Below are 56953 nucleotides of genomic sequence, written 5' to 3'. Positions count from 1 at the left end.
GCACCCCTGGGGGGCGGTGTTTCTTTGTGCCAACCACCGCGCCGCCGTTTCTCATTTCACAGCAAGGCGCACGGCCTCACTCTCGACGCCATGCGCCTGCTGCCGTTTCTCTTGCTGCTGCCCCTGCCCGCTGTCTCCCCCACCGACTCCCCCGCGCCACCGGCTCCGCCGCCGCAGACGGCCGCCGCCGTCCACCACGTCACCCTCATCACGGGTGACGTGGTGCGTTATGCGGAGGAAGGGGACGGGAAGCGCTCGGTCCAAGTGGAACCGGCACCCCGTGCCGATCAACCACCACCGGTGTTCCAGACCTTCACCGACGACGACGGCCTGCACGTCGTGCCGTCGGACGCCGTTCCGCTCGTCGCGTCCGGCAAGGTGTCCCGCGCGCTGTTCAACGTGACCGCGCTGGTGCGCCAGGGACTCGCGGACGAGGAGACGTCCACCCTTCCGGTGCTCGTCACGTCGGACGGCCCGATGGCGTTGTCCGCCGCGGACCAGCACACGAGGGTCGCGAGCATCGGCGCCTCCGGCGTCCGCGTGCACAAGGCCGACGCCGAACGGTTCTGGGAGTCGCTCGGTGCGGCCAAGAAGGTGCTGCTCGACAAGCCCGTGAAGGTGTCGCTCGACCGCAGCGTCAAGCAGATCGGCGCGCCCGCCGCGTGGCAGGCCGGGCTCGACGGCGCCGGCACCACGGTGGCCGTCGTCGACACCGGCATCGACGCCGACCACCCGGCGGTCGCGGGGAAGGTCGTGGCGGCCGAGAACTTCACCGACGAACCAGACGTCGCCGACCTGCACGGCCACGGCACGCACGTCGCGTCGATCGTCACCGGTGTCGCGCCGGGCGCGAAGCTGGTGGTGGCCAAGGTGTTCGACGCGTCCGGCGAGGGCGAGACGTCGCGGATCATGGCCGGCATCGAGTGGGCGTCGACGCACGGGGCGAAGATCGTCAACCTCAGCATGGGCGGCGAGCCGACGGACGGTTCCGACGAGCTGAGCGCGCTGGTCGACGACCTGTCCGCCCGCACCGGCGTGCTGTTCGTCGTCGCGGCGGGCAACAACGGACCCGGTCCGCGCACCGTCACCACGCCCGGTGCGGCGACGAAGGCGCTGACCGTCGGTGCGGTCGACCGGGAGAACCGGATCACCGACTTCAGCAGCCGCGGGCCGAGGCTCGGTGACGCGGCGGTGAAGCCGGAGATCGTCGCGCCCGGCGCGGGCATCGTCGCGGCCCGCGCGGCGGGCACCTCGATGGGCGCGCCGGTCGACGACCTGCGCACCGCCGCGTCCGGCACGTCCATGGCGACGCCGCACGTCAGCGGTGCCGCCGCACTGCTGGCCCAGCAGCACCCGAGCTGGACCGGTGAGGCGCTGAAGAGCGCGCTGGTGAGCAGCGCGAAGGACGCGGGACTCCGCTGGCACGAACAGGGTTCCGGCGTGCTGGACGTCGCGCGGGCGGTCAGCCGGCCGGCGTACGCGACGCTGAACGGCCAGGAACTGGTGTACCACAACGACTCCGACGCACCGCTCTCGCTCGACCTGCACACGTCGTTCCAGGGCTGGGACGGTCGGGCGGCAGCTCTGCAGACGAGCTCCTCGCACCTCGTCGTGCCCGCGCACGGCAAGACGAGCACCACGCTGTCCGCCGACCTCACCGCGGCCGGCGCGTACGGCGGCGTCGTGACGGCGAGCGGCGATTTCCGCACGCCGGTCAGCATGTACCTGGCGCCGGAACGGTTCTCCGTGCACGTGCACGTGAAGGACTCGTCCGGCAAGCCGGTGCCCGCGACGCTCGGCCAGCTCATCGACGACAGCGGTGGGCGGGACAACACCAACGACCCGTTCGACCTGGACGTGAACTTCGCGTTCGACGTCGTGGACGGCGAGGGCTCGGTGGACGTACCGGGCGGCACGTACTCGGCGATGACGTGGTCGAAGGAACCGCGTCTCGACGGTCGCCGCTGGACCGGGTTGTCCGCGCCGGAGCTGAAGGTCGACGGCGAACGCGACCTCACGCTCGACGCGCGGCAGGCCGTGCCCGTGGGCGTGACCGCACCGGTCCCGGTCGACCAGCGCGACCGGACGATCATGCTGCGCCGGGTCGTTCCAGGGCACATCGACGAGGCCGGTCTGGTGCTCGGCGCCACCACGTGGCAGCCGTACGTCACGCCGGTGCCCGCGGCGAAGCAGGGCGCGATCTCCTTGCAGGACACCGCGACCCTGCACCGCAAGGCCGTCGACATGGGACCGTTGCACCCGGAGTACGACGCGGGCACGCTCGCCGCGAAACTGCCCGGCAAGCGCACGCTGCCGGTCGTGACCGGTGGTGACATCACCGGCAAGGCGGTGCTCGTGCGCATCCCGGCGCCGACCGGTCCCGGTGACCCGACCACCGCCGTGTTCAAGGCGGCGACCCAGGCCGCCGCCGCGAACGCCAAGGCGGCACTGGTGATCGCGTACGTCGACTCCCCCGGCGCGGTGCCCATCAGCGGCCTGTCCAGCGCCACTGTGCCGACCGTGTCGATCAGCCGAGCGGAGGCGGACAAGGTGGGCGCGGAGGTCACCATCGACGTGCGGCCGCAGCCGGACGAGGTGTTCAACCTCAGCTTCCTCGACCCCAACGGGATCCCGGCCGACCACGTCCGCACGATCAACCGCGACGACCTGGTGCGCGTGAACACCTCGTACCACGCGGAGAAGCCCGGCCTGTCCGTGCAGAAGACCTGGTACCCGTTCCCGACCGGACTGTGGCAGACGCAGTTCCTCAGCGGCGTCACGTTCCCGGTGCCCGCCAGGTGGACCGAGTACGTCGGGCCTGCCGACGCGCGGATGGTGTGGAAGCGCGTGGTGACGCTCAACGGAACGGACGAGAAGGGCGGCCGCGCGGCGATGTCGATGTACCAGCAGAACGTCTACAAGCCGGGCGAGCGCACCCGTCCGGACGAGACGTGGTTCGCGGCACCGATCCACAACGGCGCGGTGTCGCTGCAACCCGACCACCCGGCGCGTTACCCGGACGGCGAGGTGTGGCGGCAGCTGTGCAACCCGTGCCGCGTCGGCGACGTGCTCGTGCCGCCGCTCAACTGGGGTGACGGCACACCCGGTCACTTCACGAACCCCTACGAGAACGGCAAGCACAAGGTCGCCACGACCACGAAGCTCTTCAAGGGCGACCAGGAGATCCCGCCGGACAGCGCCAACCCCTTCGCGCCGTTCCCCACGTTCCCGCTGGAACCGGCCCCGGCGACCTACCGCCTGACCACCACCGACACGCACTCCCCCACGGCCCAGTACGGAGCGCCGAGCGCCGCGCTGTTCCGCCTGGCCGGCAAGGTGGACACGAGCTGGACGTTCACCTCGTCTCCGTCAACGACGAAGCCGCCCAAAGGTTTCACCTGCTACCAGCAGGCCCAGTCGTGCGCTCAGCAACCGCTGATCCAGCTGCACCACCGGTTCCCGCTGTCGCTGACGAACACCGCCCCACCCGGCGCCGACTACACGTTCACCATCGACGCGACGTCGACCCGCCCGATCACCCGCCTGACCCTCAGCTACTCGACCGACGGCAAGACCTGGCTCCCCGCAACGACGTCTCCGGCGAACAACACCTGGAAGGTGACGCTGAAGAACCCGGCAACAGGCATGGTGTCCCTGCGCACGGAGGCCAGGGACGCGAGCGGCAACACGGTGACCCAGACGATGCAGAACGCCTACGCGGTCAGCTGAGGGACACCCAGCCTCTCGCCGCGGCGCGGAGGCCCGCCTGGAAGCGGGTCTCCGCGCCCAGCAACGTCATCAGCCCGTGCAGACGGCGCTGGTAGGTGCGGTACGACAGGCCGAGCTGCTTCGCGATGCTGCGATCCGGCAGGCCCGTGGTCAGCAGCGCCAGCAGCCGGGCGTCCTCCTCCGACAGCCCGGCCGGCTCGTCCGAGGTCGTCACCGCCAGCGGCACGGCCCGGCTCCACAGCGTCGTGAACAACGCGCCCAGCGCGTCGAGCAGCGCCGACGGGTGCACGACCACCGCGCTCTCCAGTGCGGCAGGCGTGGTGCGCAGCGGCATGATCCCCAGGTGCGAGTCGGCGAGCACCATCTTGGTCGGCACGTCGACCAGCACCCGCGCCTCCTCGCCCAGCGTCACCCCGGCCTCCACGTCGGCGCGCAGGTCGTGCAGGTCGAGCGCCGAGCGCTCGTAGATGCCGCGGAACCGCACACCCCGCTCGAGCAGGTCGCGTTCGGCCGGGTGCAGCGTGCTCGGCTGCCGCGCGTACGGCGGCTTGTCGACGAACCGCACCTCGTCGTGCGCGCTGCGGATGACCAGGTCGACGCGCCGTGAGATGGCCTCGGTGCCGTGCACGACCTCGACCAGGTCCCCCGCGTTGCCGCCGACGACCGCCCGGTACCGCTCCTGGAGCACCGCGGCGTGCCCGCGGGCCTGCCGCAGCTCCTCCTCGCGGTGCAGGAACAGCACGCTCAGCGCGACGTCCGGCGCGACGGCGCCGTAGCGAGGCCCTGACCTGGTCACCAACCCCTTGGCGCGCAACGACCGGAGCACCGGGCGCAGCTGCTGGACGGACAGCCCCAGCGTGCGCTGGAGCTCCACCAGCGTCCTCGGCCGGCTCTCGACCAGGACCTCGTAGACCCTCTGCTCTGCGGGACGCAGGCCGATGACGCCGAGCATCAGGTCAGTATGCCGACCGCTCCCAGCGGTTGACTCGGGGCCAAAACCAGGTGTAGACCTTCACGGTGAAAAGGTTTTCAACCTTTTTACGCCGCCGCCGCCGCACGTGTAACACCCGCACGCCGTTTGTGGCGAAAGGACGGCTCATGGCGACTGACCACTCGCGTCGCGACTTCATCAAGGTCACCGGTGTCGCGGCAGGAGCGACACTGCTCTCCAGCTCCCTCCTCGAAGCCCCGGCGCTCGCGGCACCAGCAGCACCCGCACCTGCTGAAACCCCTGTTCAGGCTGCTGCGTCCCCGTGGGACGCGGTGCCGGAGATCCTCGCGAAGATCAAGCCTCCGACATTCCCGGACGCCAAGTTCGACATCACCGCTTACGGCGCCAAGGGCGACGGCAAGACGAAGAACACCGATGCGTTCCGCAAAGCCATCGAGGCCTGCAACAAGGCGGGCGGCGGCCAGGTCGTCGTCCCAGCCGGCAGCTTCCTGACCGGTGCGATCACGTTGCTCAGCAATGTGAACCTGGTCGTCTCGCAAGGCGCGACGATCAAGTTCAGCACCGACGCCAAGGACTTCCCGATGGTGTTCACGCGCTGGCAGGGCATCGAGTGCATGAACTTCTCGTCGTTCATCTACGCCCGCAAGGCCGACAACATCGCGATCACCGGCTCCGGCACGATCGACGGCCAGGCCTCGTCCGGACCCTGGTTCGGCTACGACGGCAAGCGCCAGCCCGACTGGGAGCAGCTGCAGAAGTGGGCGGTGGAGAACAAGCCGATCGCCGACCGCAAGTTCGGCATGGGCCACTTCCTCAAGCCCAACATGGTGACGCTCTACGAGTGCAAGAACATCCTCGTCGAGGGCGTCAACCTCAAGAACTCCGCGATGTGGAACATCCACCCGGTGCTGTCCACGAACGTGACCGTGCGCAACGTCTTCGTCTACAGCCGCGGCGCCATGGTCGACGGCTGCGACCCCGAGGCCAGCCAGTACGTGCACATCACCGGCTGCCGCTTCGACTGCGGCGACGACGGCATCGCGATCAAGGCAGGCCGTGACATCGACGGCCGCCGGGTCGGCGTGGCCAGCGAGAACATCGTCATCGACAACTGCTCGTTCGAGGGCCGCTGGGGCGCGCTCACGGTCGGCAGCGAGATGTCCGGCGGCGTGCGCAACGTCTTCTTCCAGGACTGCACGGTCAAGAAGGGCTCCAGCTACAAGCCGTTCCACGTCCTGTACATCAAGACGAACAAGCGGCGCGGCGGCACCGTCGAGAACATCCACGCTCGGCGCATCAAGGCGACCGACGTGGACCGCGAGGCGATCATGGTGACGCTGAACTACAGCCTCACCGGCCCCGGCTACGGCCCGATCGTGAACCCCAAGGTGCAGAACATCACCGCCGAGAACTTCACCGTCAACGGCGTCAAGAAGACCGCCGTGACGCTCGACGGGCTGTCCGAGTCGCACATCAAGAACGTGGCGATCTCCAACAGCACGTTCACCAGCGTGACCACCGCCAAGCCATCGGTGAAGAACGCCGACGGCACGACCTTCACGAACGTCACAATCAACGGCAAGCCCGCCTGAGGAGCCCCCGGTGCCCTTGTCCCGTCGTGATTTCGCGAGCCTGACCGGTCTCACCACCGCCGGAGTCCTGCTCACTCCCGGCATCAGCGAGGCCGCCCCGCTGGACCCGTGGTGCGAGGTGCCGCTGATCAAGGCGCGCATCCGCCCCCCGACGTTCCGCAGGAAGGACTTCCTCGTCACCGACTACGGCGCCAAGGGCGACGGGGTCACCAAGAACACCACCGCGTTCCACCACGCCATCTCGGCGTGTCACCGGGCCGGTGGGGGACGTGTTGTGATTCCCGCGGGCACGTTCCTCACCGGCGGCATCCGCATGCTGTCCAATGTGGAGCTCCACGTCGCGAAGGACGCGACGCTGAAGTTCAGCACCGACCCGAACGACTACCTGCCGCTCGTGCTGACCCGCTGGGAAGGCACGCTCTGCTACAACTACCAGGCGTTCATCTACGCCTTCGAGCAGCACGACATCGCGATCACCGGTCCCGGCACGATCGACGGTGACGCGCCGAGCGGCAAGTGGTCTTCGTGGGGCGCGGGAGCGACACCGGAGCTGCGCAAGATGGGCGAGGACGGCGTCCCGGTCGAGCAGCGGATCATGGGCACGGGCAAGAACCTGCGCCCCAACATGATCCAGTTCTTCCGGTGCCGCAACATCCTCATCTCCGACGTCTTCATCAAGAACCCGGCCATGTGGTCGGTGCACATGGTGTTCTCGCGGAACATCACCATTCGCAACATCGAGGTGTACAGCACGAACTCGCAGGGCGACGGCGTCGACCTCGACTCGTGCAGCTACGCGTACGTGGCTGACTCTCGCTTCAACACGAACGACGACTGCGTTGTGGCGAAGTCCGGTCGGGATGCGGACGGACGGCGGGTCGGCATCCCGACCACCCACGTTGTCGTGGAGCGGTGCAAGTTCTCCGGCCGCTGGGGTGGCATCACCATCGGCAGTGAGATGTCCGGTGGTGTCTCGAAGATCTTCGCGCGGGACTGCGTCATCAACTCGCCGGACTTCCCCGGCCGCTACCCGATCAAGCACGCGCTCTACATCAAGACCAACCAGGACCGCGGCGGCGTCGTCGACAACATCCACCTGAAGAACTTCAAGGGCTGGGGTGTCGAACGCGAGATCCTGTTCGTGTCGATGTTCTACCAGAACGGTGGCACCAAGGGGCACTTCCCGCAGATCAACAACGTCACCGTGGACGGCATGGTGATCGACGGCGGGCGGATCGCGGCCTTCTTCAAGGGCTTCGAGCAGAGCCACATCCGCAACGTGACGATCTCCAACAGCACCTTCGCGAACATCACCGAGCTGAACCTCGTCGAGCAGACCGACAACCTGGTGTTCCGGAACACGACGATCAACGGGAAGCCCGCATGAGGCGGTTGCTCGCGCTGGCACTGATCGCCGCTGGACTCGTCGTCGCTCCGCCGACCGCGCTGGCCGGTGACGGACTCGGCTGGGACGTGCGGAAGGCGCCGTTCCAGCTCGATTTCAAAGACCGGAAGGTGCTGAACGGGCAACGCGAGTCCGGCTACCGGCTGACCGACGGCACGGAACACCAGCTGACGAACCTCGTTTCGCGGCAACGGGTTCCCCACGGCGTCAAGTACGTCGTGGCCACCACGGAACCCGGACGCAGCGCGGACGTCGTGGTGACCCGCACCGAGCGCGGGCTGCGGGTCAGCACGGCGTTGCGCCCGGACACGGGTGTCTCACAGGTGTTCTCGAACCTGACCGGATCGCTCGACGAGCACTTCCTCGGCGGCGGCGCGCACACCATGTTCATCGACCTGCGCGGCAAGGTGCTGCTGAACAAGGCGGTGTTCGTCGGCGCGTCGAACTTCGGCAGGTGCAACAAGAACGGCGCGCCGAGCACCTTCTTCACCTCCAGCAAGGGCTACGGCGTCTACGCCGACACCAAGGCGATCGGGCGGACCGCGTTCCCCGGTGCCGCGGCGGACACGCACTGCGACGACAAGCCCGCGCCGTGCCCGGTGAAATACGGTGTGCCGGACCGGATCCAGCTGTGCTTCAAGACGAACCGGCTGGACTACGAGGTCTACTCGGGCTCGCCGGCGAAGGTGAACGCCGCCTACTTCAAGAAGGTCGGCACGCCGACGCTGCCGCCCGCGCGCCAGTTCGCGCTGACGAAGTGGCGGGACAAGTACAACCACTCCGACGAGGTCGTCGAGGACGTCACGCAGTTCCAGCAGCGGGGCGTGCCGCTGGACACGCTGTGGGTCGACAACCCGTGGGAGCAGGGCCCGGAAGGCGCCCGGCCGACGTACGCGTGCATCGGCGCGTTGAAGTTCGACAAGACGATGTACCCGGACGCGCAGGCGACGATCAACTGGATGAAGTCGCGCGGCGTGAACCTGGGCGTGTGGGTGGCACCGTTCCTGTCGAAGGCCTCGGACGGCAAGGAGTGCCCGCACGACTACCCGGCAGGCTCGTTCGCGCAGTCCGACCGCACCAACGTGTGGGACATCGACCTCACGAACCCGGTGGCGCGGGCGCACTACGAGGCACGGCTCGAGTCCGTGTTCCGGATGGGCGTCAACATGGTCAAGGGCGACCGGGGCGAGGAGCACAACTTCGAGGAGACGACGTTCGCCGGCGGGCCTGGCACGTTGATCCACAACCAGTACCCGCAGCTGTACGCCGAGTCCGTGGTGAAGATGCTGCGCAAGGTGCACGGCGACAACTACACGACGTTGTTCCGCGCGGGCGGTGACGGCATGCCGACCGTGTTGCGCGGCTTCTGGCAGGCCGACGCGGACATGAGCTTCGACGGCCTGCGGCTGAGCACCCGGCGCGGCATCAACTCGTACATCAGTGGCCACCCGGTGCAGGGCTCGGACACCGGCGGCTACCGCAACCTCGGCGGCGGTCCGTCGGAGTCGCTGTTCGTGCGGTGGTCGCAGATGTCCGCGGTGTCGCCGGTGTTCCAGGTCGGCAGCTCGGGCCGCAACTCGACGCCGTGGGTGTACGACGCGGCGACCTTCGAGCGGTTCCGGCGCGCGGCCGTGCTGCACTACGAGCTGTTCCCGTACCTGTACCAGCAGGCGCGGACGGCACACCGCGACGGCACGCCGATCACGCAGCCGATGGCGTTCCAGTACCCCGCTTCCGAGGAGGCGTGGGCGGCCGACCAGCAGTTCATGGTCGGCCCGGACCTGCTGGCAGCACCGGTGACGGCGGACCGCGCGGAGGCCGACGGCGCCGCGGGCCAGCCGACGCCGGTGGACGTGTGGCTGCCGCCGGGCAAGTGGGTGGACCTGTTCGCCGGGACCACGGTCACCGGTGGCCGCAAGATCACGCGGATGTCCACTTTGGACGAGTTCCCGTTGTACCTGCGCGCTTCCGCGGCAACCCCGCTGAACTTCCGCACGCCGGACGTGTGGGCGAAGCCGTGGGGCGTCAACGACCTGGACCGCCGCGACCGCGCGGGCTGGCTCGTGTCGCCGGACAGCAACGGCTCGTACACCAGTCCGCACGGCGGCACGCTGAGGTCGGCGCGCTACGGCAAGCACCTGGTGCTGACGCTGCGCGGGGCTCCCGACGAGTCCCAGCTGCTGGTGCCGGGTGGTGTGAAGCAGGTGCTCGTCGACGGGACGCCCCTCGCGTCGTCGTCGCTCGAGCAGCTGCGAGGTCAGGAAACGGGCTGGACGGCGCATGCGGGCGCGGGCTCGTTCGGCGGCACCGTGCTGAAGCTCAAACCCCGAAACGGGCACAGCACGGTGGTCCTCACCCTGGCCTGATCGAAGGTCGTGAGTGGTCGCTGTGACGGCCACTCACGACCCGTTCCACGTACAGCTCCTCCACAGGCGGCTCACAGCATTCCGGCGCACATTGGGTCCCATGACCGAACTCCACGACATGGGCCTCCAGTTCGACCTCGCCACGCTGAACCGCAGGCGCGCGCTGACGCTGATCGGCGGGGCCGGGCTGACGACGCTCGTCGCGTGCGCCTCCCCCAGCACGTCGGGCTCGTCGGCCACCACCACGACCACCACGTCCGCTGATGGCACCACCACGTGCGCGTCACCGATCCCGGAGGAGACCGCGGGCCCGTACCCCGGTGACGGCTCGAACGGGCCGAACATCCTCACCGAGAGCGGCATCGTGCGCGGCGACATCCGCACCAGCTTCGGCTCCGGCTCGCGCACGGCGGAGGGCGTGCCGCTGAAGATCGAGCTGACCGTCCAGGACTCCGGCAACGGCTGCAAGCCCTACGCGGGCGCGGCGGTGTACCTGTGGCACTGCGACATCGACGGCAAGTACTCGATGTACTCGCAGGGCGTCACGTCCGAGAACTACCTGCGCGGCGTGCAGGAGGCGGACGCGTCCGGCAAGGTCACCTTCACCAGCATCTTCCCCGCCGCCTACTCGGGGCGCTGGCCGCACGTCCACTTCGAGGTGTACCCGAGCCTCGCCGAGGCGACCAAGGCGGGCAACAAGATCACCACGTCGCAGCTCGCGCTGCCCGAGAAGACCAGCAAGGAGGTCTACGGCACCACCGGGTACACGCAGAGCGTCAGCAACATGTCCCGCACCAGCCTGGACAGCGACATGGTGTTCCGCGACGGTCACGACCAGCAGCTCGCCGCGATCTCGGGCGACGTCGGCTCCGGTTACACCGCAACGCTTTCCGTGCCCGTCTAGACGTTCAGCGCCAGCCAGAGCTCGGCCCGCGCGCCCGGCGAGTCGAGCGAACGGCCCAGCAGCTCCTCGGCGCGCCGGATCCGGTTCCGCAGCGTGTGCCGGTGCACGCCGAGTCGTGCCGCGGCCGGGTCCCACTGGCCGTGCTGGCCCAGCCACACCCGCAGCGACTCGCGCGTCTGCTCGTCCAGCGGCCGCAACAACGCTTGGGCGAACGCGGCGGGATCCCGCACGCGCGACATGAGTCCGGCGCCGGCCAGGTCCTCGAACGTCCGCACGCGGGCATCCCTGGCGCGCAAGGCTTCCCGGTAGCCGGCGGCCACCTCGGTCGTCATCGACGAAGCGGCGATGTAGTCGTCGAGCGACGAGGCGAGTACGACCACGTCCCCGCCGACCTCCGCCCAGAAGACGTCGCCGTCCGGTGGCGCGTCGGTGAGGAACACGCGGAACGGTCCGGGCGGGCCGGGGTGCCCGGCCAGCATCAGCCGGAACTCGGCGGTGCGCAAAGACCGTTGCGCGGCATCGACCGCGTCGCTCTGCGCGAGTGCCAGCGCCAGCAGCGAGGCGGCGGTGTTCACGATGCTGCGGTCGGCCGGGTCGAGCGGACTCCGCGTGCCCACCGCGAGGAAGCCGCGCGCCTTGGAACCGAGCAGCTGCAGGAACACGTGCTGCCCGTCGATCTCGAACGCGGCGCTCGCGAGCCCGCCCGCCGCGCGCAGCCGGGCGATCTCCGGGCCCATCGGCGGCGGCACCCGCGCTCCGTGGGTCTGGACGCCCGCCGCGTCGAGCAGCACCACCCAGCCGTCGACCCACTGCCCCAGCCTGCGCACGGTCGCCGCGACGCCGTCCGACCGCACCGCGGCCCTGGTCAACGCGCGCTGCGCCTCGCTGGTCCTGGTCAGCGCGGCGTAGTCGTCCTTCGCGAGTGCCCGCGACACGGCCTTGCTGATCGCGATGAACGGCACCTTGCGGGGCACCTCCAGCAGCGCGAGCCCCGCCTCCTCCGCTGCCGACATCAGCGACTCGGGCACGGTCGCGTGGCTCAGCCCCGTCCCGAACCCGAGCCCCACCACGCCCGCCGCCACGAGGCGTTCGACGTAACCGTCGAAGTCATCCAGCGCGAGTCCGGTGGTGAGCAGCAGCTCGCCGCCCTCGAGGAACGGCGTCGGGTCGGCCAGCTCGGTGCCGTGCACCCAGCCGATCCGGCGCGCCAGGTCGCCCGCGTGGACCGGCAACCGCAGGTCACGAGCCAGTTCAGCGACCGTCAGAGGCATGCCACTTTGTACATCTTCTCGCCGAGAATGCGCCAGTTCTGACACTGCGCGCAGCTGTGACCAGGAGCATTCTGAGTCCATGACCCGCCTGCGAACCGCGATCCCCGGCCCCAGGTCCCTCGAGCTGTCCGCCCGCCGCAAGGGCGCGGTGGCCGCTGGTGTGGGCTCCACGCTCCCCGTGTTCATCGAGTCGGCCGACGACGGCGTGCTGTTCGACGTCGACGGCAACCAGCTCATCGACCTGGGCTCCGGCATCGCCGTGACGAACGTCGGCAACCCGGCTCCGGCCGTGGCCGAGGCCGTGCACGCGCAGATCGACCGGTTCAGCCACACCTGCTTCATGATCACGCCGTACGAGGGCTACCTCGAGGTGTGCGAGCACCTCAACGAGCTGACGCCGGGCGACCACGAGAAGCGCTCGGTGCTGTTCAACTCGGGCGCGGAGGCCGTCGAGAACGCGGTCAAGATCGCCAGGCACACCACGGGCAGGCAGGCCGTCGTCGTGTTCGACCACGGCTACCACGGCCGCACGAACCTCACGATGGCGCTGACCGCCAAGAACATGCCGTACAAGCACCGCTTCGGGCCGTTCGCGCCCGAGGTGTACCGGGTGCCGATGTCGTACCCGTTCCACGACGGTCTCGACGGCGTCGAGGCCGCCGCGCGCGCCATCGCCGCGATCGAGAAGCAGGTCGGCGCGGACAACGTGGCCGCCGTGGTGATCGAGCCGATCCAGGGCGAGGGCGGTTTCATCGTCCCCGCGAAGGGCTTCCTGCCGTCGGTGGCTTCGTGGTGCCGCGCGAACGGCGCGCTGTTCATCGCAGACGAGATCCAGACCGGTTTCTGCCGCACCGGCGACTGGTTCGCCAGCGACCACGAGGGCGTCGTCCCCGACCTCATCACCACCGCGAAGGGCATCGCGGGCGGCCTGCCGCTGGCCGCCGTCACCGGCCGCGCCGAGATCCTGGACGCCGTGCACACCGGCGGCCTCGGTGGCACCTACGGCGGCAACCCGGTGGCCTGCGCCGCCGCGCTCGGCGCCATCCGCACCATGCGCGACCGCGACCTCAACACCGCGGCCCGGCGCATCGAGGAGATCGTGGTCCCGCGCCTGCGCAAGGTGGCTGAGCGGACCGACGTCATCGGTGACATCCGCGGCCGCGGCGCGATGCTGGCCATCGAGTTCACCGAGCGGACCCCCGATGTTGCCGCGAAGGTAGCCAAAGCCTGTCACGAACAAGGTGTGGTGGTGCTGACGTGCGGAACCTACGGAAACGTGATCCGTTTGCTTCCGCCGCTCGTAATCCCGGATGAGGTCCTGGCCGAGGGCCTGGACATCTTGGAAGGAGCGATCCCATGACCGCCGCCCCCGCTTCGAACCGCGACGAGCGCAGCCCCCACCCATCCCGGGGGGCGACCCCGGAGCCAGTCTACAGCTCCCTGACCAGCCAAAACGATCGTTCGGCGATCTGTGGACAACTCGCCCACCGCCATCTGGCGGAGCAGGCGGAGGGCATCGACTTCTTCCAAGGAGCACGTGAGTGACCACCCCGTTCAACACCCCTGAGGACGTCGAACGCGCGGTCGCCGCCGCACACGCGGTGGCACCGGCGTTCGCCGGCTCCCCCGCCCACGTCCGCGCCACGGCGCTCGACCTCATCTCCCGCCGCATCGGCGAGCGCGCCGAGGAGTTCGCCCAGCTCATCAACGAGGAGTCGGGCAAGCCGCTCAAGTGGGCGCGGCTCGAGGTGGCCCGCGCGGTCTCGACGTTCCGCTGGGCGGCCGAGGAGGCGCGCCGGTTCTCCGGCGAGCTGCAGCGCCTCGACACCGACCCGGCAGCCGAGGGCCGCGTCGCGCTCGTCCGCAGCACCGCGCGGGGCCCGGTCCTGGGCATCGCGCCGTTCAACTTCCCGCTGAACCTGGTGGCGCACAAGGTCGCCCCGGCGATCGCGGTCGGCGCGCCGATCATCCTCAAGCCCGCGCCCGCGACGCCGCGCACGGCGTTCCTGCTCGGCGAGATCCTGGCCGAGACGGATCTGCCCGACGGCGCCTGGGCCGTGCTGCACATCTCGAACGAGGACACCGCGCGCCTGGTCGAGGACCCGCGGCTGCCGGTCGTGTCGTTCACCGGTTCCGGTCCGGTCGGCTGGGGCATCCGGGACCGCGTGCCGCGCAAGCACGTCACGCTCGAGCTGGGTGGCAACGCCGCGGTCGTCGTCTGTCCGGATTGGACCGACGTGGACTGGGCGGCGCAGCGGATCGCGACGTTCGCCATGTACCAGGGCGGCCAGTCGTGCATCTCGGTGCAGCGCGTGTACGTGCACAGCGACCGGTTCGACGAGGTCGCCGACGCGGTCGTCGCACAGGTGCGCAAGCTCGACCCTGCGGAGGAGGTCGGGCCGCTGATCAACCTGGCCGCCGCCGAGCGCGTCGAGCAGTGGGTGGACGAGGCCGTTGCGGCGGGTGCCACCGTGCTGACCGGCGGCACCCGTGACGGTGCGAGCTACGCCCCCACCGTGCTGACCAACGTGCCCGAGGACGCGAAGGTCAACGCGGAGGAGGTGTTCGGCCCGGTCGTGGTGCTGTCCTCCGTGGACAGCACCGACGAGGCGTTCGACCGGGTCAACGCGTCGCGCTACGGCCTGCAGGCCGGGGTGTTCACCACCGACGTCCGGGTCGCCTTCCGGGCCGCGAAGCACCTCGCGGTGGGTGGTGTGATCGTGGGCGACGTGCCGTCGTACCGGGCGGACCAGATGCCGTACGGCGGCGTGAAGGAGTCCGGTATCGGTCGCGAAGGGCTCCGCTCGGCGATGGACGACCTGACGGAGCCCCGCGTGCTGGTGCTGACGGGCATCGAGCTCTAGACCCCCGACACCTGACGGATCCAGGAGCGGTTGGCCGCGACGCTGGCGTACTGCACGTTCACGTAGTCGCCGGTCGAGCAGACGCCGACCTGGACGTTGCCGCTCATCTGAGGTCCTCCGGAGTCGCCGTAACCGGCGGTTCCGCCGGTGGCTCCGGAGGCCCACTTGCTGTCGATCGCGCGGCCGTTGTAGGCGTCCCTGCCCGGACCTGTGACCGTGACCGCGGCGCGTTTGAGCCGCGGTGACACCGGTTTGCCCTCACCGACCTCATACGTCCCCCATCCGTAGATGTAGTTCGTCGCTCCCGCCCTCGGGTCCTGGGAGGCCAGTTGCGCGAACGTCGTGTTCGCGTTGGAGGCCAGGTGCAGCAGCGCCACGTCACCGACGGGAGAGACCTGCCCGCGGTCGACGTTCACGCGCCTGCCCTGGCCGATGTTCACGTTCCCGATCATCACGTGGGTCGGTAGGTCACCGACGCAGTGCCGCGCAGTGAGCACCCAGCGCTGAGCGATCACCGACGCCGAGCAGCCGAACCAGTCGTCCCAGTACAGGCCGGTCACCCACGGGGCGCTGGCGACCTCTTCACCACCGATGATCTTCACGTCGATGTCCGCGGCCTGTGCCGCCGGGGCCGCACCGAACAGCAGAACCACGCCGAGCAGGGTTGATCTGATCTTCATGGTGTGTCCTTCCCGTCGAGCCCGTGACGGTGGGACATGAGATTTGCACGCGTTTCTGATCGTTCACCACGTACGATCGTCGGTTTGTTGACTGACCCATCAGTCAGTCAACAGACCTCGGATGAATCGGGCGATCTTGACCTTGACTGTCATGATTTCGATGTGGCGGTGACGATCAGGGATGTCGCCAGGCAGGCACGGGTCTCCGTGTCGACGGTCTCCCGCGCGCTCAGCGCGCCCGGCCTGGTCAAGGAAGCGACCCGGCAGCGGGTGCTCGAGGTGGTGCGCGGTTTGGGCTACGAGCCGAACCGCGCCGCCCGCAGCCTGATCACCGGGCGCACCGGCAACCTCGGGATCGTGGTGCCCGACCTGGAGAACCCCTTCTACCCCGCGGTGCTGCGCGGCGTGCAGTCCCGCGCCCACGAGGCCGGCTGCGCGGTGTTCTTCTGCGACAGCAGGGTGGCCGCGGAGGACGCGCTCGTCCGCACCATGGCGGCCCAGGTGGACGGCGTGGTGCTGTGCGCGTCCCTGCTGGACGACGACCAGGTCGCCGAGCTCGCCGACACCACACCCATGGTGCTGCTCAACCGCACGCTGCCAGGCGTTTCCTCGGTGCTGATGGACAGCGCCTCCGGCATGGCGCAGGTCGTCGAGCACCTGGCGGAGCTCGGCCACACCGACCGCGTCTACCTGGGCGGACCGGAGCAGTCGTGGTCACACCGGCGCAGGCTCGTCGGTCTCGCCGACCGCGCGAGGAGGCTCGGCCCGTTCGAGCCGACCTTCGACGGCGGCGTCGAAGGAGCACGGCAAGCGCTTTCCACCGGCGCGACGGCGATCATCGCCTACAACGACCTGATGGCGCTCGGCGTGCTGAGCCACCTCTCCACGCGCGGGATCAGGGTGCCGGAGGACATCAGCGTCACCGGGTTCGACAACATCCTCTACGCGGCGATGTGCCACCCGCCGCTGACCACCGTCGCGATGCCCACCGAGGAGGCCGGGCGGGTCGCGGTCGACCTGCTCGTCGACCGGCTGGCGGGCGGCCCGGCCGAGTGCCGCGAGCTGCCGACGCGACTGGTGCCCCGCGCCAGCACCGGGAAAGCTCCGATGTTCTCTTGACGAAGCTGGCAGCACCCGGAAAGCTTTTCGTCGTCTGACGTCCTTCCGCCGCCGTCGGTGCACCTGCCCGTTCCGGGCACGTAGGGAGGAACACGTCGTGAGGACAGCTCGATTCCTCGGCATCCTCGCCACCACGGTGGCCTTGACAGCTCCGGCGACCACAACGGCGGCGGCGGCACCGCCAGCGGACTGGTCGAAGGCAGTGATCGACTCGACCATGAAGCGCTACACGCCGGACAAGCTCGGCGGATGGGGCTACACCCGAGGCCTCTACCTGTACGGGCAGTACCTCGTCTACAAGCGCACCGGCGAGAAGAAGTACCTGGACTACATCAAGGCGTGGGCGGACCGCTTCGTTAAGGCGGACGGCAGCACGGACCAGGGCTACACCAACCTGGACGCCATGCGGTCCGCGACGCTGTTCGTGATCCTGCACCAGGAAACCGGACAGGACAAGTACAAGAAGGCGGCGGACAAGGTCCGCGCCAAGTTCACCAGCTACCCGCGCACGTCCGACGGCGGCATGTACCACGCCACCAGCAAGGTCGGGCAGCTGTGGGCGGACGGCGTCTACATGGCGCAGCCGTTCATCGCCATGTACGCCAAGGCGTACAACCAGCCCTACGGCTACGACGAGGCCGTGCGGAACATGAAGGCGTACTTCGCGCACCTGAAGTCCGACGACGGCCTGCTGTGGCACGCCTACGACGCGGACGGCTCCGAGTCGTGGGCCAAGAACCCCGGCAAGCATTCGGCTGAGCACTGGGCGCGCGCCATCGGCTGGTTCGGCATGACCGCGATCGATCTGCTGGACATCCTGCCCGCGAACCACCCCGGCCGCGCTGACCTCATCGCGATCGTCCAGCACCTGGCGAAGGGCTACACCCGCTACCAGGACCAGGCGACCGGCCGGTGGTGCCAGATCGTCGACAAGTGCTCGAACTCGAAGAACTGGACCGAGACCTCGGCGTCGTCGATGTACACGTTCATGCTGTCGCGCGGTGTCGAGCGCGGCTGGCTCGGCCCGGAGTACAAGCCGGTCGCGACCAAGGGCTACCAGGGCGTGCTCGCGAAGGCGTCGGTCAACTCCAGCGGACTGACCGACATCAAGGACATCTCCGAGGGCACGAACGTCGGCAACGCGGACTACTACTACGCACGTCCGCGCAACACCAACGACTTCCACGGCCTCGGCGCGTTCCTGATCATGAACGAACAGCTGGCCCGCACCTCGGGCTGACCTCGCGACCGTGAGGGGGAACGCCCCCTCACGGCCCGCTAGTCGTACCCGCGGACGTAGCCGCCGTCCTCGTCGTCCAGAATCCCGACATTTCCCATGTCCGCCTCCTCTCAAACGTGTCTCGAATCACACCGTACGGGCGTTACGGGCGAGTAATCGCGAGTTAAGACAAATGGGACGGGTGAACCAGCACATTGCTGTGGTCTTCGTCACACTCAGGCGCGAGACGATCACCTAGCGCCAGTTGAGACACCCGAAAGTGTTGCTCCGGTTAGCCCAATCGGGGACAACCGAGTCATGCGCCAATTGCTCCCCGTAATCGCAGCCGTGCTCGCCCTCGTCGTTCCGGGCACCGCGTACGCCGCTCCGGCCGACCCCGTGGCGGTCACCGTCGAGCTCATCAACAAGCACCGCGCCAAGCACGGCGCTGCCCCGCTGACGGTCGACCCCGAGGTCACCCGAACAGCTCAGGAATGGGCCGACCACCTCCAGACAACCGACACGTTCGAGCACCGCCCGAACAACCTGTACGGCGAGAACCTGTACGCGGTCGGCAGCCGCACCAGGGCGCTGGACGCCGTCGCGACCAAGGCGATCGAGAACTGGTACGGCGAGAGCCGCGGGTACGACTACGCCAAGGAGTACAACGCGGGGAACGTCGACTACACCAAGCTGCACTTCACCGCGCTCGTGTGGCAGTCGTCCACGCTGGTCGGCGTCGGGCTCGCCCAGGGCCGGTCCGGCACCTACGTGGTCGTGAACTTCGCCAAGCGCGGCAACACGCTCGGCAAGTTCGTGGACAACGTCCGGCGACCCGCCTGAAAGCCGGCCGGTCTAGCCGAATCTCGCTATGCAGTGCCACAACCGCTTGAGGTCCTGCGGGTCGTGCGACCCCACCGCCTCACCGACGATCCTGGCGTCGAGGAACCCGTTCCGCGCCAGCGCGTGCCCGAGCGCGGCGATCTCGGGCCCCCGGTATCCGGGGTCGAGGTCCGACACGTGCAGCCGGAAACCGCGGTGCCACTCCACGCGGCACGGCAGCCGGTGCGCGAGGTCCTCGACCTCGGTGCCGCGGTAGCACGGGTCCAGCACCAGCGCCTCGACGTCGCCGCCGATGCCGACCGGGCCGTGCACGTGCGCCTCGACGTAGTCGTCCAACGCGTCCTTGGTGTCCGCTGAGGCCAGGTCCACCAGCGACATCCGCTCGGCCGTTCCGAAGTCGACCGGCTCGAACACGCTGTCCGGGTAGCAGAACGTCGTCCGCGCCAGCGTCGCCGCGTTCAGCCGGAAGTGCGCCGAGCCGAACCGGGGTGCTCCCCCGGCCTGCTTGCGCCGGAAGTTCAGCGCCCCGTACTTGGGCCGGTGCGCGGGCGGCGCCTCGTCGTACACCCCGCCGAACAACCGGCTCTCCCACTCGTGCCGCGCGCCGCCGAGACCACCGTTGCTGGTGCCCGTCTCGAATTGAGACCGATAGACGCCGTCGCGATAGAGAAACGACAGAATTCGACCGCGATCAGGGTGGAAGTTCAGACTGACGCGCAACGACGGATCGACCGGATCTCCCACCGACAATGCCGCCACATGCGCGATAGCGTTCTCCCACACATCGCCTATTCTGCCGTGGTCAACGAATACCCGCCGACTCGGTCACCGCGCGGACGGACGCCACGACCGCGCTGTAGGGCGGCAGGAACGGGCGACCGACGGGAGGTGAGCCGAGCCAGGTGACGTCACCGCGGTCGGTACGACTGGGCGGCAGCGGCACGAGCGTCCCGCTCCGGTGGGTGAGCGCACCGCGTGCCCGCAGACGAATCAGGTTGACCTGCGACGCTTCGTCAGCGGACTGCGTGAGGATGAGCCAGCGCGCGGGCGCACCGGGCAACACCACCACGGGACCGGCGAGCATCCGCACCGCCAGGTAGTGCTGCACCTCGCCGCCGATCCCCATCGGGAGCTCGACCGCGCTGACCTGGTGGTCGGTGTTCAGCAGCAGGCGGGAGCCCGCCCGCAGGACGAGCCACTCCCAGCTGGAGAACAACTCCTCGAAGACTGAGAAATCGCCCAAACCCTCTTGCTGTACGACTGCCATCGTCCTCACCCACTTCGGCTTGTTGCCTAGGTCACAATATTTCACTCCTCGCCACCATGAATTCACTATTCTTCCGCTATCGCCTCACTTGAACTGGAGAATGAGCATGTCCCTGCGTCAGCGTCATCTCTCCATGATCGCCCTGGGCGGTGTGATCGGTGCGGGCCTCTTCGTCGGCACCGGCGCCGGCATCGCGGTCGCCGGTCCGGGCATCCTGGTGTCCTTCACCCTGGCCGGTCTGCTCGCCCTGCTGGTGATGCGGATGCTCGCGGAGATGGCCGCCGAGTACCCGTCGCGCGGCGCGTTCTCCGTGCACGCCGAGAAGGCGCTCGGCCAGTGGGCGGGCTTCACCGTCGGCTGGGTCTACTGGTCGACGGTCGTGGTGGTGCTGGCAGTCGAGGCGACCGGCGCGGCGACGCTCGCGACGTCCTGGTGGCCCGCGATCCCCCAGTGGGCGTGGGTGCTGCTGTTCATGTCGGTGCTGACCGCGGTGAACCTGGCACCGGTCCGCTCGTTCGGCGAGTTCGAGTTCTGGTTCGCGGCGCTCAAGGTGGCCGCGATCATCATCTTCCTGATCCTCGGCGGCCTGGCGATCTTCGGCCTGCTGCCGGACACCTCGGCCGTCGGCTTCACGAACCTCCGCGACTTCCTGCCGCACGGCTGGGGTGGCGTCGCGGCCGGCCTGCTCGCCGTGGTGTTCGCGTTCGGCGGCATCGAGGTCGTGACGATCGCCGCCGCGGACGCCGAGGACCCGAAGCGCGCCGTCGGCAAGGCCGTCCGCTCGTCGATGTTCCGGCTGCTCGTGTTCTACCTGGGTTCCATGGTCGTCATCGTGACGCTGCTGCCGTGGGACTCGGCCGAAGTCGGCGCCAGCCCGTACGTCGCGGTGCTCGATCGCATCGGCGTGCCCGGTGCCGGCCAGATCATGAACGTGGTCGTGTTCGTCGCACTGCTCAGCGCCATCAACGCGACGCTGTTCGGCGCTGCCCGGATGCTCTACTCGCTCGCCGAACGCGGTGAGGCGCCGCGGAAGATGCTCGACACGTGGCACGGGGTGCCGCGCTACGCGGTGCTCGCGTCCACCGCGTTCGGGTTCGTGTCCGTGGTGCTCAACCTGCTGTGGCCGGACACGATCTTCCTCTACCTGCTCAACGCGGTCGGCTCAGCGCTGCTCGTCGTGTGGGCGTTCGTCGCCGTGTCGGAGCTGCGGTTGCGGCGGACGATGGTCGCGCCCGCCGTGCCCATGTGGGGCTACCCGTACCTGACCTGGCTCGCGCTGGCCGGGATGGGTGGCGTGATCGTGCTGATGCTGCTCGACGACCAGGCCCGCGTGCAGATCCTGTCGACCGCCGTCCTCGTGCTGGTGGTGCTGGCGTTCAGCCGGTTCGTCCACCGCGCAGGATCGCCTGATGCGCCGCCCGCAGCTGCGGTCCAGGATCCAGCCCCAGCTCGTCCACGAGACGGCGCCTGATCCGCTGGTACGACGTCAGCGCCTCCCCCGGCCTGCCGACCGCCTGCAACGCCAGCATCAACGCCGTCGTGAGCGACTCGGCCAGCGGGTGCTCGCCTACCAGAGCTGGTTCTGACCTGGTGAAACCATCAGGGCCACGCTTGCGGAGTCCGCAAGCGCGGCCCTGACGGCACTACCGGGTCAGCAGGTGAGAACCGGCGTGGCGAAGTCGCCTCGGTCGTACCGGACGCCGTCGCCGCCGTCGGTGATGACCAGGCGCAGGAACTTCGCGCCGGCGAGGGACGCGTTCAGCGTCACCGCGTCGTCCTGCCAGGTGCGCAGGCCGCTGTCCGCCACCTTCTTGCCGTCGGCCCACACCTCGAACGTCGCCGAGCCCATCATCACGGCGTCGCGCTCGTCGTCGATGCCGACGTCGGCCTGGAACGCCGAGCACTTGCCGCCGACGTAGAGGATCACCTCGGACGGTGCGTGCCCGCCGAGGCCCGTGGCGTACTTCTTCCCGTTGATGGCCATGGGCTTGCCGTCGTTGCCCTTGGGGCCGCCGTTGGACATGTTGCGCTCGATCGGGCCGTAGCCACCGCGTTCCTTGGTGGTCTTCACCGTCGCCAGGTCGACGACACCGGCAGGAGGTGCACCGGGCACGAGCAGACCCGAGCCGGACGTGCGGGTCAGCCTGCCGTGGCCCACCCACGTCATCTCCAGCCCGCCGCCGAGCTGGTAGTCACCGGGGCTCACCCCGGCGGGTGGCGTGATGCGCCAGGTCCCGGACACCGCTTTGCCCGGCAGCAGAACGTGTTTGCGCTCCGACTTGATCCGCTCGACCTTCCAGCCCTGCGGTGCCTTCAAGGCCACCGAGGCGTCCAGCACGGGGATCGGTGCCTGGTTGGTCGCCGTCACGGTCGTCGTGAACGGCTCGCCCGCGGGCACGATGGTGCCGGGAATGCCCTGGTGCGGGGCGGCCACGTCGATCGCCGCGTCGATGGACGGCTCGTGGCGGAACCAGTCCTGCGACGCCTTGATGCGGAACATCGCGCTGCCGTGCGGCGGCAGTGACGCCGTGAGGGTGCCCGCGGACTGCAGATCCTTGTGCTGCCACAGGTCCCGCACGGTGTAGCCGATGCTGCGCGGCAGGCCGATCTCCTGCGCCGTGGTGGAGATCGTCGCGTTGACCTCGCCCTCGTTGAAGAACGTGACCGCCTTGTCGCCGTTGGCCAGCGGCTTGACGAAGACCCAGTGACCGTTGGCGTTCTTGAGCACCGTGCCCTGCGCGCCGAGCTTGTCCTGGTTGACCGCGATGACGTCGGAGTTCAGCAGGATGTCGAAATCCGCTTTGGACACCTTGCGCAGGTCCGAGCCGATCAGCAGCGGCGCGGCCATGACCGCCCACAGGTTGAAGTGGCTGCGGTACTCGGTGTTCGTCATGCCACCGTTGCCGACCTCCAGCATGTCCGGGTCGTTCCAGTGGCCCGGACCGCCGTAGGACGCCAGCGGCGCGTTCAGCTTCAGGATCTCGATCATCTTGGTGTAGGTGTCGTTGATGTCACCCGTGGTGCGCCAGAGCTGGCCGACGCCCTTGCCCCACTCCCACGGCTTGTTCTGACCCCACTCGCAGATCGAGAACACGATGGGACGCCCGGTCTTCTTCAACGCGTCGCGCATCTTCGTGTACCGCTCGAGGAACGGGCGGTTCTGGTTGTTGCAGTTGTCGTACTTGAGGTAGTCGACGCCCCAGTCGGCGAACGTCTGCGCATCGATCTCCTCGTGGTCGAGACCGCCCGGCATCGTCTTCGCGCACGTCTGCGTGCCCGCGCTCGTGTAGATGCCGAACTTCAGGCCCTTCGAGTGGATGTAGTCCCCGAGCGCCTTGATGCCGCTGGGGAACTTCGTCGGGTGGTTGCGCAGCCTGCCGGTCGCCGGGTCGCGCTCGGCGTCGGCCCAGCAGTCGTCGACGTTGACGTACTGGTAGCCCGCCTCCTTCAGGCCGGAGGACACGAAGATGTCCGCCATGTCCCTGATGAGCTTCTCGTCGACGTCACAACCCGTGGCGTTCCAGTTGTTGAACCCCATCGGCGGGGTCATCGCGAGCTCGGGCTCCGCGGCGACCGCGGGCGGTGCCTGGATCACCGACGCGGGTACCGCGAGTGACGCGGCGACGAGCGCCAGCGTCGTGACGATCGTTCTCACTACTGCCACTTGTATCCCCTGTAGTTGCGGATGAGCTGGTAACAGTCCTTCAGGCCTGCGCTCTCGATGCTGCGGTAGATGCCCCACTTGGGCCGCAGGTAGTTCTTGTCCCGCCACAGGTCCACGGCGGTCGTGCGTCCGTCGGCGAGCACGGTGCCCGCGTCGCTGATCTTCCAGTGCAGGTAGCCGCCGCTGTTGGACGCCTTGAAGTCCCACTCGACGTCAACCCACTTGTTCTGCATCGCCGTGTAGTCGCCGGCGTCGTGCGACGTGAGCGCGTCGTTGTCGCGCCTCGTGTCCACGGTCATGGTGGGCTTGTCCTTCGCCCGCGGTGTAAGCGTCCACAGTGGACCACCGACGTCCTGGACCTTCATCTGGAAGATGTGGCAGAACCGCGTCGTCGCGGTCAGCGACGACGGCCAGAACGCCTGGTAGGTGATCTTCCAGGTCTCGTCTTTCATGATCTTGTGCACGGTGTTGCCCGAGCGCATGCCCTTGGACTCGTTGCGCTGCCGGTCCGAGCCGTCGCGGTCACGGGTGTGCATGTCGAACCGGAAGTGGTCGCCCTCGACGTAGATGTGCTTGACCGGCTTGTGCGAACCGGAGCGGTCGTCCTCCAGTCCCTCGAACGCGCGCAGGCCGTCCGTCGCCGGGTTCGGGCTCCACTTCAGCACCCAGTCCGCCTGGATCACGGGGTCGGCGTACGCGGGACGAGCGGCCAGACCCCCCAGGGTGACGGCTCCGAGCGCGCCGAGTTTCACGGCGTCTCGACGAGTCAGCTCTGACATTGGTGCCTCCTTCGGATCTCTCCTTCGGCGGCGGCGGTATCCGTGGAAGTCAGGCCTTGGCTTTCTCCAAGGTGATGCCGAAGACGTGCAGGCGTGGACCCGCCAGCTTCGGCAACGTGATGGACGCGAGGTCGCGCGCGGGGTCGAGCCCGATCACCTGGTGGAAGATCGCGACCTTCGCCTGCTGCGGCCCGGACGGCGTGTGCATCAGCGTCGTGGTGATCGGCTCGCTCTCACCGAACTGCGGTCCCGAACGCCATGCCGTCACGGCGAAGCGGATCGGCGCGGTCGTACCGTCCACATAGGTCGCGACACCGGGTGCGTCGACGTTGCCGGTGTCGGCGGCGGCCAGCAGGTGCAGCTTCGCGTACCTGCCCGCGGGCATCGCGATGGTCTGGCCAGCCGCGATGACGTTGTTCTTGCTCGCCTCGTCGCCGTTGGTGAACTCGAACGGGATGCCGTCGTCGGTCACTCCCCCGGTCTGCGGCACCTGTGCGGCGGGGTAGGTGTTGCCCGCGCCGTCGAAGTCGCCGTCCCGGCTGGTGAACTCGTTGCTCAACCCGTCGTTGTCGAAGAGCCCCGTGATGTCGACCGGTGCCGCGACACCGCCCGGCGGCAACGCGGGCAGCCCCCACGCACGAGCGGGCTCGGTGATCTTCACCGGCGCGATGGTGAAGTCCGGGTGCGCGCCCGCCGCGTGGATCACGGCCTCCTGGCCGCGGTGCAGCTCCAGCACGACCACGTCACCCTCGACCCGCCAGCGCGCGCACCCGTGCACCTTCAGCTTGCCCGCGATCCCGGTGCGGACGCGGCACGGCGCACCGGCCTCGGACCGCACGCGCACGAACTGCGTGACGCCCTCCTTGCGCACCGCGCTGACGAGGAACGCGCCCTCGGTGCGGAAGTCGTGCAGCACCACGTCCTTCCAGGCCGACGGGACGGCCGGGAAGATCCGGATCACGTCACCCCAGCTCTGGCACAGCATGTCCTGCAACGACTTCGCGCCGGACAACGGCGTCTCGATGACCGGACCGGCCTCGAAGTACATGGTGTTCGGCTGCGCGAACCGCGCCACGAACTCGCGCAGGTACCGCAGCGCCTCGTCGCCGCGCGTCATCTGCGCCGCGATCGACGCCGCGCCGGTGAACGTGAAGCCGCGGAGCGATCCCTCGAAGCTCAGCCAGTGCCGCAACGACTTCTCGATGAGGTCGCGCGACTGCGGCTGCTCCCAGTTGACCAGGTGCAGCGGGTAGACGGCGAGCATGTGCGAGTAGTGCCGGTGCGACTTGGCGAACGGCACGCCCGCGCCGATCATGAACCCGTTCGCGTCGGCCGGGTAGTCGACGAGCGTGTCGAGCACTTCCTGCCACTTGGGCGCGAGCGGGTCGCTGATCTTCAGGATCCGCGCGGAGTCCAGCAGCGTGCGGCAGCTCCAGCGCAGCAGACCGAGATCGAAGTTGCAGTCCGGCGCGACGCCGTACTCGGGCGAGTAGGTCGGCAGCAGGTGCAGCTTGCCGTCGTTGCCCTTGCGCAGGAAGTGCAGGTAGTAGTTGGTGGACCGGCGCAGCACCGGGAACACCGTGTCGCGCAGGATCGTCTCGTCCATGGTGTGCCGGTAGGACAGCCACGCGTTGTGCAGCAGCCACGGCAGGTTGCCCAGCTCGGGATCCGGCGACGGGTGCAGCGGCGAGCCGACGAACCCGGCGTCCTGGAACGTTGGATCGGCACTGCGGCGCAGGCCCATCGAGTCGGTGCGGAACTCGGGGCGCAGCGCGTCGACGAGGATCTGCTGGTTCTGCGAGATGGTGCGCGGGATCGGGTCGAGGTCGAGATGGTTGGCGCCGTAGACGGGCCAGTACTCGAGCTGCGCGTTGAGGTTGAACCACACCGAAGGCCACGGCGTCGGCTCCAGCCACGGCCCGGTGGTCGGCATGATCGGCGCCTCGGCGCGGGCCGCGGACGCGAGCTTGTACAACTGGATCCAGTAGAAGCTCTGCATCAGCGCGTCCGGCACGGACACGAAGCTCGCGCGGTAGAAGCGGTGCCACCACTTCTGGTGCTGGTGGCGCAGCACCTCGGACGGCGTCGCCTGGGCCCGCGCCACCGTGTCGCGGACGATCGCGTCCGCGGCCCGATCCGGGAAGGTGTGCGTCACGGACAGCGCGAAGTCCGTGCGGCCGTGCCGTTTCCGCGTCCAGTACGCCGTCGCGGTCTGCCCGCCGGCGACCATCTCCTGCGTGACGATCGTCGTGCCGTTCTCGGTGCGCGTCGTCGGCTTCGGGTTGAGCGGGAACGTCTTGGGCGGTGGCTCGCGGATGGTGCGCGGGCTCAGCGCGTCCAGCGCCTGGTACTCCAGCTTGAACTCGCGCTCACCCGAGGTCGGCCGGACGTCCAGCAGCAGCAACGACTTCTGGGCGTGGATGAACGCGCGGACGGCCAGCTCGCCCTTGTCGGTGAGCACGGTGCCGCGCAGCTCGGCGTTCCACAGGTCGAGGCGCAGGTCGACCCCGGTGATCTTGCCGACCGGGGTGAGCAGCAGCCGTCCGACGGGCAGCCGCGCCACGCCCCACTCGTTGCCGAACTCGGGTCTGTGGTCCTGCACCTTGGCGTGGTCGACGGTGAACCGCAGCGCGTTCGCACCCGGCTCGCGGTAGACCTGCATGGCCAGGAAACCGTTGCCCAGGAAGGGACCCTCGTACCAGGCGCGCGGCACGCGCTGCCAGACGAGGTCCTGCCCGGCGAGGAACCGCGACCACTCCTGGTCGGTGCGCATCCGGTTCCTGATCGACGCACCACCGGTGATCTCCACATCCGTGGGGGCCGCCTCCGCGTTCACCGGTAGAGCGGTCAACGCCGCACCCGCCATGACGCCACCGAGCAGCCCTCGCCGCGAGAGGTCCACTGCACAACCCCTTCGTGTCCGCGGCGGCGGTAACGAAAGATCGGATGTGTACTAGTTGCGCAGCGTATGACGTGGCCCACACAGGGTCAAGAGTGGGTAACGGTCCGATGAATACGTTTTCGGCGAAACTCCGTTGCGACGCCCGTGATCACCGCATAAGTTCGCCTTACACATGAGAGGAGGTGGTCCGCAGTTGTATAGCTACGGGACTCGTGAGGTGGCTGTCCGCTAGGACCACCAACCGGTGACCCCCTGGTGAATACCAGGCAGCCACCCGACCCCCGGACTCCGAGCACTTGGTCCCGCTCGGCCCCGCTACTCCTAGCGCGGGGAAGCAGTCCGGGGGTCGTCCTACACCCGGACCTTCTTGACGACCCTGAGATCCGCGACGAACTCGGCGTAGGCCTTGTCCCGCTCCGGTGCGCGCAGCACGGCGGACGGGTGCACGGTCGCGATCAGGTCGTAGTGCTCCCCCGGCAGCACCTCACCGCGGTGAGCGGTCAGCTTGAAGCTCGGCCCCAACAGCGCTTTCGCCGCGACGGCACCCAGAACCACGACCAGCCGCGGCTCGATCACGTCCAGCTCGGCGGAGAGCCACGGCAGGCAGGCCAGGACCTCGGACCGCTTCGGCTGCGCGTGGATGCGCCGCTTGCCGCGCTCGGTGAACTTGAAGTGCTTGACCGCGTTCGTCAGGTACACCTGCCCGCGGTCGATGCCGACCTCGTCCAGCGCCTTGTCCAACAGCCGGCCGGCGGGCCCGACGAACGGGTGACCTTCGACGTCCTCGCGATCACCGGGCTGCTCGCCCACCATGACGATCCGCGCGTGCGACGGTCCCTCGCCGAAACGGTCCGATCCGCGTGCTGGTAGAGGTCACAGCCACGGCACTCGACCGCCGCACGACGGAGCGCCGCCAGGCTCGCCCCGGCGGGGACGAACGCGGCGGCGCTCACGGAAGCGTCTACTTGTGGTCGCTGCGGAAGGCGTCCTTGACCTTCTCGCCGGCCTGCTTCAGCGCACCCTTGGCGCGCTCGGCCCGGCCCTCGGCCTCCCACTGCTCGTTGTCGGTCGCCTCGCCCAGCTTCTCCTTCGCGCGACCCTTGAGTTCCTCAGCCTTGTTCTCGAACTTGTCATCGGTACCCATGCCTACCGGTTACCCCAGGGCCGAGGTGCGAAACGAGAGGCTAAAGTGATCTCTCGCGGTTGAGAACCCAGCCGCAAGCCAGTAGCGGCTTGCCCTGGGTGCCTCCCGCAGCCTGTCGCGTTGCTGGCGTGCCGAAATGACCCAGCGACGCGAAAGGAGCCCGGCGGTGTCAGCGAGTATCGCCGCTCTCGAGGCCGAGGTGGCAGGCCTGCGCAAGGCGCTGCAGAACCGCACGGTCATCGGGCAAGCGACCGGCCTCATCGCCGCCCGCACACCCTGCACGCCGCACCAGGCGTTCGAGCTGCTCGTGCAGCTCTCGCAGCACCACAACATCAAGCTGCACATCGCGGCGCGAAGACTCGTGACCGCGTTCGTCACCGCGCACCTCGGCAACCCGGTCGCCCCTGCGGACCAGGCGCTGTGGGATTACCTGACCACCGCGAACGAGTCCGGGGGAACCACGACGGCCATGTCCGACGGCGAGAACGACACCGACGGCGACGCGAACACGACCTCGGAGGCGGGCACGTAGCGATACGGCTCGGGACCGAGGTTCGCGATCACCCGCAGATCTCCGCGGAACAGCACGAAGCACGAGTTGCTCGACTCGACGAAGAACTGGTCCAGCCGCGGGTCCGCGAGATCCGGGTGGTCCCTGCGCAACGCGATCAGCGCGCGGTAGGTCTCGTGGAACGACGCGTTCTCGTCGAGTTCGGACCACCGCAGCCGCGACCGTTCGACGGTCGCCGGGTCCATCGGGTCCGGCACGTCCGACTCACCCCAGCCGTGCCGCGCGAACTCGCGCCTGCGGCCCGTCCGCACCGCTTCGGCCAGCTCGGGATCCGGGAACGACGCGAAGAACTGCCACGGCGTGCGCGCCGCCCACTCCTCCCCCATGAAGATCATCGGGGTGTACGGGGAACCGAACACGATCGCGGCGGCGGCGAGCAGCCGCTCGGGCGGGACGGTGGCGGTCAGCCGGTCACCGATCGCGCGGTTGCCGATCTGGTCGTGGTTCTGCAGGTACCCGAGGAAGCGGTGGCCGGGGATCAGGTGCTTGTCCACCGGCTTGCCGTGCTTGCGGCCGCGGAACGACGACCACGTGCCCGCGTGGTGGAAGACGTTCTCCAGCGTCGCGTGCAGCATGCCGGGGAAGTCCGCGTAGTAGCCGTCGGTCTCCCCGGTCAGCGCGACGTGCAGGCAGTGGTGCAGGTCGTCGGACCACTGCGCGTGCAGGCCGGTCCCGCCGCCTTCGCGAGCAGTTACCAGGCGGGCGTCGTTGAGGTCGGACTCGGCGATCAGCGTCAACGGCCTGCGGACGCGCGCGGACAGCGCGTCCACCTCGATCGCGAGCTGCTCCAGCAGGTGCACCGCGCTCCGGTCGTTCAACGCGTGCACGGCGTCGAGGCGCAGACCGTCGACGTGGAAGTCCCGCAGCCAGGACAGCGCGTTGTCGATGACGTAGGCCCGCACGGCATCGCTGCCGGGACCGTCGAGATTGAGGCCGGGGCCCCAGTCGTTGCGACCCGCGAAGTAGGGACCGAACCGGTCGAGGTACGCGCCGGAGGGACCGAGGTGGTTGTAGACCACGTCGAGCAGCACCGCGAGCCCGCGGTCGTGGCACGCGTCCACGAACCGCTTGAAGCCGTCCGGTCCGCCGTAGGGCTCGTGCACCGCGCCCCACAGCACGCCGTCGTAACCCCAGCCGTCGACGCCGTCGAACGAGTTCACCGGCATCACCTCGACGTGGGTCACACCGAGGTCGGCCAGGTGGTCCAGCTTCCCGATGGCCGCGTCGAACGTGCCGGCGGCCGTGAACGTACCGATGTGCAGCTCGTAGATGACGCCACCGGGCAGCGCGCGGCCGGTCCAGTGCTGGTCGGTCCACGCGAACGTGTGCTCGTAGACGCGCGACGGCTCGTGCACGCCGTTGGGCTGCCACCGCGACCGCGGATCGGGCAGAGCCTCGCCGTCGACGACGTAGCAGTAGTCGGTGCCGTGGCCCGGCCGCAGGGTCGTGAGCCAGGTGTCGACGACGCGGGTCATCTCGTGGTCCTTCCCGTCCACGCGGATCAGGACCTTGTCTGCGTTCGGCGCCCAGACGGAGAAGTTCACCCGACGAAGGCTAGCGCCCGAACGCCTCCAACACGTCCCCCGGCGGCTTGCCCTCGACGAACGCGCGCGCTGCGGCAGCCGTCCCGCAGATCTCGATCATGAAGTCGACGAGCGCGTTGCGGCGGTTCTCGTCCTCCTGGTGCTTCAGCTCGAGTATGAGCAGGTCCACGGTCACGTCGAGGACGCCCGCCGTGCTGGCCACCGCGTCCCTCATCGCCGCCACCGCCGCGCGTCTCGACTGCCACTCGTCGAGAGCGCACCGGCGCTGCTCCGGCGTCAACGAATCCAGTTCTGCCCGGTGCTCGGCGGTGAGCGCCTCGTAGTGATCCCACAAACCCATAGCGCGACCACGTCCGCGAGACCTTCTCCGGTTCACCTATTCCTGGTGAGAAGCGCCACCGGATACACCTCGAGCAGGTGAGACAGCTCCGCGACGGCCGGACGGCCTGTCAAGACGTCCGTCCACTCACCCGGTGGCAACGGCAGCACGGAGTCCCGCCAGCCGGAGTGCGAGAGCCCCATCGGCAACCGCGTCGCGACCGTCACGACGTCGCCCCGCTGGAACGCGAGCACGTGCGCCGCGGACGGGCCCTCGGCGAACATCGGCCGGTACCCGGACAACGACGCGCGCACCGACAGCGCCCGCTGCACGACGAGCAGCTTCGCGGCACCGGTCGAGTCGACCTCCGGCAGCCAGCCGGACTCGATGCGCCCCAGCAGTTCCGAGCGCAGCTCGTAGTCGACCGGGCGGCGGTTGTCCGGGTCGACGAGCGAGAAGTCCCACAGCTCGGTGCCCTGGTACACGTCCGGCACACCGGGCGCGGTGAGCTGGACCAGCTTCTGCCCCAACGAGTTCGACCACCCGGCAGGCGTGATCCGGTCGACGAACGCGCTGATCTCCTGCACCACAGCGGAATCCGCGAGCAGGTCGACGGGCCACGCCTGGACCACCTCGTCGAACCGCTCGTTGCGGTCGACCCACGACGTCGCGATCTTGGCTTCGCGCGAGGCCTTCTCGAGGTAGCGCTCCAGCCGTTCGGCGCTGATCGGCCACGCGCCGAGCAGCGACTGCCACGCCAGCTCGTTCAGCGTCGGCTCGGGCAGGCCGTGCTTCTCGCTCCACCGCCACTCGGCGGCCCGGTAGTCCTCGGGGATCTCCGCGAGCACGGCCAGCCGCGCCCGGACGTCCTCGGAACGCTTGGTGTCGTGCGTCGACAGGGTCGTCATCGAACGCGGGAACGCGGACTCGCGGTGCGCCGCGCGGTAGTGGAACTCGTCGACGGACACGCCGAACCGGTCCGGTGCGCCGCCGACCTCGTTGAGCGCCACGAAGTTCGTGTACCGGTAGAACGCGGTGTCCTCGGTGCCCTTCGCGACGACCATGCCGGACGTCTGCTGGAACCGGGTGGCCAGCTCGCCGTGCGGATCCGCCCGCACCTGCTCGTCCAGCGCGCGCACGGCCGGGCTCGACGACCGCGCGACGGCCTGCTCCCAGTGGCTCCAGCCCTCCGGCAGGTACGACCGGTAGACCGGGAAGTTGACCATCACCTCGGCGACGGCGACGCACGCCTCGGTGTGGTCGACGTCCTTGACCAGCCTGGCGATCCGGCCCACCTCGGCGGCCAGGATCGTGTTCGCGACGAGTTCGCGGCTGTCGTGCTCGACGGTGTGGAAATCACCCCGAAAGTACGATTCCGCGGCCCGGTCGATGAACACGCCGCAGATCTCGCGCAGCGCGTCGTAGCCCGTGGTGCCGTCGACCGGCCAGCTCTGCGGCAGCTCCTCGTCCGGCCCGAGGATCTTCTCGACGACGATCCACGCGCCGGTGCGCTCGCGCAGCCTGCGGAAGTAGCCGCCGGGGTCGGCGAGCCCGTCCGGGTGGTCGACGCGCAGGCCGTCCGCCTGCCACGACAGCACCTCGTCGTGCGTCGCGTCGAACACCTCCTGCTCCTCGACGCGCAGCGCGGCGAGCTCGGTGATGTCGAAGAACCTGCGGTAGTTCAGCTCGGTGTTGCCGCGCCGCCAGTCGACCTTGCGGTAGTGCTCGTGCTCCTCGTCGGCCGCGTCCTCCGGCAGCACCGGCAGCAGCACCTTGCCCTCGGACCAGTCGATGTCGAAGAACGCGGCGTACTGCGACTTCCGGCCGTGCGCGAGGACGTCGTCCCACCACGGGTTCGGCACGGCCATGTGGTTCGGCACGATGTCGACGACGAGGCCCATTCCCCTGCGCCGCAGCTCTTCCTGGAGAACAGCCCGGCCCTGGTCGCCGCCGAGCTCCTGCCGTGCGCGGGTCGGGTCGACCACGTCGTAGCCGTGCGTCGACCCCTCCCGCGCGTCGAGCATCGGCGACGCGTAGAGCGCGCCGACGCCGAGCCTGCGCAGGTAGTTGAGCACCCGGACGCCGTCGTGGAACGTGAAGCCCGGCGTGAACTGCACGCGGTAGGTCGAGTGCATCAGCCGACCCGCTGGAGGACGACGAGCGACCTGGCGACGAGCGTGATGTGCCCGGACGCGGCGACCGGCTTGCCGCCGTCACCGACCTGCCCGGTCGCCGTGTCGACCACGACCGTCCACTCCGGACCGTAGCTCTCGTCCGGCAGCGTGACCTGGATGTCCTCGTGGTGCGCGTTGAACGCCATCAGGAACGAGTCGTCGAGCACCCGCATGCCGCGCGGGTCGAGGTCCGGGATGCCCTCACCGTTGAGGAAGACGACGACGCAGCGGCCGAAGTCGTTGCCCCAGTGCTGCTCGGTCATCTCCTCGCCCGCTGGCGTGAACCACGCGATGTCGCGCAGCCCCTCGTCGCCCGTGCGGATGGGCTTGCCGTGGAAGAACCTGCGCCGCCGGAACACCGGGTGCGCCTTGCGGAACGCCATCAGCGCGGAGGTGAACTCGACCAGGTCGCGGTTGGTCCCGGCGAGCGACCAGTCGACCCAGGAGACCTCGTTGTCCTGGCAGTAGGCGTTGTTGTTGCCCTGCTGGGTGCGGCCGAACTCGTCGCCGTGCAGCAGCATCGGTGTGCCCTGCGACAGCAGGACCGTGGCGAGCATGTTGCGGCGCTGCCGCGCGCGCAGCTCCAGCACCTCGGGGTCGTCGGTCGCGCCTTCGGCCCCGCAGTTCCACGACCGGTTGTCGTCGTGGCCGTCGTTGCCGTCCTCGCCGTTGGCCTCGTTGTGCTTGTCGTTGTACGACACCAGGTCGTTGAGCGTGAACCCGTCGTGCGCGGTGACGAAGTTGATCGACGCGTACGGCCTGCGCCCGTCGTCCTGGTAGAGGTCGGACGAGCCGGTGATGCGGGACGCGAACTCGCCGAGCGTGGCCGCCTCGCCGCGCCAGAAGTCGCGCACGGTGTCGCGGTACTTGCCGTTCCACTCCGTCCACAGTGGAGGGAAGTTGCCAACCTGGTAGCCACCGGGACCGACGTCCCACGGCTCCGCGATCAGCTTCACCTGCGACACCACCGGGTCCTGCTGGACGAGGTCGAAGAACGTGGCCAGCTTGTCGACGTCGTAGAACTCGCGGGCCAGTGCGGACGCGAGGTCGAAGCGGAAGCCGTCGACGCGCATCTCGGTGACCCAGTAGCGCAGCGAGTCCATGATCAGCTGCAGGGTGTGCGGGCTGCGCACGTTCAGCGAGTTACCGGTGCCCGTGTAGTCCATGTAGAACTGCTGGTCGTCGTCGACCAGCCGGTAGTACGCCTGGTTGTCGATGCCGCGCATGGACAGCGTGGGCCCGAGGTGGTTGCCCTCGGCGGTGTGGTTGTAGACCACGTCGAGGATGACCTCGATGTTCGCCTCGTGCAGGGCCTTCACCATGCCCTTGAACTCCTGCACCTGGTTCGCCTGCTCCGGCATCGCGGCGTAACCGTCGTGCGGCGCGAAGTAACCGATGGTGTTGTAGCCCCAGTAGTTGCTCAGCCTGCGCTCGGACAGCGCGTGGTCGGTGACGAACTGGTGCACCGGCATGAGCTCGATGGCCGTGACACCGAGGTACTGCAGGTGCTCGATCACGGCGGGGTGCGCGATGCCCGCGTAGGTGCCGCGCAGCCGCGGCGGCACCTCGGGGTGGTCGATCGTGAGGCCCTTGACGTGGGCCTCGTAGATCACGCTCTCGTTGTACGGCGTCTTCGGCGGGCGGTCGTTGGACCAGTCGAAGAACGGGCTCACCACGACCGACTTCGGCACGTGAGCGGCCGAGTCCTCGTCGTTGCGCTCCTCCGGGTTGCCGAACTTGTAGCCGAAGAGCGACTCGTCCCACGCGATGCCGTTGCTGATGGCCTTGGCGTACGGGTCGATGAGCAGCTTGTTGGGGTTGCACCGCAGGCCGCGCTCGGGGTCGTGCGGGCCGTGGACCCGGTAGCCGTACTTCTGACCTGATCCGATGCCCAGCAGGTAGCCGTGGTGGACGAAGCCGTCCACCTCCGGCAGCCTGATCCTGGTCTCACCCCCGTCGTCGTCGAAGAGGCAGAGTTCCACGTACTCCGCGACCTCGGAGAACAGGGTGAAGTTGGTGCCGACGCCGTCGTACGTGGCGCCCAACGGGTAAGGCGTTCCGGGCCAGGGCCGCACAATGCTCCTCACAGGATGTGTGGGTACACGACCCTAGTACCCCGTCACGCGTGCGGCGTCACATCCTCTCGTGGGCCAGCACCAGTTGACCGCGCGCCGCCGTCAGCAGCGTGCGCGCTTCCTGGATCTCGCAGTACTTGAGGTGTTCGCACGCCGCCTCGGCACACGCGAGTGCCTGCAGCAGCGCCAGGTTGTCCGTGCTCGGGCGGGCGTCCCGCAGAGCGTCGCGCAGGGACTCCTCCGCGCGCCGTGCCCCGATCACCGGGTCGCCGAGTGCGGCGGGCCGCACCGCGGCCAGCACCTGCTCGACGGCCAGTTCCAGCACGTCAGTCCGATTCTGCGTGCTCACGGCAGAACTCATCGAAAACGCCACCTCCAAAGTCTCCGCCGGGTGACGGAATTACAGTACTCCGCAGGGCCATCGCCTGCAGTAACGTGCATGTTTCGTCTCATTCGGCCCTCACCCGCAGTGGACGTATCACGTCGCGGACGCGGGAGAAGAACTCTTCCAGCGGTACCGGGAGCGGGATGCGCCAGTTCGGGTGCTCGTCGATCGTGCCGGGCACGTTCGGCTGCCTGGTCTCGCGCAGCGCGTCCTGCGGCGAGGTCAGCACGAGCGCGCACGGCGCCTGCGCCAGCAACGCGTGCGCACCGGCCACCTCGTCGCCCGCGTCGAGCCCTTCGGCGCGCATGAGATCCGCGAACTCGGGGTGCTCGGCGAGGTAGGTGGCCGCCGTCGGCAGGTCGTGCGTCGAGATGCTGGCCATCGCCCCTGCGCTCCACTGCCTCGGCGGGATGAGCGGGTGGCCGGGCGCGTCCCAGTCGCGCTGGAACCACAGCACGGCCGAGGTCAGCATCCCGTTCTCCTGCAACGTCTTGGTGACCACGGGCTCGACGGTGCCCAAATCCTCGCCGACGACCACGGCTCCGGCGCGGTGCGCTTCGAGCGCGAGCACGCCGAGCATCGCGTCCGCGTCGTAGTGCACGTAGGTGCCGCGGCCCGGCGGCTCGCCCTCCGGGATCCACCACAGCCGCCACAGCCCGGCGACGTGGTCGATGCGGATGCCGTCGCCGTGCCGCAGGACGCTGCGCAGCACCTGGCGGAACGGCTCGTAGCCGGTCTCGGCGAGCTTGTCCGGCCGCCACGGCGGGAGGTTCCAGTCCTGGCCGTCGCGGCTGAACGCGTCCGGCGGCGCGCCGACCGTGGCGTTCGCGTAGACGTCCCGATCGGCCCACGTGTCCGCGCCGCCGGGGTGCACGCCGACCGGCAGGTCGTGGATGACGCCGACCGCCATGCCCGCCTCGTGCGCGGCGAGCCGGACCTCGTCCAGCTGGGCCGTGCAGAGGTGCTGGAGCCACGCGTGGAAGCGGATTCTTTCCTCGGGCGCGTCAGCGGTTTCCGGATTCTGCTGCTTTTCCGGCCATTCCCGCCAGTCCGGCCCTTCGGTTTCCGCGATCGCGCAGAACGTGGCGAAAGTTCGGAGGTCTTCGTCCATCTCCTGCGGCTCGTCGCGCCACAGCAGTTCGAAGGCTTTTCGCTTGGCGTCCCAGATCTCGTCGTAGTCGATGAGCTCCCGGTTCTCCGGTTTGAGCTCGCGGACTTTCCGGCGCGTTTCCCCGTCGGCCACGAGATAGGCCGCCGTGTCCACGACACGCAGGTACAACGGGTTCGCGTACCGGCGGCTGCTCGGCGAGTACGGCGAGCGCTCGACCGGGTGCGTCGGGCTGATGGCCTGCACCGGGTTCACCAGCAGCACGCCGGCGTCCAGCTCCAGACTGGATCTCCTGGCGATCGTCGCGAGGTCGCCGAAGTCGCCCATTCCCCATGATTCATCGGATCTCGCGGCGTAGAGCTGCAGCATCCAGCCCCACGCCCTCGGCACCTCGGGCAGCTTGCGGGGTGCGACGGCGAGCGTGATCTGCTGGCTCGCGGTGGTGATCCGGTGCCAGCCGAGCGGCAGGTCGGCGGGCAGGTGCCGGTCCGCGGCCAGCTCGGTGCCGTCCTCGAGGTGGATCGTCGCCGGTCCCCTGAGGTCCGCGGTCTCGCCTTCGCGGAGCACGATCGTGTGCGGCAGCTCGGGTTTCGGATCATTCGCGTGGAGCTGGCCGAGGATCGCTCGCACGACGTCCTCGTCGACCTCGACGCGACGCTGGTCGGAGTTCTCGTAATGAGTGGCGACGCCATGTTCGTCTGCCAGGCGGCGCAGCTGCTCATCCACGGTTAAAGCTATGTCACAGCTCGGTGCGCATAGCCAGAGCAAATGGTCCCTGGTCACCCGGATGGGGCAGGTTCTAAGGGAGTGCGACGACGGCGTCGACCTCGATGAGGAATTCCGGCCCGAACAACGCCGCCACCTGGATCAGCGTGCTCGCCGGGTTGTGCGCGTCGCCCAGTGCCGGCCGGATCAGCTCGTCGCGCACGTCGCGGACGGTCTGCACCTCGGACACGTCGAGCATGTACCAGGTGAAGCGGATGACGTCCGACCAGTCCGCGCCCAGCTCCGTGATGATCGCGTGCAGGTTGCTCAGCGCCTGCCGCGTCTGCGCGCCGAGGTCGTCAGCGCCGACGACCTTGCCGGCCTTGTCGATCGCCACCTGGCCGGACACGAACGCCAGGCGTCCGGACACGGTCACCGCGTGGGCGTAGCCGGGCGACGGGGGCAGTGCGGAGACGTCGGTCAGACGCTGTTCGATGGGCACTACCGAACCCTAGTGGTCGAGTTCCTGACGATCAGCCGCAGCGGTTGGTCCGCCGGTGTGACCTCACCGCCGCGGATCAACGTCAGCAGGTCGGCCACCGCGTGCTCGCCCTGCTCGCGGAACGCGCCCTCGACGGCGGTGAGCCCGACGACGCGGGTGATCTCCTGCCCGTCGAGGCTCACGATCGACACGTCCTCGGGCACCGACCGCCCGTCGCGCTGCACGCGCAGGAAGATCCCGACGGCCGCGGCACCGCTGGAGCTGATCACCGCGGTCGGCATGCGCGGCCCGTCGAGCAGCACCTCGACGACCTGCTCGCCGCCGTCAACCGTCGGCGAGCACCAGACCGTCCACTCGGGAGGGACGTCCAGGCCGGCCTGGACGAGGATCTCGTCGTACGACTCGTCGACGCCGTCGGCCAGCACGAGCGCGATGTCCCGGTGCCCGAGCGCGATCAGGTGCTCCGCGGCCACCCGCACCGAGTCGCGCAGGTCGTTGTCGTCGATGGCGATGGTCGGCACGGCGAGCTCGGCCAGCCCCGCGGACTCGGCCTCGGTGAGGTTCATGGACAACAGCAGCACGCCGTCGACCCGCCTGCCGAGCGGGTTCTCGTCGAAGAACCGCTGCCGCGACGTGGAATCACCGAGCACGTAGAGCAGCACGTCGTACCCCGCCTGCCGCAGCGCTCCCTCCGCACCCGCGAGTAGGGGACTCACCGTCGAGGTCAGGACGGCGATGGCGTACCGTCGGCCGCCCGCAAGGCTCGACGCGTCGCGAGCGATCGCGTACTTCATGCGTCTGGCGACGTCGCTGACGTGCTGGCGGGTCGCCTCGGAGACCCCCGGCTCACCGCGCAGCGCGCGCGATACCGTCGCAGCCGACACCCCCGCGGCCTTCGCCACATCGGACATGCTGGTCACGGCCCGAGCGTATTGGAGATCCATGAAGCCCGGCGACCTCGCCCCCGACTTCACCCTGCCCGACCAGCACAACCAGCTGAGCTCGCTCGGCGAGCTGCTGAGCGGCGGACCGGTCGTCCTGTTCTTCTACCCGGCCGCGATGACCGGCGGCTGCACCGCCGAGACCTGCCACTTCCGCGACCTCGCCGCCGAGTTCAGGGCCGCGGGCGCGCAGCGGGTCGGCATCAGCCGCGACTCGGTCGGCCGCCAGCACCGCTTCGCCGACACCTACGACGTCGGCTTCCCGTTGCTGTCGGACACCGACGGCCTGGTCGCCGAGCAGTTCGGCGTGAAGCGCCGGTTCGGGCCGTTGCCCGTCAAGCGGCACACGTTCGTGATCGACCGGGACCGGACCGTGCTCGAGGTCATCAAGTCCGAGTTCAACATGAACGCGCACGCGGACAAGGCGCTCGAAGCACTCCGCGCGCACGCCTCGAAGTAACCGCTGGAACGCCTCGGTCGCAACGTCCGCCGCGTTGCCGACCGTCAGGCGGTCGCCCGGTTGTGCAGAGCGGCCAGCACGAAGTCCGCGATCTCCTCGCCCAGCTGCGTCGGCGACTTCGGACCGTCCGGCCGGTACCACGTGGGCAGCTGGTTGACGACGCCCAGCGCGATCAGCACGGCGGTCTCGGCGGGCACGACGTCGCTGAACTGACCACGCGCCTGCGCCTTCTCGATCACCGCGCGGAACGTCTCGTGGAATCGCCGACGCTCGGCACGGAACTCGGTCATCCGGTCCGCGTCGAGGCGGTGCATCTCGCGCACGAACACCGCGGTCTCGTCGACCCGGCCCGCGGTCGTCTCGACGAGGCCTACGAGGATCGACCGGACCGTGGCGGCCGGGTCGGCCTCCTCGGACACGATCCGGTCCATGTCGGCCATCTGCTCGTTGATCAGCGACCGGTAGATCTCGAACAGCAGGTCGTCCTTGGCGCCGAAGTAGTGGTACAGCGCGCCCTTCGTGACCTCGGCCGCGTCGACGATCTCCTGCACGGTCGTCGCGTCGAAGCCCTTGGCCGCGAACAGCCTGACCGCCGCGTCCATGATCCGCTGCTCGGTCCTGCTGAGCTCGCCCACTCCCCCTCGGCGCGCCACGTCAGGCCCCCGGCGCCAGCGCGCGCACCAGGTCGAACTGGTCCGCGCCGGTCGGCAGCAGCGCGATGATCGGCGTGTCGACGCCGTTCGCCTGGTACTTCGCGACCTGCGCGCGGCAGTGGTCGACGCTGCCGTGGATGATCAGCTGGTCGACGACCTCGTCCGGCACGGCCTTGTTCGCGCCCTTGCGGTCGCCCGCGGCCCACGCCTCCTGCATCGGCCGCATGGCCTCGCCGCGGCCGAGCCACTCGTGGAACGCCGCGTAGGCGGGCACCGTCATGTACGAGCTGATCAGCATCCGACCGAGCGCGCGTGCCGCGTCCGTGTCCTCGGTCGGGCAGACGAAGATCCGGGCCGCCAGCTCGGCCTCGCCGCCCAGCTCCTCGCGCACCTTCGGCACGTCGTCCGCGCCGAGCCAGTTGGTGATCGCGCCGTCGGCCTCGCGCGCGGCCAGGCGGAGCATGTTCGGCCGCAGCGCGGCGAGCATGATCGGCACCTTCTGCGCGGGCGCGTTCTCCAGCTTGAAGCCGCTGACCGAGAACGTGTCGTACTCGTGCGTCACCTTCTCGCCCGCGAGCGCGGCCTTCAGGAAGCGCAGGGTGTCGCGCGTGCGCTTGAACGGCTCCTCGAACGGGATCGCGTTCCACTTCTGCACGATCGCGGGCGACGACGAGCCGATGCCGAGCACGAACCGGCCGTGCGACACCTCGGCGAGCGTCGCGGTCTGCATCGCCAGCGTGGCCGGTCCGCGCGTGTAGACCGGCGCGATGGCCGTGCCGAGCCGCAGGTCGGTCCACTGCGACGCGAGCGCGAGCGGCGTGAAGGCGTCGTGGCCCGCCGTCTCGGCCGACCAGATGTCGGTGTACCCGAGCCCGGCCAGCTCCTCGACCAGCGCGCGGTGCTCCAGAACCGACGTGCCGACCAGCGGCATCGTGATGCCCCAACGACCCATGAAACGCCTCCAAGTCCAAGACTTGGGCCACACCCTACCCGAATACCGACCAGTCGGTATGCAGGCTTAGCTCTTTCGAGTCAGGGAACGTCGACCAGGATGGCGGCGAACACGCGACGCACCTGCGCGCGGTAGCGCCGCTCGCAGCAGGGACCGCGGCTCACCAGGAAGAACTCGTCGAACAGGTCCCGCTCGTGGTCCGTCGGCGGCGCGTGCACGTCACGCCCAGAGCCGCGCAGCAGCGACGGCCCGCCCGGCACGAGCTTGCGCACCACGGCCTGGTGAGCGAGCAGGTTCCGCCTGCTGGCGGCGGTCAGCGGCGCGGCGCGCTCCCGGCCGAGCGCTGCTCGCGCGGTGCGCAGGAGCGCCGGAATCGGCTCGTAGTCCCGTGCCCAGCGGCCGCTGAACGCCGGGTGCGCGGCCGTCATCAGCGGCCGGATCGCCTCTTCGTAGACCTCGCGGGTGCAGCTGCCCGAGTACTCCAGCATGCTCGAGTACGTGTCGTAGCCGAGCACCGCGCAGCGAACGTCGTTGCGCCGCAACGCGTCCGCGAGGAACCGCCACGCCAGGAACGCGCCGTGATGCCCGAGCACCCACCGGTGGACGGCGCGCGCGACGGGGTCAGCCGGCGGCGGGCCGACCGGTTCTCGAAGGTCGCAGCACCCGCGACAGGGTGAGGTGGCAGCGGGCAGGCAGAGCACCGGGAGGTCCACTGAGGACCTTCGGCGCATCCGAAGCGCTTGTGCGGTCATCTTCTGGTGTTCAGCCCCTTGGCGTCACCCGCGATTCACTGACGGTCCGGCCGCGCACGCGCTTTCGCCACTGAGCAGCCTCCGAAGGATCTTGCCGGACACCGACCGGGGTACGTGTGTGACGAACTCGACGGCCCGCACCTTCTTGTAGGGAGCGATTCTCGCCGCTACCCACGAGATCAGCTCGTCGGCGTCGAGCGGTCCGCTGAGCACCACGAACGCCTTGGGCACCTCGCCTGCCACCGCGTCGGGCACCCCGACGACGGCGGCGTCCGCGACGAGCTCGTGCGTGCGCAGCAACGCCTCGAGCTCGGCGGGCGCGACCTGGTAGCCCTTGTACTTGATCATCTCCTTGATGCGGTCCAGCACGTGGAACCGGCCTGCCTCGTCGACCGACATCAGGTCGCCGGTGCTCAGCCAGCCGTCGCCGAGCGCCGCGGCCGTCGCCTCGTCCTCACCGACGTAGCCCGCCATGACCTGCGGTCCCCTGATCAGCAGCTCACCGGGCCGACCGGGCGCGACGTCGATCCGCGTGCCCGGCTCGACCAGGCGCGCCTCGGTGCCGGGCGACAGCGTGCCGACGGCGCGCGCGTCGCCCGCCGCGAAGTCGTCGTCGAACGTCTGGTGCGTGCCGCCCGCTTCGGTCAGCCCGTAGCCCTGCCGGATGGGGCAGCCGAGCACGAGCTCGGCACGCGCGCGCTGCTCGTCGTCGAGCGGCGCGGCGCCGCACACGGCGTAGCGCAGCGCGGGGAGGTCGGGGGTCTCGCCGGACGACGCGAGCGCGGCGACCATCGGCGGTACGAGGTACGCGCGCGTCACGCCGTGCCGCCGGAGCAGGCCGAGGTAGCCGGTGGCGTCGAACCTGGGCATCGCGACCACGGTCGCGCCCGCGAGCAGCCCGGAGTTCAGGACGATCGAGAAGCCGAAGACGTGGAAGAACGGGAGCACGGCCGCCAGCACGTCGTGCTCGGTGAGGCGCCAGCCCGCCCTGGTCTGCTCCAGGTTCGCGACGAGGCCGCGGTGCGTGTGCCGCACGGCCTTGGTGACGCCGGTGGTGCCGCTGGAGAAGAGGATCGCGGCGGCCGTCGTGGCGGGGTCGCGGCGCGGCAGCGGCGCCCGACCGTCTGGGAGGTCCTCGAGCGGGAGCACCGGGAAGCCCGTCGCGCGGACGGCGCCCGCCGACTGGCGGGAGCAGATCGCGACGGTCGCGCGCGAGATCGTCAACAGGTGCCCGATCTCGGCCGGGGTGAGCGCCGGGTTGACGAGGGCGACGGTCGCTCCCGCCGCGGTGATGGCGTGCAGCGCGACCGCGAACAGGGGTTGGTTGTGGCTGACCAGCGCGACCACGTCACCTGACCGTACGCCGAGCCGCACGAGCCCGGCAGCGGCCAGTTCGACCCGCCGCGCCAGCTCGCCGTAGGTGATGAGGTCACCGGTGAGCCCGTCGACGACGGCGGGCCGGTCCGCTCGGGCGGCGGCGCCTGCCAGCACGTGCTCGGTGAGCGTGCGATCGGGGATCGGCACCGGCGGCAGCGGGCTGCGGAAGATCACGTGACACCACCCGTTCCGCGCCAGGGTTCACCTGGGCGCGGAACGGGAGGCTAAGTCAAGGTGATCGGTCACCGCTGTGGCCGAAAGGCCACATCACAGGGAGACGCCGCGCTCCGCGAGCCAGCCGACGGGGTTGATCTTCTGCGAGCCGCCGACCCAGACCTCGAAGTGCAGGTGCGGACCGGTGGACTGGCCGCGGTTGCCCATCGTGGCGATCTGGTCGCCCGCGCGGACCTTGGTGCCCTTCTGGGCGGTGATGGTGTCGACGTGGCCGTAGACGGTGATCGTGCCGTCGTCGTGCTGCACGCGGACCCACAGGCCGAAGCCGCTGGCGGGGCCGGCCTCGACGACGACGCCGTTCATCGCGGACAGGATCGGCGTGCCGATGGCGTTCGCGATGTCCACGCCGTTGTGCGAGGTGCCCCAGCGGGCACCGAACCCGGACGTGAACGTGCCCTGGGTGGGCTTCACGCACTTGGGGCGCTTGGCCTCGGCCTCAGCGGCCAGCCGGGCCTGCTCCTTGCGGATGGCCTCCTGCCGGACGTTGTAGCCGTCCTGCGCGGTCTGGAGCGCCTGGCGCACGTGGTACTGCGCCTGGATCTGCTCCGCCTGGAGCAGCTTGACGGTCTCGCTGCCGGGGTTGATGGCGTGGACCGTGCGGATCGGGCCGCCGTCCTGCACCTGCTGCGTCGCGACGAGCGCGGCGGCGAGATCGGTGCTGCCTGCCATCGGGACGATGTCGCGGCCCTGGGGACCACCGGTCGCGTTGGCGATGCCCGCAACTCCTGCGAGTGCGCCTGCCGCGACCACGATTGCCGCCGCCTTCGTGCGGACGACCTGTCTTTCACCCTCCGTGCGGTGCCGAGCCAATGTAGTGCCTCCATGCATCGGGGAGTCCGGTCAGGACGTCGGCGGGGGATCCGACTTGGTGCCGCTTCGGGGCGCGACTCCGTGTCCTCTTCGAGACCGAACCGTGACATGCGGCAGGGAACGTAACCCGATGTGATGGCGAAAGACAAACCCAACAGGGCGTTTGGGTGACTAAGCCCACGTTCGACTACACAGCGTATCGAGACGTGCTGGCCCAAAAATAACAACGGCCGGACCATTGCTGGCCCGGCCGTTGTTGCTGGTCAGTAGCTTTATCGTGAAAGATTCACCGGTAGCGCGTCGCCTGCGGAAGCGGTGCCGGCGGCAACCCCTTGCTGTCGTGGATCGCCTTCATCGCGTTGAACCACGTCGGCGCCGCGACCTGGCCGCCGAACACACCGCTGGCGTTGCCGCAGAGGCGGATCGGGTTGGGGCAGATCGCCTGCGGGTTGTTGCCGTCCGCGTAGGTCATCACGGCGCCCGCGTACTGCGGCGTCGCGGCCAGGAACGCGACCGAGTGGTGGTTCTCCGTGGTGCCGGTCTTGCCCATCGCCGGCCGGGTCCAGCCCGCGTTGCGCGCCGCGTCGGCCGCCGTGCCGCTGATGGTGTCCTTGCTCATGCCCTGCACCATCGCGTGGGCGAGGTCGGGGTTGACCGCCTCCTCGCACGGCTGCTCCTTGAGCGCGATCTCCTTGCCGTCGCGGTCGAGCACCTTCTCCACCGGCGTCGGCGGGCACCAGCGGCCGTCGCTCATCAGCGTGGCCGCCACGTTCGACAGCTCGAGGATGCTGGTCGCGCCCGGTCCGAGGGTGAACGAGCCCATGTTGCCCTGCTTGAACTGGTCGCCCTGCGAGGGACCGTTCGACTTGTCCGCCTTGAGCGGCTCGCCGCCGAGGTTGACGCCCTGGAGCGTCTCCCGCATGCCCAGCTTGTAGGCCATGTCGACGACGTTGTTCAGGCCGGCCTTCTCGGACAGGATGATGAACCCGGTGTTCGGCGAGCTCGCGAGCGCCTCGGTAAGCGTCATCTTGTCCTTGTAGTCACCGGCGTTCTTGACGGTGTAGCCCTTGTTGCCGTCGCGGTAGACCCTGGACGTGTAGACCTTCGGGACGTCGATGGTCTTGTCGATGCCGGCGACGCCCTTGTCCAGCGCGGCCGCCGCGGTGAACACCTTGGCGATCGAGCCGGCGCCGAACGGGACGACCTCGGCCGGGATGGGCCGCGCGGTCTGGCCGAGCTCGGCGTTGTTGCCGAAGTCCCGGTTCGCGACCAGCGCGCGCACCCGGTGCTTGTCCTGGCCGGGCGCGACGATCGACATGGCGTTCGCGACGCCGTTGGTGGTCTTGGCGACCTGCTGCTCGGCCGACGCCTTCGCGGCCTTCGTGGCGTCCGGGTCCATCGTCGTGTGGATCGTGAGGCCGCCGCGCTGCAGCTGCTTCTTCGTGATGCCGGACTTCTGCAGGTACTCGAGGAGGTACTCGCAGAAGAAGCCGTAGATCGGGCCGTCACCGGCGCCGACGCAGCCCTTGGGCAGGATCTGCAGGTCCGGCACGACGCCGAGCGGCGCGGCCTTGTACTCCTCGGCCTTCTTCTTCGCCTCTTCGGCGTCGTCGCCGAACGCGCGGTTGTCCTTCATCCGGTCGATCACCAGGTTGCGGCGCTCCAGCGCCTTGTCCGGGTTCGTGCCGGGGTTGAGCGAGCTGGGCCGGTTCGCGATGGCGGCGAGCAGCGCGGCCTGCGGCACGGTCAGCTTGTCCGCGGTGGTGCCGAAGTACGCCTTGGCCGCCGCACCGACGCCGTAGGTCTGGTTGCCGAGCGGCACGATGTTGAGGTATCCGGCGAGGATCTCGTCCTTCTTCATCTGCTGCTCGACCTGGAGCGCGACCCGCGCCTCCCGCATCTTGCGGCCGATGGTCGCCTCGGTGGCCTTCTCCCACGCGGCGGACTCGTCGTCCGCGCCGAGCACGAAGGCCATGTAGTTCTTGACGTACTGCTGCGTCAGCGTCGAGGCGCCCTGGCTGGTCTCGCCCTCCACACCGGCCTTGGCGGCGGCGCGCATGACGCCCTGCCAGTCGACGCCCTGGTGGTCGTAGAATCGCTTGTCCTCGATCGCGATGATCGCCGCCTTCATCGTGTCGGCGATCTGGTTGGGCTCCAACGGAATCCGGTACTGGTCGTACAGGTAGGCGATCGGCGCGCCGTTCATGTCGAGGATGGTCGTGACGAGCGGCAGCTCGCCCTTGGCCAACTCACCCGACGTCTGGTCGACGGTGTCGGCCGCCCGGTTCGACGCGAGCCCGAGCCCGCCCACGACGGGGAACATCATGGCGGCGAGCAGCACACCCGCCGTCAGGCACAACCCCACCAACTTGACCAGACCTGACGCACGCGCGGCGAACACGAGAAACCGCCACTCCTTCCAACCCCTGAGATCCCCTGCATGATTAGTCGCGCGAGACCCCTGCGAGGTTGCTTCCGCTGATCGACTGATTTCAACCTACCGGAGTATCCGCAGCCCGATGGTCGGACTGGCCCTTCTCACCTCCACCCCGGCGTGGTGCGGCAACACGTCGTCCAGGAACCCGTACTTGGCGAGCTCGTCGTCCTGCCGCCTGCTGACCGTTCGCCACCACACCGCGATGTCCCCCCAGCCCGGCGCGCTCAAGCTTCCGCCGAAGTGCTGCACCGACAACGCCGCGCACAGGTTCGCGAACCGCACCCGGTGCTCCAACGGCCACCCGGCGAGAGTGCCCATGACGAACCCCGCCCCAAACACGTCCCCCGCCCCAGTCGCATCGAGCTGAGCGACGTTGAGCCCCGGCACGTCCACCACTTCGTTCGTGGTCTGGTCGACGGCCACCGCTCCCCCGCCCCCTCGGGTGACCACCACGACCGGCACGTGCTCGGCCAGCTGCTTGGCCGCTTTCTCCGGCGTGTCCGTGCGCGTGTACAACTGCGCCTCAGCGTGGTTGGGCAGGAACACGTCATACCCGTCGAGCCGTTTCAGCAGCTCAGGCGCCCACGCCTCGGTCCGATCCCACCCGATGTCGGCGAACAGCAACGCCCCGTTCCGCTTGGCCGTCCGCACCCACTCGTCCGGCTCCGGCTCGACGTGGACGAAGCAAGCCTTCGTCTTGGGCGGCGGCTTGAGCAGATCGTCAGCGGTGATCGGCGCCTGATGGCCGTGAGTGACCATGCTCCGGTCCCTGTCCATGGCCATCGAGACCGTCACCGGGGAATGCCACCCGTAGAACCGGCGGCAGTAACTGAGGTCCACACCCTCTTGGTCGGCCAGTACGTCCCAGCAGAAGTCCCCGTAAGCGTCTTCACCGAAGGCGGCGGCCAGCGCGGTGCGGAGCTCGAGCCGCCTCAGCGCGACCGCGAGGTTGGCTATTCCGCCAGGACATGAGCCCAGGCCCTCGGCCCAGACCTCTGTGCCTGCTGCCGGGGGCCGCGGGAGGCCCGTGAAGATGATGTCCAGGAACACCGTCCCGGATAGCAGCACGTCGAAGTCCGCTGGCTCCGTCATGGCCACACTTTGCCAGGCTGAGGGGTGGTCAGCCTGGTAGTGACGGGGTGTGGCACCGGGCACGTTTCGCCGGGTATGGGGTATCTGCCTCGCCCCGGCTGCCGCTCACTCCGCTCAACCCGGCTTCCGCGCGCGCTCCCGCAGGCGTCCTCCGCACATGAGAACCCCCGAATCGATGCTCCCAGCCAGCACCGACAATCCCCGGCCCCGCCGACGCACCAACCACGAAACCGGGGTGCGACAGGCTGCACTTTCTGCGGCACGGCGGACACCCCCGCGAGCGAAGCGGAGCCAGCACACCGAGCAACGCGCCACGGACCAGCAGAAACGAAGGCGAGCCACACACCGCCGGCAGAAGCGCAGCGAGCACCAGCCCCACCGGCAGAAGCGTGGCAGGCCCGGAAGGCAGCCATGCTCACGCAGGCGTCCCCGCCCGCGAGAACCCCCGAATCGATGCTCCCAGCCAGCACCGACAATCCCGGCCGCGCAGACGCGGCGCCGCACGACTCAGGGTTGCGGAAGCCCGCGACTTCTGCGGCGCGGCGGACACCCGGCGAGCGAGGCGAAGCCAGCACGCCAGGCGACCCACCGCGACCGGCAGGCACCAAGAGAGCACAGCCCAACCGGCGGATGCCAAGGGAGCACCGCCTATACCGGCAGGTATCAAGAGAGCGCCGCCCAAACCGGCGGGTACCAAGGGAGCACCGCCGAAACCGGCACGTACCAAGAGAGCCCGACGAAACCGGCAGATACCAAAAGATAAGGAGCGCCCGCCGCACTGCCAACCCCCGCATTGCCGAACGGGCGCGGCCCCCGAGCACAAACCGGCAGCCAAATGATCAGAACAAACTTTCCCGGAGGGCAGGGGGTGGGGAGGTCCTCGCTGATCAGGCGCAGCCTTGCCATATTTTCAGGTCGGGGTCAAGACGTCTTTTTGTCTTGACCCCGACCTGAAAATATGGCGACCGTGAGGTGATCAGCGAGGACCTCCCCACCCCACACCGCGAAAACCCAAGCCCGAAAACCCAAGCCCGAAACCCAACACCCAACAGCTCAGGACTCCTCAGCCAACATCTCCCGCATCTTGGCCAACGCCCGATGCTGAGCAACCCGCACAGCCCCAGGAGTGGAGTGCACAGCAAGCGCAGTCTCCTCAGCCGACAACCCAACGGCGACCCGCAACACCAGGATCTCCCGCTGCCGATTCGGCAACTTGTGGAGCAACCGAACAACCTGCTGCAACATCTCACCGTTCATGGCCCGCTGCTCAGGCCCGTCCTCCAAGGCAGGACAGTCGGGCAACTCGGGCATGACCTCGGCACGAGACCGAACAGCGCGCCGCCGAGCGTCGGCGACCTTGTGAGCGGCGATGCCGTACACGAACGCGAGGAACGACTGGGGCTCGTAGCGGTACTTGGCCAGCGCGCCGAGCACGGCGAGGCAGACCTCTTGGGCGATGTCCTCGGCCGAGACCAGGGTGCGTTCCCGTGACCCGACGCGTGCGCGGCAGTAGCGCACGATCAGGGGTTGGATTCGCGCCAGCAGGTGCTCGACCGCGCGTCTGTCCCCGTCGAGGGCGGCGTCGACGAGATCGGTGAACTCGGCCTCCGCCAGCCACTGGTTGGAGACCACCGGCCGAACCCGCCTGCGCATGGGAACAGTAGGGACATCGAGGACTCCGACACCGCCACCGGTTCGCACGGCTGTGGGTTGGACCATCCCGGCGACCTCCTCACCATCAGCGTCACGTTGGGCTTCACTGGAGAAGAGGCCGCAGCGAGCCATCTGATACCGCTACCTGACAAGAGGACCACGAACCTCCCGGACGTGGGGCGATCGGCACCCGTCCGGGCTAAGACGTGCTCCCAACGGCCTAGTCACTTGACGATTGCGAACTGGCGTACGCCCAGATAGCCGACTCGGAACCCGGCTTCGGAGTAGGCCAGGTAGAACTCCCACATGCGGCGGAAGGTGTCGTCGAAGCCCAGCGAGGCGATCTCGTCCCATCGCCCGAGGAAGGTCGACCGCCACCGTCGCAGGGTCTCGGCGTAGTCCTGGCCGAACTCGCGAGACGAAGAAATTCGCAGCGATGTGGAATGAACGTTCTGTTCGATCGCGCGGACGGACGGGATCAGGCCGCCCGGGAAGATGTACTTGTGGATCCAGGTGTAGCTGGACGCGCTGGCGAGCATGCGGTCGTGCGGCATGGTGATCGCCTGGAGGCCGACGCGGCCGCCCGGTTCCAGCACGCGGTGCAGCATCGAGAAGTACGCGGGCCAGTACTCGCGGCCGACGGCCTCGATCATCTCCACGCTCACCACGGCGTCGTACACACCGCGTTCCTCGCGGTAGTCGCGCAGCTCCACGGAGACCCGGTCGGACAGGCCGGCCGCGTGGATCCGCTCCTGGGCGAGCTTGCGCTGCTCCGCTGAGATGGTCAGCGAGGTGACAGTGGCGCCGCGCTGAGCGGCCCGGATCGCGAGCGCTCCCCAGCCCGTGCCGATCTCCAGCACCCGAGACCCCGCCCGGACGCCCGCGTAGTCCAGCACGCCGTCGATCTTGCGCAGCTGAGCCGAGCGGAGATCCATGACGCCGTCGAACCAGGCGGACGAGTAGGTCATGGTCTCGTCGAGGAACGACGCGAACAGCTCGTTCGACAGGTCGTAGTGCCGCTGGATGTTGCTGCGCGAGCCGGTCACGTCGTTGCGGTCGGTCGACGGGTGCCTGCGGTCGACCCAGCGGCGCAGCAGTTGCAGCTTCGGCGGCACCAGCGTCGTCAGCCGCGCGGCGAACGCGGACAGCACGTCGGCCAGTTCGGACGACGACCAGTCGCCGACCATGTACGCCTCGCCGAAGCCGATCTTGGCGTCGGCACCGAGGCGGTGGAAGAACGCGGCCGGGCGGTGCAGGTGCATGATCGGGCCACCGGCGCCCATTCTCCGCCCGTCCGGCAGCACGATCGACACCGGCAGGGTGCGCACAGCCTTGCGGAACAGCGATGCGGCGATGCGGGCCCGCATCGGCGAGCGCGGCGCGGCGTGCAGCCCAGGCCAGATCCCCTGGTTGGGAACGGGAAGCGAGAGCGTACTCACTGACTACTCCTCGACGTGATCGGCAGGCGCCTCAGGAACAGCGCGATGCCGTGACGGCGGATCAACGCGGACACGCGGTGGGTCATCAACGGCATGCGCACGAGCAGGCGCACCAGTTCGCGCGGGGTGGCCGGCCGGCCGGTCCCCCGCATGCTCGCACTGAAGGGCGTCTTTCCGTTCTGGCGCAACGCGATGGTCACGGAAAGTTGGTTTCCCGGCTTCGGCAGTCTCATCACGTAGTGACCGCCGAGATCGAGGAACGGCGAGACGTAGAACGCCTTGTCCACTCGGGCTCGTCCGGAGTCGTCCGGGTGCAGCAGGTAGCTGTGCCGCTCGCCGTAGGTGTTGTGCACCTCGGCGACCACGCACGCCAGCGCGCCGGACGCGTCGTGGCACCAGTAGACGGTGATCGGGTTGAACACGTGGCCGAGCACGCGGGCGTTGGCGAGCATCAGCACCTGCCCGCCACCCAGGTCGATGCCGTGACCTCGCAGCCACTCGTCCAGGTTCTCCCGGATGGACCGCGACGGCGAGCCGAAGTGATCGCGCGAGTCGAAGCGGGCGAACGGCCTGAGCCACCACGGCAACCGCGGCAGCCGGTCCAGGTCGACCAGCCACAGGTACGCCCGATGGCTGAACGCGCGATCGATGCGCTCCCGCCTGGCGTGGCTGATCTCCACGTCGTAGAGCATTTCGGGCCGCATCACCAGGAGACTCCGAAGTGCTGCGCGGCGCGCACTCCTGATGCGCAGCCGTCCTCGTGGAACCCCCACCCGTGGTAGGCACCGGCGAACGCGGTCGAGGACGACAACAGCGAGGGCAGTCGCCGTTGTGCCGCAACGGATTCCGGCGTGTAGACGGGATGCTCGTAGACCATCGTGGCGAGCGTGCGCTCCGCCGGCACTTCGTGCGCGTTCAGCGTGACGACGTAGTCGAGCGGCTCGGTGAGCCGCATCAGCCGGTTCATGTCGTAGCTGACGAGCACCGGCCCGTTGTCGCCGCACCCGCGCTTCAGCAGGTTCCACGACGCCCGCGCACCGGCCGCGCGCGGCAGGACGGACGGGTCGGTGTGCAGCCGGGTCTCGTTGCGGGAGTAGCGGAACGCGCTGAGCACGTCCTTCTCCTCCGGCGTCGGATCGGCCAGCATCCGCAGCGCCTGGTCGGGGTGCGTCGCGATGACGACCTTGTCCACCACGTGCACCTGGCCGGCGTCGTCACGCAGCTCGACGGAGTCGGCACCACGCGACACCGACCGGATCGGCGTCGACACGTGCACCGCGGTCAGGTTCTTCACCGCGCGCTCGACGTACGAGCGACTGCCCCCGACGACGGTCTTCCACTGCGGCGTGCCACCGATCGACAGCATGCCGTGGTTGGCGAGGAACTCGAACAGGTAGCGCGCCGGGTACTGCCCGCTCAGCTCGGCGCCGGACGACCACACGGCGCTCACCACCGGGATGATGAAGTGGTCGACGAAGTACCGCGAGTACCCGCCGATCGCGAGGAACGCGCCGAGCGTGGCGTCGTGCGCACCGGGCTGCTCCAGCACCCGCCGCGCGTGCCGGTGGAACCGGGTGACCTCGGCGAGCATCCGCAGGTAGCGCGGGTTGGCCGCGTTGGCGGGCCGGGCGAACAGACCGGCCAGCTTCCGCGCACCCGCGTACTCGAGCCCGCACCCGTCGCAGCGCACGCTCATCGACATCTCGGAGTCCTGAGTGGACACCCCCAGCTCGCGGAACAGTCTGATCAGGTTCGGGTACGTCCGTTCGTTGTGGACGATGAACCCGCTGTCGACGTTGACCACGCCGCCGTCCGCGGTGGGCAGCTCGTGGGTGTGCGCGTGGCCGCCGAGCCGGTCGTCGGACTCGAACAGCGTGACGGCGTACTGGCGTTGCAGCAGGTAGGCGGCGGTGAGCCCGGCGACTCCGCTGCCGATCACGGCGACCCTGCGATCAGACACGTGCTCCTCCGAGTGGGACGTCGAGTCCGTGAGGGGAGGCCTCACGCATGGCGTTCGCGATGTCCGGTGCGACCGGTTCGAACCCCAGCTCGCCCCACACGAAGTCCCTGACCAACCGCGTCCAGTCACCCGCGCGCCTGAGCATCGCGTGCCCGTCGCCCCGCACGGAGAACCGCGCGGTCCGCTCGGTGACCTGCTTCGCCCGCGTCGCGTACCGATAGGACAGTGCGGGGTCGGTCGTCCGCTCCTGGTCGCCGTGGGCGATGAGCAGCGAGCGACCGGCGAGCTGCTCGTACGGCTCACCGTGCTCGATCCACGGCGCCAACGCACACACAGCCGTCACCTGCGGATGGGCCGCGACGCGCAACGCGGTGCGCGCGCCCATCGAGTGCCCGACGAGCACGACGGGCTTGCCGGGGTGCTGCTCGGCGATCCGGTCGAGCGCCCACTCGGCGTCGCGCACCGGGTCCAGGTCGGGCGCGTTCCAGCCGCGCTTGCGGTAGCGCGTGACCCGCACCTCGAGGCCGGGTCTGCGCAGCGCCTTCGCCAGCGGAACCATCCGCAGGTACGCGAGGTTGGTCCGGCGCACGGGCGCGTGACCGACCTGGCGACCGCCGTGGAGCACGAGCACGACTGCCTTCGTATCGGCCTGTGGTGTCAGCACGTCGACGCGAGGATGCACGCCAGATATTCGTGCGGGGAAAGCGCGGGGATCAACGGTGCGACGCAGATCACACTCACGCGGACCGCCCGGCACATAGTTGACCAATCGCGCGGGTTGTCCGTGCCTTACCGGCGCGTACTGCTCCGTCCGGGCAGACACGCAGTCGTCGTGTAAGGAACCGATGCCCGATGGCGAAGTACGACCAAAGCCATCAAGGCTGGAGGTCTCGTGAACGCGTCGTCGACCAGGATTGCAGGCTGGAGTCTCTTCGTATCGATACTCGCGCTCGCGGTCGCAGCGATCCAGCCGGGCAAGGAGTTCTACAGCAAACTGACCGCGGCATCGGCGTCGATATCGACCCCGAAATCGGACGAAGTGCTGGTCGGCCCGGACCACAAGATCGGTGGACGCGCCAGGGACATTCCCCTGGGGAGCGACTTGTGGGTGGTCGTCCGCACCACGGGTATCGGTGATTGGTATCCGTCGGAACGTGTTGCCCTGCCGTCACCTGACGGCGGCGACTGGAGTTCTGAGTTCTCGCTCGGCGGACCGGGCAAGTACCAGATATTCGTCTACCTGGCGGACAGCCAAGCGTCGGGTGTCCTGACTGAGGCGCTCAACAAGATGCAGCAGAACGGTTTCACCAGTGGAATCGTGAGTCTGCCTGCCGGCGTGACGGTGAAAGCCACCGTCACTGTCACACGATCATCCTGATTGACGCGGCCGTTCACTTGGGTCCGGACCTCAACCTCCGGGTGGCACCGGAGGCGATGCCCCTTCGTCGCGACCGGCCACTACTGTTCGAGTGTGATCGAACAGCTCAGCATCACCACCGAAGCCGGATCGTTCGACGCCATCGCGAGCGGACCCGAGGACGGGCGGCCCGTGCTGCTGCTGCACGGTTTCCCCGAGGCCGCGCTCGCCTGGGAGCACCAGGTCGGCGTGCTGGGCTCGAACGGCTACCGCGCGGTCGCGTTCGACCAGCGCGGCTACTCCCCCGGCGTGCGCCCGGAGCACGCGGCCGAGTACGGCGTGACGCAGCTCGTGCAGGACGTGCTGGACGTCGCGGACCAGCTCGGCTGGGGCGAGTTCGACCTCGTCGGCCACGACTGGGGTGGCGCGGTCGCGTGGTGGACCGCGATCGACCACCCGGACCGGCTGCGCACGCTCGCGGTGCTGTCGACGCCGCACCCTGGGGCACTGAAGAACGCCCTGCAGACGGACGAGGACCAGCAGCTGCGTTCCCGCTACATGACGGAGTGGCGCGAGAAGAGCACCGAGCGCCGGATGCTGGAGAACAACGCGCACGCGCTGCGGCAGATGTTCGAGTGGCGGGTCAGGCAGTCGCACGTCGACGAGTACGTCCAGCGGCTGCAGGAGCCGGGCGCGCTGACGGCCGCGCTCAACTGGTACCGCGCGGGCAAGCCGGGCGGCGTCGCGGACAAGGTCACCGTCAAGACCATGTACGTCTGGTCGACCGAGGACGTCGTGTTCGGCTCGACGGCCGCGTTCGACACCGAGAACTGGGTCACCGGGCCCTACCGGTTCGAGATGATCGAAGACGTCACACATTGGATCCCTGAAGAGGTTCCAGAGGCAACGAGCACCCTTTTGCTCGAACATCTCGCCTAGACATCGGAGCTTTGCGCCTGGTTAGGTCTGTGGTGCCGCCGCCTTGGGCAGATCCCCGAGAGGAGCACCATGACCACGTCCAGGCGCGACTTCGTCAAGCTCGGAGCCGTCGCGGGAGGTGTCGCACTGGGTCTCGGAGCGACCGGCACGGCGCACGCCGGCGTCGAGCGCGAGATCGAGGCCAAGGAGCGCACCGACTGGTCGGTCGCGGTGGTCGAGTCGACCATGAAGCGGTACACGCCCGAGACGTTCGGCGGGTGGGGCTACACCCGAGGCCTGTTCCTGTACGGCCAGTACCTGGTCTACAAGCGCACCGGCAACAAGGCGTACCTCGACTACGTCAAGGCCTGGTACGACCGGTTCGTCAAGCCGGACGGCACGATGGACCGCTCGTTCACCAACCTCGACGCGATGCGCTCGGGGCAGATGTTCCCGATCCTGCACTCCGAGACCGGTGACGCCCGCTACCGCACGGCGAGCCAGCAGATCCGCGCGAAGCTGAACACCTACAAGCGGACCAAGGAGGGCGGGTTCTGGCACGCCGAGTCCGGCACCCGCGACTGGCAACTGTGGTCGGACGGCGTCTACATGGTGGTGCCGTTCATCATGAAGCACGGCGTCGCGTTCGGTGAGCAGCACTGGGCGTACACCGAGGCGGTCCGGCAGCTCCTCGTCTACGCGCGCAACCTGCAGAACCCCAACGGCCTGTTCCACCACGCATTCGACGAGTCGCGTCAGACGCCGTGGTCGGACAAGCAGACCGGCCGGTCCGCGTACTTCTGGGGCCGCGCGATGGGCTGGTACGCGATGACGGTCATCGAAGTGCTGGAGGACCTGCCCGGCCACCACCCGGACCGGCAGAAGCTGATCGACGTGCTGCGCAGGCTCGTGCGCGGGATCGCGCAGCACCAGGACGCCTCGACCGGCCGCTGGTTCCAGGTCGTCGACAAGGGCGGCGACTCGGCCAACTGGACCGAGACGTCGTGCACGTCGATGTACGCGTTCGCGATCTCGCGCGGCATCCAGCGCGGCTACCTCTCGCCGTCCTACAACGGCGTGGCGCGCAAGGGGTACGCGGGCGTGCTGGACCGGATGTCGCTCGACGGTGAGGGGCTGACCAGCCTCGCCGAGATCTGCATCGGCACCAACGTGGGCGATCTGCCGTTCTACTACGAGCGCCCGCGCGCGGTGAACGACTTCCACGGGCTCGGCGCGTTCCTGATCATGAACGAGCAGCTCCGCGCCCGGAACGGGTTCGTGGGATAGGTTGCGAACCATGCGCGTGGCCGGCCTCCTGCTCGCCGCGGGGGCCGGCCGCCGGTTCGGCACTCCGAAGGCTTTGGTGTCCCACAACGGTTCCCTCTTCGTCGAGTCGGCCGCGAGAACACTCGTCCGAGCCGGACTGGAGCCGGTGGTCGTGGTGCTCGGCGCGGCCGCGGACGAGGTGCGCGCCCGAGCCGCGCTGGACGGCGTGACGCTCGTCGACAACCCGGACTGGGCGAGCGGCATGGGTTCGTCGCTGCGGGTCGGGCTGCGCGCGGTCGGCGCGGCGGACGCGGTGGTCGTGCTGCCGGTCGACACACCGGGCGTCACGGCCGAGGCGATCACCCGGCTCGCGGAGCTGGCGGCGCCGGACGCACTGGCCCGTGCGACCTACGACGGCGAGCCCGGTCATCCGGTCCTCATCGGACGGGGCCACTTCGCGGGAGTCATGGCGTCCGCGGCCGGCGATCAGGGCGCACGCGAGTACCTGCGCGGAAGCGGCGGGGGCGCCCCGACCCCCCCGGGCGGGGGGGGGGGGCGCGGCCGCGGGG

General features: G+C 69.0%; 47 protein-coding genes and 1 pseudogene. 17 read left to right on the top strand and 31 right to left on the bottom strand.

Annotated elements, in window-relative coordinates; genetic code table 11:
- Positions 1-90 precede the first annotated feature (90 nt).
- A complete protein-coding gene (locus FKR81_RS33065; protein ID WP_146358103.1) occupies positions 91-3729 on the top strand; it encodes a S8 family peptidase in 3639 nt (1212 codons plus the stop codon).
- On the opposite strand, the gene FKR81_RS33060 is transcribed toward FKR81_RS33065, so the two are convergent.
- Positions 3722-4681 (bottom strand): helix-turn-helix domain-containing protein, encoded by a 960-nt coding sequence (locus FKR81_RS33060; protein WP_146358101.1) that lies wholly within the window; start codon positions 4679-4681, stop codon positions 3722-3724. The genes FKR81_RS33065 and FKR81_RS33060 overlap by 8 nt on opposite strands.
- Positions 4682-4827: 146 nt before the next feature.
- Between FKR81_RS33060 and FKR81_RS33055 the strand changes: the two genes are divergently transcribed.
- From FKR81_RS33055 to FKR81_RS33040, 4 genes are all read left to right on the top strand, one after another.
- On the top strand, positions 4828-6273 hold the full coding sequence (locus FKR81_RS33055) for a glycoside hydrolase family 28 protein (RefSeq protein ID WP_146358099.1): 1446 nt from the start codon (positions 4828-4830) through the stop codon (positions 6271-6273).
- A gap of 10 nt (positions 6274-6283) precedes the next feature.
- Positions 6284-7660: a glycoside hydrolase family 28 protein gene (locus tag FKR81_RS33050; protein WP_146358097.1), complete on the top strand. Its 1377-nt coding sequence runs from the start codon at positions 6284-6286 to the stop codon at positions 7658-7660.
- Positions 7657-10044 (top strand): TIM-barrel domain-containing protein, encoded by a 2388-nt coding sequence (locus FKR81_RS33045; protein ID WP_146358095.1) that lies wholly within the window; start codon positions 7657-7659, stop codon positions 10042-10044. The genes FKR81_RS33050 and FKR81_RS33045 overlap by 4 nt, the downstream gene beginning before the upstream one ends.
- A 100-nt stretch (positions 10045-10144) precedes the next feature.
- Positions 10145-10948, top strand: a complete 804-nt coding sequence (locus tag FKR81_RS33040; RefSeq protein ID WP_146358093.1) for an intradiol ring-cleavage dioxygenase — start codon at positions 10145-10147, stop codon at positions 10946-10948.
- Here the strand turns inward: FKR81_RS33040 and FKR81_RS33035 are convergent.
- Positions 10945-12219, bottom strand: a complete 1275-nt coding sequence (locus FKR81_RS33035; RefSeq protein ID WP_146358091.1) for a PucR family transcriptional regulator — start codon at positions 12217-12219, stop codon at positions 10945-10947. The genes FKR81_RS33040 and FKR81_RS33035 overlap by 4 nt on opposite strands.
- A 79-nt stretch (positions 12220-12298) precedes the next feature.
- On the opposite strand from FKR81_RS33035, the gene gabT reads away from it, so the two are divergent.
- Both gabT and FKR81_RS33025 read left to right on the top strand, forming a co-directional pair.
- Positions 12299-13579: a 4-aminobutyrate--2-oxoglutarate transaminase gene (gene gabT, locus FKR81_RS33030; RefSeq protein WP_146358089.1), complete on the top strand. Its 1281-nt coding sequence runs from the start codon at positions 12299-12301 to the stop codon at positions 13577-13579.
- Between the two features lie 181 nt (positions 13580-13760).
- The gene (locus FKR81_RS33025) at positions 13761-15083 is read left to right on the top strand and encodes an aldehyde dehydrogenase family protein (protein WP_146358087.1); all 1323 of its coding nucleotides are present in this window, start codon (positions 13761-13763) and stop codon (positions 15081-15083) included.
- On the opposite strand, the gene FKR81_RS33020 is transcribed toward FKR81_RS33025, so the two are convergent.
- Positions 15080-15763: a S1 family peptidase gene (locus tag FKR81_RS33020; protein WP_146358085.1), complete on the bottom strand. Its 684-nt coding sequence runs from the start codon at positions 15761-15763 to the stop codon at positions 15080-15082. The genes FKR81_RS33025 and FKR81_RS33020 overlap by 4 nt on opposite strands.
- A 168-nt stretch (positions 15764-15931) precedes the next feature.
- On the opposite strand from FKR81_RS33020, the gene FKR81_RS33015 reads away from it, so the two are divergent.
- The 3 genes from FKR81_RS33015 to FKR81_RS33005 all read left to right on the top strand — a co-directional run bounded on the left by FKR81_RS33015 (position 15932) and on the right by FKR81_RS33005 (position 18944).
- Positions 15932-16882 carry a LacI family DNA-binding transcriptional regulator gene (locus FKR81_RS33015; RefSeq protein WP_235921908.1) on the top strand — a complete coding sequence of 317 codons (951 nt, stop codon included), beginning with the start codon at positions 15932-15934 and terminating at the stop codon, positions 16880-16882.
- A 97-nt stretch (positions 16883-16979) separates the two neighbouring features.
- Positions 16980-18122, top strand: coding sequence for a glycoside hydrolase family 88/105 protein (locus FKR81_RS33010; protein ID WP_407936561.1), 1143 nt, complete (start codon positions 16980-16982; stop codon positions 18120-18122).
- Between the two features lie 327 nt (positions 18123-18449).
- Positions 18450-18944, top strand: coding sequence for a CAP family protein (locus FKR81_RS33005; protein WP_186763310.1), 495 nt, complete (start codon positions 18450-18452; stop codon positions 18942-18944).
- Positions 18945-18956: 12 nt separating this feature from the next.
- Here the strand turns inward: FKR81_RS33005 and FKR81_RS33000 are convergent, their stop codons facing one another.
- Complete coding sequence (locus FKR81_RS33000) at positions 18957-19727, bottom strand: DUF3626 domain-containing protein (protein ID WP_222598481.1); 771 nt, start codon at positions 19725-19727, stop codon at positions 18957-18959.
- 19 nt (positions 19728-19746) lie between these two features.
- On the bottom strand, positions 19747-20187 hold the full coding sequence (locus FKR81_RS32995) for a hypothetical protein (RefSeq protein ID WP_146358079.1): 441 nt from the start codon (positions 20185-20187) through the stop codon (positions 19747-19749).
- 130 nt (positions 20188-20317) lie between these two features.
- Between FKR81_RS32995 and FKR81_RS32990 the strand changes: the two genes are divergently transcribed.
- Entirely contained in the window at positions 20318-21682 is a 1365-nt protein-coding gene (locus tag FKR81_RS32990) for an amino acid permease (RefSeq protein WP_235921906.1), read from the top strand.
- On the opposite strand, the pseudogene FKR81_RS45295 reads toward FKR81_RS32990, so the two are convergent.
- The 6 genes and pseudogenes from FKR81_RS45295 to FKR81_RS32960 form a co-directional block, all read right to left on the bottom strand.
- A pseudogene (locus FKR81_RS45295) lies at positions 21669-21740 on the bottom strand (BTAD domain-containing putative transcriptional regulator); the annotation flags it as partial. The gene FKR81_RS32990 and the pseudogene FKR81_RS45295 sit on opposite strands and share 14 nt — an antisense overlap.
- Positions 21741-21862: 122 nt before the next feature.
- Positions 21863-23875: an NPCBM/NEW2 domain-containing protein gene (locus FKR81_RS32980; RefSeq protein WP_328593174.1), complete on the bottom strand. Its 2013-nt coding sequence runs from the start codon at positions 23873-23875 to the stop codon at positions 21863-21865.
- Positions 23866-24654 (bottom strand): hypothetical protein, encoded by a 789-nt coding sequence (locus FKR81_RS32975; protein ID WP_146358075.1) that lies wholly within the window; start codon positions 24652-24654, stop codon positions 23866-23868. The genes FKR81_RS32980 and FKR81_RS32975 overlap by 10 nt, the downstream gene beginning before the upstream one ends.
- 49 nt (positions 24655-24703) lie before the next feature.
- A complete protein-coding gene (locus FKR81_RS32970; protein WP_146358073.1) occupies positions 24704-27556 on the bottom strand; it encodes a glycosyl hydrolase family 95 catalytic domain-containing protein in 2853 nt (950 codons plus the stop codon).
- Between the two features lie 351 nt (positions 27557-27907).
- Positions 27908-28369: a UdgX family uracil-DNA binding protein gene (locus FKR81_RS32965; RefSeq protein ID WP_456319424.1), complete on the bottom strand. Its 462-nt coding sequence runs from the start codon at positions 28367-28369 to the stop codon at positions 27908-27910.
- A 148-nt stretch (positions 28370-28517) separates the two neighbouring features.
- Positions 28518-28700 (bottom strand): CsbD family protein, encoded by a 183-nt coding sequence (locus FKR81_RS32960; protein ID WP_146358071.1) that lies wholly within the window; start codon positions 28698-28700, stop codon positions 28518-28520.
- Positions 28701-28866: 166 nt separating this feature from the next.
- On the opposite strand from FKR81_RS32960, the gene FKR81_RS32955 reads away from it, so the two are divergent.
- On the top strand, positions 28867-29232 hold the full coding sequence (locus tag FKR81_RS32955; RefSeq protein ID WP_235921905.1) for an ANTAR domain-containing protein: 366 nt from the start codon (positions 28867-28869) through the stop codon (positions 29230-29232).
- On the opposite strand, the gene treZ is transcribed toward FKR81_RS32955, so the two are convergent.
- The 8 genes from treZ to FKR81_RS32915 all read right to left on the bottom strand — a co-directional run bounded on the left by treZ (position 29127) and on the right by FKR81_RS32915 (position 38994).
- Complete coding sequence (gene treZ / locus FKR81_RS32950) at positions 29127-30815, bottom strand: malto-oligosyltrehalose trehalohydrolase (protein WP_146358067.1); 1689 nt, start codon at positions 30813-30815, stop codon at positions 29127-29129. The two genes, FKR81_RS32955 and treZ, sit on opposite strands and share 106 nt — an antisense overlap.
- 10 nt (positions 30816-30825) lie before the next feature.
- A complete protein-coding gene (locus FKR81_RS32945; RefSeq protein WP_146358065.1) occupies positions 30826-31155 on the bottom strand; it encodes a hypothetical protein in 330 nt (109 codons plus the stop codon).
- 32 nt (positions 31156-31187) lie between these two features.
- Positions 31188-33269, bottom strand: coding sequence for a malto-oligosyltrehalose synthase (gene treY / locus FKR81_RS32940; protein WP_146358063.1), 2082 nt, complete (start codon positions 33267-33269; stop codon positions 31188-31190).
- A complete protein-coding gene (glgX, locus tag FKR81_RS32935) occupies positions 33269-35383 on the bottom strand; it encodes a glycogen debranching protein GlgX (RefSeq protein WP_146358061.1) in 2115 nt (704 codons plus the stop codon). Before glgX ends, treY begins: the two co-directional genes overlap by 1 nt.
- Positions 35384-35441: 58 nt before the next feature.
- A complete protein-coding gene (locus FKR81_RS32930; RefSeq protein WP_146358059.1) occupies positions 35442-35732 on the bottom strand; it encodes a hypothetical protein in 291 nt (96 codons plus the stop codon).
- Between the two features lie 100 nt (positions 35733-35832).
- Positions 35833-37602, bottom strand: a complete 1770-nt coding sequence (locus FKR81_RS32925) for a 4-alpha-glucanotransferase (protein WP_146358058.1) — start codon at positions 37600-37602, stop codon at positions 35833-35835.
- 73 nt (positions 37603-37675) lie between these two features.
- Complete coding sequence (locus tag FKR81_RS32920) at positions 37676-38083, bottom strand: RidA family protein (protein ID WP_146358056.1); 408 nt, start codon at positions 38081-38083, stop codon at positions 37676-37678.
- Positions 38083-38994 (bottom strand): LacI family DNA-binding transcriptional regulator, encoded by a 912-nt coding sequence (locus FKR81_RS32915; protein ID WP_146358198.1) that lies wholly within the window; start codon positions 38992-38994, stop codon positions 38083-38085. Before FKR81_RS32915 ends, FKR81_RS32920 begins: the two co-directional genes overlap by 1 nt.
- A gap of 31 nt (positions 38995-39025) precedes the next feature.
- Between FKR81_RS32915 and FKR81_RS32910 the strand changes: the two genes are divergently transcribed.
- The gene (locus tag FKR81_RS32910; protein ID WP_146358054.1) at positions 39026-39484 is read left to right on the top strand and encodes a peroxiredoxin; all 459 of its coding nucleotides are present in this window, start codon (positions 39026-39028) and stop codon (positions 39482-39484) included.
- Between the two features lie 44 nt (positions 39485-39528).
- Here the strand turns inward: FKR81_RS32910 and FKR81_RS32905 are convergent, their stop codons facing one another.
- The 12 genes from FKR81_RS32905 to FKR81_RS32850 all read right to left on the bottom strand — a co-directional run bounded on the left by FKR81_RS32905 (position 39529) and on the right by FKR81_RS32850 (position 53474).
- Entirely contained in the window at positions 39529-40137 is a 609-nt protein-coding gene (locus FKR81_RS32905) for a TetR/AcrR family transcriptional regulator (protein ID WP_146358052.1), read from the bottom strand.
- 1 nt (position 40138) lies between these two features.
- On the bottom strand, positions 40139-41089 hold the full coding sequence (locus FKR81_RS32900; RefSeq protein ID WP_146358050.1) for an LLM class F420-dependent oxidoreductase: 951 nt from the start codon (positions 41087-41089) through the stop codon (positions 40139-40141).
- An 80-nt stretch (positions 41090-41169) separates the two neighbouring features.
- Complete coding sequence (locus FKR81_RS32895) at positions 41170-41802, bottom strand: L-tyrosine 3-hydroxylase (RefSeq protein WP_146358048.1); 633 nt, start codon at positions 41800-41802, stop codon at positions 41170-41172.
- Between the two features lie 63 nt (positions 41803-41865).
- Entirely contained in the window at positions 41866-43392 is a 1527-nt protein-coding gene (locus tag FKR81_RS32890) for an AMP-binding protein (RefSeq protein ID WP_146358047.1), read from the bottom strand.
- 93 nt (positions 43393-43485) lie between these two features.
- Positions 43486-44262 (bottom strand): M23 family metallopeptidase, encoded by a 777-nt coding sequence (locus FKR81_RS32885; protein ID WP_235921902.1) that lies wholly within the window; start codon positions 44260-44262, stop codon positions 43486-43488.
- Positions 44263-44548: 286 nt separating this feature from the next.
- Positions 44549-46663, bottom strand: a complete 2115-nt coding sequence (locus tag FKR81_RS32880) for a transglycosylase domain-containing protein (protein ID WP_235921900.1) — start codon at positions 46661-46663, stop codon at positions 44549-44551.
- Between the two features lie 96 nt (positions 46664-46759).
- A complete protein-coding gene (locus tag FKR81_RS32875) occupies positions 46760-47791 on the bottom strand; it encodes a carbohydrate kinase family protein (protein WP_146358043.1) in 1032 nt (343 codons plus the stop codon).
- 1053 nt (positions 47792-48844) lie between these two features.
- A complete protein-coding gene (gene shbA / locus FKR81_RS32870) occupies positions 48845-49444 on the bottom strand; it encodes an RNA polymerase sigma factor ShbA (protein WP_146358041.1) in 600 nt (199 codons plus the stop codon).
- Positions 49445-49668: 224 nt separating this feature from the next.
- Positions 49669-50883, bottom strand: coding sequence for an SAM-dependent methyltransferase (locus FKR81_RS32865; protein WP_235921899.1), 1215 nt, complete (start codon positions 50881-50883; stop codon positions 49669-49671).
- Positions 50880-51587 carry a DUF1365 domain-containing protein gene (locus tag FKR81_RS32860; RefSeq protein WP_146358195.1) on the bottom strand — a complete coding sequence of 236 codons (708 nt, stop codon included), beginning with the start codon at positions 51585-51587 and terminating at the stop codon, positions 50880-50882. Before FKR81_RS32860 ends, FKR81_RS32865 begins: the two co-directional genes overlap by 4 nt.
- Positions 51587-52843 (bottom strand): NAD(P)/FAD-dependent oxidoreductase, encoded by a 1257-nt coding sequence (locus tag FKR81_RS32855; RefSeq protein WP_146358039.1) that lies wholly within the window; start codon positions 52841-52843, stop codon positions 51587-51589. Before FKR81_RS32855 ends, FKR81_RS32860 begins: the two co-directional genes overlap by 1 nt.
- On the bottom strand, positions 52836-53474 hold the full coding sequence (locus FKR81_RS32850; protein ID WP_235921898.1) for an alpha/beta hydrolase: 639 nt from the start codon (positions 53472-53474) through the stop codon (positions 52836-52838). The genes FKR81_RS32855 and FKR81_RS32850 overlap by 8 nt, the downstream gene beginning before the upstream one ends.
- Before the next feature lie 261 nt (positions 53475-53735).
- On the opposite strand from FKR81_RS32850, the gene FKR81_RS32845 reads away from it, so the two are divergent.
- The 4 genes from FKR81_RS32845 to FKR81_RS32830 form a co-directional block, all read left to right on the top strand.
- Complete coding sequence (locus FKR81_RS32845; RefSeq protein WP_146358037.1) at positions 53736-54221, top strand: hypothetical protein; 486 nt, start codon at positions 53736-53738, stop codon at positions 54219-54221.
- 93 nt (positions 54222-54314) lie between these two features.
- Positions 54315-55139 (top strand): alpha/beta fold hydrolase, encoded by an 825-nt coding sequence (locus FKR81_RS32840; protein ID WP_146358035.1) that lies wholly within the window; start codon positions 54315-54317, stop codon positions 55137-55139.
- Between the two features lie 69 nt (positions 55140-55208).
- Positions 55209-56405: a glycoside hydrolase family 88/105 protein gene (locus FKR81_RS32835; RefSeq protein ID WP_146358033.1), complete on the top strand. Its 1197-nt coding sequence runs from the start codon at positions 55209-55211 to the stop codon at positions 56403-56405.
- Between the two features lie 10 nt (positions 56406-56415).
- Positions 56416-56953, top strand: a 538-nt coding sequence (locus FKR81_RS32830) for a nucleotidyltransferase family protein (protein ID WP_146358193.1), incomplete at its 3' end; no start/stop codon positions are given.

The organism is Lentzea tibetensis, assembly GCF_007845675.1.
GTDB classification, from domain to species: Bacteria; Actinomycetota; Actinomycetes; order Mycobacteriales; family Pseudonocardiaceae; genus Lentzea; species Lentzea tibetensis.
The sequence above is the reverse complement of the archived record's forward strand: the minus strand, read 5'-3'. Positions and strand labels throughout refer to the sequence as shown.

Excerpts from the sequence above, each read along its gene's own strand:
- FKR81_RS32975 (WP_146358075.1), bottom strand. The coding sequence starts at position 24,654 with ATGTCAGAGCTGACTCGTCGAGACGCCGTGAAACTCGGCGCGCTCGGA.
- FKR81_RS32860 (WP_146358195.1), bottom strand. The coding sequence starts at position 51,587 with ATGCGGCCCGAAATGCTCTACGACGTGGAGATCAGCCACGCCAGGCGG.
- FKR81_RS32945 (WP_146358065.1), bottom strand. The coding sequence starts at position 31,155 with ATGGGTTTGTGGGATCACTACGAGGCGCTCACCGCCGAGCACCGGGCA.
- FKR81_RS32910 (WP_146358054.1), top strand. The coding sequence starts at position 39,026 with ATGAAGCCCGGCGACCTCGCCCCCGACTTCACCCTGCCCGACCAGCAC.
- FKR81_RS33045 (WP_146358095.1), top strand. The coding sequence starts at position 7,657 with ATGAGGCGGTTGCTCGCGCTGGCACTGATCGCCGCTGGACTCGTCGTC.
- FKR81_RS32835 (WP_146358033.1), top strand. The coding sequence starts at position 55,209 with ATGACCACGTCCAGGCGCGACTTCGTCAAGCTCGGAGCCGTCGCGGGA.
- FKR81_RS32990 (WP_235921906.1), top strand. The coding sequence starts at position 20,318 with ATGTCCCTGCGTCAGCGTCATCTCTCCATGATCGCCCTGGGCGGTGTG.
- shbA (WP_146358041.1), bottom strand. The coding sequence starts at position 49,444 with ATGCGCAGGCGGGTTCGGCCGGTGGTCTCCAACCAGTGGCTGGCGGAG.
- FKR81_RS32875 (WP_146358043.1), bottom strand. The coding sequence starts at position 47,791 with ATGACGGAGCCAGCGGACTTCGACGTGCTGCTATCCGGGACGGTGTTC.
- FKR81_RS33060 (WP_146358101.1), bottom strand. The coding sequence starts at position 4,681 with ATGCTCGGCGTCATCGGCCTGCGTCCCGCAGAGCAGAGGGTCTACGAG.
- FKR81_RS33065 (WP_146358103.1), top strand. The coding sequence starts at position 91 with ATGCGCCTGCTGCCGTTTCTCTTGCTGCTGCCCCTGCCCGCTGTCTCC.
- FKR81_RS33055 (WP_146358099.1), top strand. The coding sequence starts at position 4,828 with ATGGCGACTGACCACTCGCGTCGCGACTTCATCAAGGTCACCGGTGTC.
- FKR81_RS32960 (WP_146358071.1), bottom strand. The coding sequence starts at position 28,700 with ATGGGTACCGATGACAAGTTCGAGAACAAGGCTGAGGAACTCAAGGGT.
- treY (WP_146358063.1), bottom strand. The coding sequence starts at position 33,269 with ATGCACTCGACCTACCGCGTGCAGTTCACGCCGGGCTTCACGTTCCAC.
- FKR81_RS32915 (WP_146358198.1), bottom strand. The coding sequence starts at position 38,994 with ATGTCCGATGTGGCGAAGGCCGCGGGGGTGTCGGCTGCGACGGTATCG.
- FKR81_RS33020 (WP_146358085.1), bottom strand. The coding sequence starts at position 15,763 with ATGAAGATCAGATCAACCCTGCTCGGCGTGGTTCTGCTGTTCGGTGCG.
- FKR81_RS33040 (WP_146358093.1), top strand. The coding sequence starts at position 10,145 with ATGACCGAACTCCACGACATGGGCCTCCAGTTCGACCTCGCCACGCTG.
- gabT (WP_146358089.1), top strand. The coding sequence starts at position 12,299 with ATGACCCGCCTGCGAACCGCGATCCCCGGCCCCAGGTCCCTCGAGCTG.
- FKR81_RS32965 (WP_456319424.1), bottom strand. The coding sequence starts at position 28,369 with ATGGTGGGCGAGCAGCCCGGTGATCGCGAGGACGTCGAAGGTCACCCG.
- FKR81_RS32900 (WP_146358050.1), bottom strand. The coding sequence starts at position 41,089 with ATGGGTCGTTGGGGCATCACGATGCCGCTGGTCGGCACGTCGGTTCTG.
- FKR81_RS33035 (WP_146358091.1), bottom strand. The coding sequence starts at position 12,219 with ATGCCTCTGACGGTCGCTGAACTGGCTCGTGACCTGCGGTTGCCGGTC.